This is a genomic window from Micromonospora sp. NPDC002575, assembly GCF_042889525.1.
Lineage (GTDB): Bacteria > Actinomycetota > Actinomycetes > Mycobacteriales > Micromonosporaceae > Micromonospora > Micromonospora carbonacea.
Genome location: NZ_JBIARA010000010.1, coordinates 113,535 through 171,205, shown reverse-complemented (window position 1 = coordinate 171,205; position 57,671 = coordinate 113,535). Strand labels below are relative to the sequence as shown.

Annotated in this window: 45 protein-coding genes, 1 tRNA gene and 2 pseudogenes (2 of these 48 cut by a window edge); 29 read left to right on the top strand and 19 right to left on the bottom strand. The window is 75.6% G+C overall.

The genetic code is table 11. From position 1 onward, the window contains the following. Both ACFYWL_RS17430 and ACFYWL_RS17425 read left to right on the top strand, forming a co-directional pair. A protein-coding gene (locus ACFYWL_RS17430; RefSeq protein WP_386973581.1) for an ABC transporter ATP-binding protein crosses the window boundary here: on the top strand, positions 1-1,293 show its 3' portion. It extends 483 nt beyond the left edge of the window; 1,293 of the gene's 1,776 nt are visible here — the last part of the coding sequence; its start codon lies beyond the left edge, outside the window; it ends in the stop codon at positions 1,291-1,293. Between the two features lie 112 nt (positions 1,294-1,405). Beyond that, complete coding sequence (locus ACFYWL_RS17425) at positions 1,406-2,158, top strand: DUF2470 domain-containing protein (RefSeq protein WP_386973787.1); 753 nt, start codon at positions 1,406-1,408, stop codon at positions 2,156-2,158. A gap of 128 nt (positions 2,159-2,286) precedes the next feature. Here the strand turns inward: ACFYWL_RS17425 and ACFYWL_RS17420 are convergent, their stop codons facing one another. From ACFYWL_RS17420 to ACFYWL_RS17410, 3 genes and pseudogenes are all read right to left on the bottom strand, one after another. After that, on the bottom strand, positions 2,287-2,886 hold the full coding sequence (locus tag ACFYWL_RS17420; protein WP_386973579.1) for a TetR family transcriptional regulator: 600 nt from the start codon (positions 2,884-2,886) through the stop codon (positions 2,287-2,289). An 18-nt stretch (positions 2,887-2,904) separates the two neighbouring features. After that, a complete protein-coding gene (locus tag ACFYWL_RS17415; RefSeq protein ID WP_386973576.1) occupies positions 2,905-3,660 on the bottom strand; it encodes an ABC transporter permease in 756 nt (251 codons plus the stop codon). 86 nt (positions 3,661-3,746) lie between these two features. Then, positions 3,747-4,454: pseudogene (locus ACFYWL_RS17410) on the bottom strand (ABC transporter ATP-binding protein); the annotation flags it as partial. A 31-nt stretch (positions 4,455-4,485) separates the two neighbouring features. Between ACFYWL_RS17410 and ACFYWL_RS17405 the strand changes: the two are divergent. From ACFYWL_RS17405 to ACFYWL_RS17390, 4 genes and pseudogenes are all read left to right on the top strand, one after another. After that, positions 4,486-5,556 (top strand): annotated as a pseudogene (locus ACFYWL_RS17405) (hypothetical protein); the annotation flags it as partial. A 204-nt stretch (positions 5,557-5,760) separates the two neighbouring features. Beyond that, complete coding sequence (gene hisI / locus ACFYWL_RS17400; RefSeq protein WP_386973784.1) at positions 5,761-6,195, top strand: phosphoribosyl-AMP cyclohydrolase; 435 nt, start codon at positions 5,761-5,763, stop codon at positions 6,193-6,195. Continuing rightward, positions 6,192-7,745, top strand: a complete 1,554-nt coding sequence (locus ACFYWL_RS17395) for an anthranilate synthase component I (RefSeq protein WP_386973573.1) — start codon at positions 6,192-6,194, stop codon at positions 7,743-7,745. Before hisI ends, ACFYWL_RS17395 begins: the two co-directional genes overlap by 4 nt. Positions 7,746-7,791: 46 nt before the next feature. Then, the gene (locus tag ACFYWL_RS17390) at positions 7,792-8,400 is read left to right on the top strand and encodes a Trp biosynthesis-associated membrane protein (RefSeq protein ID WP_386973570.1); all 609 of its coding nucleotides are present in this window, start codon (positions 7,792-7,794) and stop codon (positions 8,398-8,400) included. Positions 8,401-8,478: 78 nt separating this feature from the next. On the opposite strand, the gene ACFYWL_RS17385 is transcribed toward ACFYWL_RS17390, so the two are convergent. Further along, positions 8,479-8,736, bottom strand: coding sequence for a hypothetical protein (locus ACFYWL_RS17385; RefSeq protein ID WP_036372560.1), 258 nt, complete (start codon positions 8,734-8,736; stop codon positions 8,479-8,481). 510 nt (positions 8,737-9,246) lie between these two features. On the opposite strand from ACFYWL_RS17385, the gene trpC reads away from it, so the two are divergent. The 5 genes from trpC to ACFYWL_RS17360 all read left to right on the top strand — a co-directional run bounded on the left by trpC (position 9,247) and on the right by ACFYWL_RS17360 (position 14,608). Further along, the gene (trpC, locus tag ACFYWL_RS17380) at positions 9,247-10,110 is read left to right on the top strand and encodes an indole-3-glycerol phosphate synthase TrpC (protein WP_386973567.1); all 864 of its coding nucleotides are present in this window, start codon (positions 9,247-9,249) and stop codon (positions 10,108-10,110) included. 71 nt (positions 10,111-10,181) lie between these two features. Further along, entirely contained in the window at positions 10,182-11,417 is a 1,236-nt protein-coding gene (trpB, locus tag ACFYWL_RS17375; RefSeq protein WP_386973565.1) for a tryptophan synthase subunit beta, read from the top strand. 3 nt (positions 11,418-11,420) lie between these two features. After that, on the top strand, positions 11,421-12,224 hold the full coding sequence (gene trpA / locus ACFYWL_RS17370; protein WP_386973562.1) for a tryptophan synthase subunit alpha: 804 nt from the start codon (positions 11,421-11,423) through the stop codon (positions 12,222-12,224). A 56-nt stretch (positions 12,225-12,280) separates the two neighbouring features. Further along, positions 12,281-13,405, top strand: a complete 1,125-nt coding sequence (gene lgt, locus ACFYWL_RS17365) for a prolipoprotein diacylglyceryl transferase (RefSeq protein ID WP_386973559.1) — start codon at positions 12,281-12,283, stop codon at positions 13,403-13,405. A gap of 15 nt (positions 13,406-13,420) precedes the next feature. After that, entirely contained in the window at positions 13,421-14,608 is a 1,188-nt protein-coding gene (locus ACFYWL_RS17360; protein WP_386973556.1) for an FAD-dependent oxidoreductase, read from the top strand. Between the two features lie 156 nt (positions 14,609-14,764). On the opposite strand, the gene ACFYWL_RS17355 is transcribed toward ACFYWL_RS17360, so the two are convergent. Next, entirely contained in the window at positions 14,765-15,616 is an 852-nt protein-coding gene (locus ACFYWL_RS17355; protein ID WP_386973553.1) for a GNAT family N-acetyltransferase, read from the bottom strand. A 145-nt stretch (positions 15,617-15,761) separates the two neighbouring features. On the opposite strand from ACFYWL_RS17355, the gene gltB reads away from it, so the two are divergent. Further along, positions 15,762-20,426, top strand: coding sequence for a glutamate synthase large subunit (gene gltB / locus ACFYWL_RS17350; protein ID WP_386973551.1), 4,665 nt, complete (start codon positions 15,762-15,764; stop codon positions 20,424-20,426). Beyond that, complete coding sequence (locus ACFYWL_RS17345; RefSeq protein ID WP_386973548.1) at positions 20,419-21,924, top strand: glutamate synthase subunit beta; 1,506 nt, start codon at positions 20,419-20,421, stop codon at positions 21,922-21,924. Before gltB ends, ACFYWL_RS17345 begins: the two co-directional genes overlap by 8 nt. A gap of 48 nt (positions 21,925-21,972) precedes the next feature. Here the strand turns inward: ACFYWL_RS17345 and ACFYWL_RS17340 are convergent, their stop codons facing one another. Continuing rightward, entirely contained in the window at positions 21,973-23,523 is a 1,551-nt protein-coding gene (locus ACFYWL_RS17340) for a M1 family metallopeptidase (RefSeq protein WP_386973545.1), read from the bottom strand. 196 nt (positions 23,524-23,719) lie between these two features. Between ACFYWL_RS17340 and ACFYWL_RS17335 the strand changes: the two genes are divergently transcribed. The 3 genes from ACFYWL_RS17335 (at position 23,720) to ACFYWL_RS17325 (ending at position 28,180) form a co-directional block, all read left to right on the top strand. Next, on the top strand, positions 23,720-24,583 hold the full coding sequence (locus ACFYWL_RS17335; RefSeq protein WP_386973543.1) for an SGNH/GDSL hydrolase family protein: 864 nt from the start codon (positions 23,720-23,722) through the stop codon (positions 24,581-24,583). 165 nt (positions 24,584-24,748) lie between these two features. Beyond that, positions 24,749-27,334 (top strand): FtsK/SpoIIIE domain-containing protein, encoded by a 2,586-nt coding sequence (locus tag ACFYWL_RS17330; RefSeq protein WP_386973540.1) that lies wholly within the window; start codon positions 24,749-24,751, stop codon positions 27,332-27,334. A 3-nt stretch (positions 27,335-27,337) separates the two neighbouring features. Continuing rightward, complete coding sequence (locus tag ACFYWL_RS17325) at positions 27,338-28,180, top strand: hypothetical protein (protein ID WP_386973538.1); 843 nt, start codon at positions 27,338-27,340, stop codon at positions 28,178-28,180. A 31-nt stretch (positions 28,181-28,211) separates the two neighbouring features. On the opposite strand, the gene ACFYWL_RS17320 is transcribed toward ACFYWL_RS17325, so the two are convergent. Continuing rightward, positions 28,212-29,168, bottom strand: a complete 957-nt coding sequence (locus ACFYWL_RS17320) for an FAD-dependent oxidoreductase (protein ID WP_386973535.1) — start codon at positions 29,166-29,168, stop codon at positions 28,212-28,214. 102 nt (positions 29,169-29,270) lie between these two features. Between ACFYWL_RS17320 and ACFYWL_RS17315 the strand changes: the two genes are divergently transcribed. Continuing rightward, entirely contained in the window at positions 29,271-30,155 is an 885-nt protein-coding gene (locus tag ACFYWL_RS17315; RefSeq protein ID WP_386973532.1) for a LysR family transcriptional regulator, read from the top strand. A 117-nt stretch (positions 30,156-30,272) separates the two neighbouring features. Continuing rightward, positions 30,273-30,701 carry a hypothetical protein gene (locus ACFYWL_RS17310; protein WP_386973529.1) on the top strand — a complete coding sequence of 143 codons (429 nt, stop codon included), beginning with the start codon at positions 30,273-30,275 and terminating at the stop codon, positions 30,699-30,701. 410 nt (positions 30,702-31,111) lie between these two features. Here the strand turns inward: ACFYWL_RS17310 and ACFYWL_RS17305 are convergent, their stop codons facing one another. After that, on the bottom strand, positions 31,112-31,678 hold the full coding sequence (locus ACFYWL_RS17305; RefSeq protein ID WP_386973526.1) for a hypothetical protein: 567 nt from the start codon (positions 31,676-31,678) through the stop codon (positions 31,112-31,114). A 607-nt stretch (positions 31,679-32,285) separates the two neighbouring features. On the opposite strand from ACFYWL_RS17305, the gene ACFYWL_RS17300 reads away from it, so the two are divergent. The 3 genes from ACFYWL_RS17300 to ACFYWL_RS17290 all read left to right on the top strand — a co-directional run bounded on the left by ACFYWL_RS17300 (position 32,286) and on the right by ACFYWL_RS17290 (position 35,963). Then, positions 32,286-34,505: a M48 family metalloprotease gene (locus ACFYWL_RS17300; protein WP_386973524.1), complete on the top strand. Its 2,220-nt coding sequence runs from the start codon at positions 32,286-32,288 to the stop codon at positions 34,503-34,505. A gap of 14 nt (positions 34,506-34,519) precedes the next feature. After that, on the top strand, positions 34,520-34,951 hold the full coding sequence (locus ACFYWL_RS17295) for a hypothetical protein (protein WP_386973521.1): 432 nt from the start codon (positions 34,520-34,522) through the stop codon (positions 34,949-34,951). Between the two features lie 238 nt (positions 34,952-35,189). Next, positions 35,190-35,963, top strand: coding sequence for an esterase/lipase family protein (locus ACFYWL_RS17290; protein ID WP_386973518.1), 774 nt, complete (start codon positions 35,190-35,192; stop codon positions 35,961-35,963). 201 nt (positions 35,964-36,164) lie between these two features. Here the strand turns inward: ACFYWL_RS17290 and ACFYWL_RS17285 are convergent, their stop codons facing one another. The 3 genes from ACFYWL_RS17285 to ACFYWL_RS17275 form a co-directional block, all read right to left on the bottom strand. Beyond that, the gene (locus tag ACFYWL_RS17285) at positions 36,165-36,608 is read right to left on the bottom strand and encodes a nitroreductase family deazaflavin-dependent oxidoreductase (protein WP_386973516.1); all 444 of its coding nucleotides are present in this window, start codon (positions 36,606-36,608) and stop codon (positions 36,165-36,167) included. A gap of 85 nt (positions 36,609-36,693) precedes the next feature. Continuing rightward, positions 36,694-37,566, bottom strand: a complete 873-nt coding sequence (locus ACFYWL_RS17280; RefSeq protein ID WP_386973513.1) for an aldo/keto reductase — start codon at positions 37,564-37,566, stop codon at positions 36,694-36,696. 66 nt (positions 37,567-37,632) lie between these two features. Then, positions 37,633-39,237 (bottom strand): GMC family oxidoreductase, encoded by a 1,605-nt coding sequence (locus ACFYWL_RS17275; protein ID WP_386973510.1) that lies wholly within the window; start codon positions 39,235-39,237, stop codon positions 37,633-37,635. A gap of 202 nt (positions 39,238-39,439) precedes the next feature. Here ACFYWL_RS17275 and ACFYWL_RS17270 point away from each other — a divergent pair, with 202 nt between their 5' ends. From ACFYWL_RS17270 to ACFYWL_RS17260, 3 genes are all read left to right on the top strand, one after another. Next, positions 39,440-39,796 carry a YciI family protein gene (locus ACFYWL_RS17270; RefSeq protein WP_221487087.1) on the top strand — a complete coding sequence of 119 codons (357 nt, stop codon included), beginning with the start codon at positions 39,440-39,442 and terminating at the stop codon, positions 39,794-39,796. Between the two features lie 288 nt (positions 39,797-40,084). Then, positions 40,085-41,533 (top strand): pyruvate kinase, encoded by a 1,449-nt coding sequence (gene pyk / locus ACFYWL_RS17265; RefSeq protein WP_386973507.1) that lies wholly within the window; start codon positions 40,085-40,087, stop codon positions 41,531-41,533. Continuing rightward, positions 41,530-42,414: an acyl-CoA thioesterase gene (locus ACFYWL_RS17260; protein WP_386973505.1), complete on the top strand. Its 885-nt coding sequence runs from the start codon at positions 41,530-41,532 to the stop codon at positions 42,412-42,414. The genes pyk and ACFYWL_RS17260 overlap by 4 nt, the downstream gene beginning before the upstream one ends. 38 nt (positions 42,415-42,452) lie before the next feature. Here the strand turns inward: ACFYWL_RS17260 and ACFYWL_RS17255 are convergent, their stop codons facing one another. Together ACFYWL_RS17255 and ACFYWL_RS17250 are read right to left on the bottom strand one after the other, a co-directional pair. After that, complete coding sequence (locus ACFYWL_RS17255; protein WP_386973503.1) at positions 42,453-44,237, bottom strand: extracellular solute-binding protein; 1,785 nt, start codon at positions 44,235-44,237, stop codon at positions 42,453-42,455. Further along, the gene (locus ACFYWL_RS17250) at positions 44,234-45,577 is read right to left on the bottom strand and encodes a protein kinase (RefSeq protein WP_386973500.1); all 1,344 of its coding nucleotides are present in this window, start codon (positions 45,575-45,577) and stop codon (positions 44,234-44,236) included. The genes ACFYWL_RS17255 and ACFYWL_RS17250 overlap by 4 nt, the downstream gene beginning before the upstream one ends. Before the next feature lie 223 nt (positions 45,578-45,800). On the opposite strand from ACFYWL_RS17250, the gene ACFYWL_RS17245 reads away from it, so the two are divergent. After that, positions 45,801-46,271 (top strand): RrF2 family transcriptional regulator, encoded by a 471-nt coding sequence (locus ACFYWL_RS17245; protein WP_386973497.1) that lies wholly within the window; start codon positions 45,801-45,803, stop codon positions 46,269-46,271. Between the two features lie 121 nt (positions 46,272-46,392). Beyond that, a complete protein-coding gene (locus tag ACFYWL_RS17240; protein ID WP_386973494.1) occupies positions 46,393-47,373 on the top strand; it encodes a sulfite exporter TauE/SafE family protein in 981 nt (326 codons plus the stop codon). A gap of 39 nt (positions 47,374-47,412) precedes the next feature. On the opposite strand, the gene ACFYWL_RS17235 is transcribed toward ACFYWL_RS17240, so the two are convergent. Continuing rightward, positions 47,413-48,831 carry a pyridoxal-dependent decarboxylase gene (locus tag ACFYWL_RS17235; RefSeq protein WP_386973491.1) on the bottom strand — a complete coding sequence of 473 codons (1,419 nt, stop codon included), beginning with the start codon at positions 48,829-48,831 and terminating at the stop codon, positions 47,413-47,415. A 224-nt stretch (positions 48,832-49,055) separates the two neighbouring features. Here ACFYWL_RS17235 and ACFYWL_RS17230 point away from each other — a divergent pair, with 224 nt between their 5' ends. Next, positions 49,056-51,338, top strand: a complete 2,283-nt coding sequence (locus ACFYWL_RS17230) for a cellulose binding domain-containing protein (protein ID WP_386973488.1) — start codon at positions 49,056-49,058, stop codon at positions 51,336-51,338. 223 nt (positions 51,339-51,561) lie between these two features. Here ACFYWL_RS17230 and ACFYWL_RS17225 read toward each other — a convergent pair whose 3' ends face one another. From ACFYWL_RS17225 to ACFYWL_RS17205, 5 genes are all read right to left on the bottom strand, one after another. After that, positions 51,562-52,572: an LLM class flavin-dependent oxidoreductase gene (locus ACFYWL_RS17225; RefSeq protein WP_386973486.1), complete on the bottom strand. Its 1,011-nt coding sequence runs from the start codon at positions 52,570-52,572 to the stop codon at positions 51,562-51,564. Beyond that, the gene (locus ACFYWL_RS17220; RefSeq protein WP_386973484.1) at positions 52,544-54,139 is read right to left on the bottom strand and encodes an MFS transporter; all 1,596 of its coding nucleotides are present in this window, start codon (positions 54,137-54,139) and stop codon (positions 52,544-52,546) included. Before ACFYWL_RS17220 ends, ACFYWL_RS17225 begins: the two co-directional genes overlap by 29 nt. Positions 54,140-54,276: 137 nt before the next feature. After that, entirely contained in the window at positions 54,277-54,756 is a 480-nt protein-coding gene (locus tag ACFYWL_RS17215) for an Lrp/AsnC family transcriptional regulator (protein WP_386973482.1), read from the bottom strand. Between the two features lie 140 nt (positions 54,757-54,896). Further along, positions 54,897-55,580 (bottom strand): transcriptional regulator, encoded by a 684-nt coding sequence (locus tag ACFYWL_RS17210; RefSeq protein WP_386973480.1) that lies wholly within the window; start codon positions 55,578-55,580, stop codon positions 54,897-54,899. A 101-nt stretch (positions 55,581-55,681) separates the two neighbouring features. Next, positions 55,682-55,755, bottom strand: a tRNA-Leu gene (locus ACFYWL_RS17205). A gap of 94 nt (positions 55,756-55,849) precedes the next feature. On the opposite strand from ACFYWL_RS17205, the gene ACFYWL_RS17200 reads away from it, so the two are divergent. Further along, on the top strand, positions 55,850-56,470 hold the full coding sequence (locus ACFYWL_RS17200; RefSeq protein WP_043969321.1) for an ANTAR domain-containing response regulator: 621 nt from the start codon (positions 55,850-55,852) through the stop codon (positions 56,468-56,470). A 117-nt stretch (positions 56,471-56,587) separates the two neighbouring features. Next, positions 56,588-57,671, top strand: the 5' portion of a protein-coding gene (locus tag ACFYWL_RS17195; RefSeq protein WP_386973477.1) for a hypothetical protein. The gene runs 239 nt beyond the window's last position; 1,084 of the gene's 1,323 nt are visible here — the first part of the coding sequence; it begins with the start codon at positions 56,588-56,590; its stop codon lies off the right edge, out of view.

The following is a 57,671-nucleotide window of genomic DNA, read 5'->3' as shown; positions in this document are numbered from 1 at the left end:
ACGGCGGTCATGCTCGCGTACTCCTGGCAGTTGACCCTCGTGGTGCTCGCCGCGTTCGCGCCGGCGGTGCTGGTGATCCGGCAGCTCCAGCGCCGCCTCGCCGGGGCGTACGGGGTGGTCCGGCAGCGGATGGGCACCCTGCTCGGCACGATCGGCGAGAGCGTCGTCGGCGCGCCGGTGATCCGGGCGTACGGGATCTCCGGGCGGACCGCCCGGCGGCTCGACGCGGCGATCGAGGGGCAGCGGCGGGCCCAGCAGCGGGCCATCCGGATCAGCATCCTGGGCAGCTCCGTGGGGGAGCTGGCGGCCGGGCTGGCGCTGGCCGGCGTCGTGGTGCTCGGGGTGCTGCTCGGCGTGGACGGCACCCTGTCGATCGGGCAGCTCACCGCGTTCCTGTTCCTGGTGACCCTGTTCATCCAGCCGGTGCAGATCGCCACCGAGGTGCTCAACGAGGCGCAGAACGCCATCGCCGGCTGGCGGCGGGTGCTCGACGTGCTCGACGTCGCCCCGGACGTGGCCGACCCCGGCGAGCAGGGGCGGGACCTCCCGGCGGGGCCGCTGGACATCCGCTTCGCCGGGGTCGGCTTCGCCTATCCGGGCGGGCCGCCGGTGCTGCACGACGTGACCCTGGACATCGCGGCGAAGAGCCGGGTCGCCGTGGTGGGCGAGACCGGCAGCGGCAAGACCACGTTCGCGAAGCTGCTCACCCGCCTGATGGATCCGACCGCCGGGACGGTGCTGCTCTCCGGCGTGCCGCTGACCGAGGTGCGGTTCGCCTCGCTGCGCTCCCGGGTGGTGATGGTGCCGCAGGACGGCTTCCTGTTCGACGCCACCGTCGGGCAGAACGTCCGCTTCGCCCGGCCGGAGCTGACCGACGCGGAGCTGACGGCCGCGTTCACCGAGCTGGGGCTGGCCGACTGGCTGGCCGGGCTGCCGGCCGGGCTGGACACCCCGGTCGGCGAGCGGGGCGAGGCGCTGAGCGTGGGCGAGCGGCAGCTCGTGGCGCTGGCGCGGGCGTACGTGGCGGACCCCGACCTGCTGGTGCTCGACGAGGCGACCAGCGCGGTGGACCCGGCGACCGAGGTGCGCCTGCAGCGCACCCTGGACGCGGTGACCCGGGGCCGGACCACCCTCGCGATCGCCCACCGGCTCTCCACCGCCGAGGCCGCCGACGAGGTGATCGTGGTGGACCGGGGGCGGATCGTGCAGCGCGGGCCGCACGAGGAGCTGATCCGTGACCCGGGCTCGGTCTACGGCCTGCTGCACGCCTCCTGGCTGGAGCAGACCCGCTGACCGGTCCGGGCGGGCAGAACGGCGGTGCGGTGGACGCGGGGGCGCGCATGGTCTACCGTGCTGCTTAGGTAAGCCTAACCTTCGGAGGTGGGTCATGCGCCCCAGCCCCGCCCTGCGGCCCACGCCCGCCGAGATCGTCCGGACGCTGGTCGCCGGCCGGCTCCCGGCCCTGGTCCACCTGGCCAAGCGGCCCGGCCCGTTCCACGTCCGGCACGCCACCGACGCCGACGGGCGGGTGCTGCTCCTCGTCGGCGTGCACAGCGACCTGGCGGCGGCGCTGCCCCGGGGCGCGGGCGCCGACGTCGCCGTGGCCCTCGACGTGCTCGACCTGCCGCCGGCCGCCGGCGCCCCGTCGCTCGGCCGCGCCTGGGTCTCCGGATGGGCCGCCGCGCTGCACGGCGACGCGGCCCGCCGCGCCGCCCTGGACTTCGCCGAGGTGGACCCGACCGGCGACCTGCTCGACGTGGGCACCCGCTTCCGGCTGTACCGCTTCGAGGTGGCCGAGGCGCGCCTGGAGCGCCCCGACGGGCTGCTGCGGATCGACCCCGTCGCGTACGCCGAGGCAGAGCCGGACCCGCTGCACCCGGTGGAGCCGGAGCTGCTCACCGAGCTGGCCGTGCACCACGGCCCGGAGATGGCCGCGTACGTGCGTCGTCAGCTCGGCCTGGTCGAGGCCGGCTCCGACGGCCCGCCCCGCGTGGTCCGCGTCGACCGGTACGGGCTGTTGGTCTCCCTCGGCCGGCCCGGCGCCCGGCGGCGGGCCCGGCTGGCCTTCCCGCGCCCGGTGGCCGACCACCGGGAGCTGGCCCGGCTGCTGCACCCGATGCTCTGCCAGCACCCGCGCTCCGCCGCGCCCCGCCCCTGAGCGCCCCGCGCCCCGCACACCCCGCGCTGCGCGCGCTGCCCCGCGCTGCGCGCGCTGCCCCGCGCGCCGTGCCCCGTGGGTGAGCGGGGCACCCCTCTCTACCGAATGCGTTAACAAGGGGCCCCTCCTTACCCCAGCCCCCCGCGCAGGTAGCGCTGGACGGTGGGGCCCACCGCCGCGACCAGGGTCTCCGCCGGGGCGGAGGCGACCGGCTCCAGCCGCACGACGTGCCGCATGAGGGCCAGCCCGACGAGTTGGCTGGCCACCAGCGACCCGCGCAGCGGCAGCTCGGCCGGGTCGACGTCGAGGTGGTGCAGGACCCGGCGCAGCACCTGGGTGACCAGGAACTCGCGCAGCAGCCGGGCCGTCCACTCGTTGCTCACGGCCGAGCGCAGCAGCGCCACCGCGGCGGTGCCGGCGGGGGAGTCCCAGACGCCGAGGAAGGCGCGCACCAGCCGCTCGCCGACGCCGTCGGCGTCGCCGGCCAGCACCCGGGGCAGCAGCTCGCCCGGGTCGAGCGGCGCGCCCATCGCGGCCAGGAAGAGCTGGTCCTTGCCGCCGAAGTAGTGGTGCACCAGCGCCGGGTCGACCCCGGCCGCCGCGGCGATCGACCGGATCGAGGCCGCGTCGAAGCCCCGCTGGGCGAACGCGGCGCGGGCCGCGTCGAGGATCGCCTCGCGGGTGCCCGGGTTGCCGGGCCGCCGCCCGGTGCGTCGCGGCGTCGCCATCCGCGCCCCGCCCGCGCGTCAGCCGCTGCGGCGGCGCAGGGTGGCCGCGGCCAGCGCCAGCGCCAGCACCGCCGCCCCGGCCACCACCCCGAGGTCGCGCCACATGGTGGCCGTCGGCTCGGCGTGCGCGCCGACCTCCTGCAGGGCCTCGACGGCGTACGACAGGGGGAGCGCGTCGCTGACCGCCTGCAACCAGCCGGCCATCCCGTCGCGGGCCACGAACAGCCCGCACAGCAGCAGCTGGGGGATCACCACGACGGGCATGAACTGCACGGCCTGGAACTCGGTGCGGGCGAAGGCGCTGCAGAACAGGCCGAGGGCGACGCCGAGCACCGCGTTGACCACGGCGATCACGATCACCAGGGCGCTGCTGCCGGCGGTGGTCAGCCCGAACACCCAGTACGCGACCGCGGCGGCGACCGCGGCCTGGCCGGCGGCGGCGAGGCCGAACGCGATGCCGTAGCCGAAGAGCAGGTCGAGCCGGCCCAGCGGGGTGGTGAGCAGCCGTTCCAGGGTGCCGGAGGTGCGCTCGCGCAGCATCGCGATGCTGGTCACCAGGAACATGATCACGAAGGGGAAGACGCCGAGCAGCACCAGGGCCACCCGGTCGAACATGCTCGGCTGGCCGGGCGGGGTGGGCTGGTCGGCGTACATGTAGTAGACGAGCGTGAGCAGCAGGGCCGGCACCAGCACGAGCAGGGCGACGGTGCGCCGGTCGTGCCGGAGCTGGCGCAGGACGCGGCCGGTGGTGGCGGCCAGGATGCGCGCGTTCACGACGCCGCCCCCTCGCCGGCCGCCCGCCCGACGCCGTCAGCCCGCCCGCCGCCGCCCCGCCCCCCGCCGTCCTGCCCGGTAGCCGCCTCGCTGGCATGGATCAGGCGCAGGAACGCCTCGTCGAGGTCGTCGACCCCGGCGGCGGCGCGGACCGCGTCGGGGGTGTCGTCGGCGACGAGCCGGCCCTCGCGGATCAGCAGCAGGCGGTCGCAGCGGGCCGCCTCGTCCATCACGTGGCTGGACACCAGCAGGGTCGTGCCGGCGGCGGCGAGGGCGTGGAAGCGGGCCCACAGGTCGGCCCGCAGCACCGGGTCCTGCCCGACCGTCGGCTCGTCGAGGACGACCAGCTCCGGCTCGCCGACCAGGGCGCAGGCCAGCGACGCCCGGCTGCGCTGCCCGCCGGAGAGGGCGCCGACGAGCTGGCCGGCGGCGTCGGCCAGCCCGACGTCGGCCACGGCCCGCTCCGCCTCGGCCCGGCCCCGGCCGTGCAGGGCGGCGAAGTAGCGGGCGTTCTCGGCGACGGTGAGGTCGGCGTAGACGCTGGGCGCCTGGGTCAGGTAGCCCACCCGGCTGCGCAGCGCCGGGGAGCCCGCCGGCCGGCCGAGGACGGTCACCGAGCCCGAGCGGACCCTCTGCACCCCGACGACGGCCCGCATGAGGGTGGTCTTGCCGCTGCCGCTGGGCCCGAGCAGGCCGGTGACGGCGCCGCGCGGCACCGCGCAGGTCACGCCGTGCAGCACCCGGCGTCGGCCCCGGTCCACGACCAGGTCGCGGACCGCGATCGCGTGGTCCATCGCCACCCCCTCGGAAAGAATTCATCACCCGATGAACTCCACGGTAGGTGAGGGGGAGGGCCGCCCGCAACGGGCTGCCGCCGGTTCGGGCGGGACCGTCCCCGGTTCGGGCGGGACCGTCCCCGGTTCGGGCGGAGGTTCGGGCGGGACCGTCCCCGGTTCGGGCGGGGCTGCCGGCGGGTCGGGTCGGCCGTGCTGGGCGGCGGGCCGGCCGTGCTGGCCGGCGGGTCGGCCGTGCTGGGCGGCGGCGAAAGGTGCCCCGGGGCAGGAAAGAGAACCGTCGGGCACTAGCCTTCGGACCGGGCGTCAACCCTCCGACCGGACAGCGCGTCCGGCATCGGGCATTGCGCCCCGATCGGGCGTACGGCACGATGGCGCGGTGGGTCACGCTGCGTCACCGGAAAGTGGATTCCTCGACGACTGGGCCGCCCGGCTGCGGCAGGGGGCCGAGCGCCCCGTCGTCGGCATCCTGCTGCGGGGCAGCCACGCCCGCCGGGCCGCCACGGCGCACAGCGACGTCGACCTCGACGTGCTGGTCACCGACGCCACGCCGGCCCGCCCGGCCGGGCCGCCGATCAACGCCCCGTACGCCGCCCGCCGCGCATACCTGGCCGAGAGCGGCGGCCGGCTCACCCACGTCTCGGTGGCCGTCCGCGACGTCCGCTCCTGGCTGGACCGGCTCGCCCAGCCGGCCGAGTGGGCGTTCGGGCTGCCGGTCACCGCGCCGATCCGGCTGCTCTGGGCCGACGAGCGGTGGCGTACCCGCATCGACCTGCCGATGCTCTGCCAGCCCGCCGACGAGCCGCGGCTGGAGGAGCTGATCGCCACGCTCGGTAAGGTCGCCGGGGCCCGGGCCCGGGGCGACCACCCCGGCGTCCGGCTGGCCGCCGCCGACCTGGCCCGGCTCTGCCCGTCCGTGCTGCGGCTGGCCAACCCGTCGGTGCGGGTGGTGTCCCGCCGGGCGGCGTTCGCCGCCGCTCTCGACCTGCCGGTCTCCCCGCCCGGATACCGCGACGACATGCTGCTCTGCCTCGGCGTGCGCCCCGGCTCCGTCGGGCAGCTCTGGGCCGCCGCCGGGCGGCTGGTCACCGGCACCGTGCCGCTGATCCGCCCGTACGCCGAGGAGATCGCCGCCGTCGCCGGCGCGGACCTCGCCGAGGCCCTGTCCGACGGGCGGCTGGACCGCTACCTCGCGCAGCTCACCGGCGGGCCCGTGCCGGCGCGGGCCGGCGTGCCCGGGCCGTCGCCGGCCGCCCGGCGGGAGCCGTCGCCGGTGCCCTCGCCGCGTGCGGGAGAATGGGTGACTGTGCCCGTACCTGACGCGCCGGTGACCGGCGCCAACGCCCGCAAGACCCCGGCGGCGACGCCCGGCCCGGCCCGCCCGTCCCGGCTCGACCCGGCCGTCGCCGCGCGGCTGCGCCGCACCCCCGACGGACTGGTGGCCGCCGTGGTGCGCCAGCACGACACGGGCGAGGTGCTGATGGTCGCCTGGATGGACGACGAGGCGCTGCACCGCACCCTCACCACCGGCCTGGCCACCTACTGGTCGCGCAGCCGCCAGGAGTACTGGGTCAAGGGGGCCACCTCCGGCCACCTCCAGCACGTCCGCTCGGTCGCGCTGGACTGCGACGGCGACGCGCTGCTGGTCAGCGTCGACCAGGTCGGCGCGGCCTGCCACACCGGCGAGCGCACCTGCTTCTTCACCGAGCTGCCGGTCGCCGCCGCCGGGGGGCCCGCATGACCGACGGCGTCGTCAGCCCCGACCAGTCCACCTTCGCCGACCTGGCGGCCCGCTGGCGGGTCGTCCCGGTCACCCGGCGGCTGCTCGCCGACGCGGAGACCCCGGTGGGCGTCTACCGCAAGCTGGCCGGCGGCCCGGGCACGTTCCTGCTGGAGTCCGCCGAGCAGGGGGCCGGCTCGGCGGGGATGGCCTGGTCGCGATACTCGTTCATCGGCGTGCGCAGCAGCGCCACCCTCACCGAGCGCGACGGCGCGGCGTGCTGGACCGGCGCGCCGCCGGCCGGGCTGCCCGCCGGCGGCGACCCGGTCCGGGCGCTGCGCGAGACCGTCGAGGCCCTCGCCGGCCCGGCGTGGGACCCGGCCAGCGGCATGCCGCCGCTGACCGGCGGCATGGTCGGCTACCTGGGCTACGACCTGGTCCGCCGCTTCGAGCGGCTGCCCGAGCTGACCGAGGACGACCTCGGCCTGCCCGAGCTGGGCATGATGCTCGCCACCGACCTGGTGGTCCTCGACCACTACGACGGCTCGGCGATCCTGATCGCCAACGCGGTGCTCCCGCCGGCCGACGAGCCGGGCCGCGACGCCCTGGTCGCCGCCGCCTACCACCACGCCGTGGGCCGGCTGGACGCGATGACCACGGCGCTGTCCCGCCCCATCCCGCCGATGATCTCCACGGTCGACCGGCCGGCCGTCGGCGACGTGGTCAGCCGCACCGAGCCCGGCGGCTACCCGAAGGCCGTCGAGGCGGCCAAGGAGGCGATCCGGGCCGGGGAGTGCTTCCAGATCGTGCTGGCCCAGCGCTTCGAGCGGCTTACCGACGCCGACCCGCTGGACGTCTACCGGGTGCTGCGCACCACCAACCCGAGCCCTTACATGTACCTGCTGCGCTTCGACGGCTTCGACGTCGTCGGCTCGTCGCCCGAGGCGCACCTGAAGGTCAACGCCGGCCCCGACGGCCGACGCCGGGCGCTGCTGCACCCGATCGCCGGCACCCGTCCGCGCGGCGGCACGCCGGACGCCGACGCCCGGCTCGCCGCCGAGCTGCTCGCCGACCCGAAGGAGCGCTCCGAGCACGTCATGCTGGTCGACCTGGGCCGCAACGACCTGGGCCGGGTCTGCCGCCCGGGCACCGTCCAGGTGCCGGAGTTCGCCACCATCGAGCGGTACAGCCACGTCATGCACATCGTCTCGACCGTGGTCGGTGAGCTGCGCCCGGAGCGGACGGCGTTCGACGCGCTGGCCGCGACCTTCCCGGCCGGCACCCTGTCCGGCGCGCCGAAGGTCCGGGCCATGGAGATCATCGAGGAGCTGGAGCCGGTCCGGCGCGGCCTCTACGGCGGCACGGTCGGCTACTTCGGCTTCGGCGGGGACCTGGACATGGCGATCGCCATCCGCACCGCGCTGATCCGCGACGGTCGCGCGTACGTGCAGGCCGGCGCGGGGGTGGTGGCCGACTCCGACCCGGCCGCCGAGGACCAGGAGACCCGCGACAAGGCCGCCGCCGTGCTCGCCGCCATCGCCGCCGCCGAGACGCTGCGGCCGGCCCGGTGAGCCCGGTGGGGCGGCGCGTCGCGACCCCGGGCGGCGGGTGGCCGCGGTGACCGGGCCGGCGACCGACGGGGAGACCTTCGGGGCCGGCTCGCCGGCCGCGCGGGGGCGGCGCGAGCTGACGTACGCGGTGCTGCTCTGCCTGGCCGGCGCGGGCCTGGCGCTGTGGGCCTCGACCCGGACCTGGGCGGTGGAGCTGGCTGCCCGGCCGGCGCCGCTGCCCCCGGTGCGCGCGGCCCGCACCGGAGCGGGCCTGCTGCCCTGGCTGCCCGCGCTCGCGGTGGTCGGGCTGGCCGGGGGCGGGGCGGTGCTGGCCACCCGGGGGGTGGCACGTCGGCTGGTCGGCGTCCTGCTGCTGGCGCTCGGCGCGGCCGTGGCGGTCGGCGGCGGCTACGGCCTGGTGGCCGCGTTCGCCGGCACGGTGAGCCGGCAGTGGCCGGCGTTCTGCCTGGTCGGCGGCCTGATCGCCGCCCTCGGTGGCGGCCTTGTCGCGTCGCGCGGCGCGGGCTGGCCGGCGATGGGGGCGCGCTACGAGCGCCCGGCCCGGCGCGGCACGGGCCCCGCCCCGGCGGAGGCCGCAGCGGGCCCGGTGACCGGGCGGCGCGCCACCGAGGCGTGGGACGCGCTGGACCGGGGCGAGGACCCGACGGCCGACTGACCGGCGAACCGGCCCACCGGCGGGCGGGCCGGCGGGCCGGCGAACTGGCGGGCAGCGGGGCGGAGCGGGCGGCCGGGGTCAGCCGACCGGCTGGCGGTCCCGCGTCGCGGCGCGGGCGGCGGCCAGCTCGGCCACCAGGCGGTCCAGCTCGGCGCGCTGGTCGGCGCGGGCCCGGTCGGCGCAGACGGCCTCCCAGGCGTTGCCGCGCGCGGTGCGCACCCGGGCGTCGCCCACGACGGCCCGCTCCAGGGTGTGCACCACGCCGACGGCGAGCGACGCCACGGTGCGGGAGATGGTGGTCAGTCCGATGGTCGGGTTGGGCCCGGCAGTGCTCATCTGGTCACCCCACACGAGATCGTTCCGACGGATCGGGCGGCTGCTCGCCGCGGCCGCCCGACGGGCCGCGGGCAGGCCCCTCGTCGAGTCTGCCCGAGTCCCACGATGCCCGGCTCACGTTTCGCCGTGGTCACCGCCACGTCAACTGTCCGCCTGGCCCGGCCACCTGGGCAGGGCCGTTCGGCCTTGAGCTTCGTCACAACATCGACCGGCGTCGCCGGCGTGCGCGTGGGGCGTCGGCCGGGCGCGCCCGCGGGGTGATCGGCCGGCGTGCGCGCGCACCGGCTCCGGCGGACAATGATCCGATGAAGATGGGTGATCATCGATGGCATGGGCGGCGGGAGGGTCACCCCGATCGATGGGGTAGATCGCGCTCGGTGATCCACCGTTCACCGGAAGTCGGCCATTATGCCGCAGCCCATCTCGTGAGGAGCGCCATACCCCCGGCACGTGCTGCCAGGTGGCGCCCCCTAGCATCGGCCCATGACACCCGGAGAGGGGAGTCCGTTGGTGACTGCTGAGCATGCGCACGCGGAGGGGGACGGGGCCGGTCCGGCGGCGTCCGGAAGCGTCCTCGACGAGATCCTGGCCGGCGTCCGCGAGGACGTCGCCCGGCGGCAGGAGCAGGTTCCGCTGGAGCGGATCCGCCAGCTCGCCGCCGCCGCGCCGCCGCCGCTGGACGCGTACGCCGCCCTGCGCCGGCCCGGTGTGGCCGTGATCGCCGAGGTGAAGCGCTCGTCGCCGTCCAAGGGGCAGCTTGCCGAGATCGCCGACCCGGCGGTCCTCGCCGCCGACTACGCCGCCGGGGGCGCGCGGGTCATCAGCGTGCTCACCGAGGGGCGCTGGTTCGGCGGCTCGCTGGACGACCTGGCCGCCGTCCGGGCCGCGGTCAAGGTGCCCGTGCTGCGCAAGGACTTCGTCGTCTCCAGCTACCAGGTGCACGAGGCCCGCGCGCACGGCGCCGACCTGGTCCTGCTGATCGTGGCCGCGCTGGAGCAGAACGCGCTGGTCGGGCTGCTGGAGCGGATCGAGTCCCTCGGCATGTGCGCGCTGGTCGAGGTGCACACCGAGGAGGAGGCCGACCGGGCCATGGAGGCCGGCGCGCAGGTGATCGGGGTCAACGCCCGCGACCTGCGTACCCTGGAGGTCGACCGGTCGGTGTTCGAGCGGATCGCGCCCGGCCTGCCCAGCAACGTCGTCAAGATCGCCGAGTCCGGTGTGCGCGGCCCCCACGACCTGATCCGGTACGCCTCGGCCGGCGCCGACGCCGTCCTGGTCGGCGAGGGCCTGGTCACCCAGTCCAGCCCCCGCGAGGCGGTGGCCGCCCTGGTCAACGCCGGCAACCACCCGGCGACGCCCCGCCCGGCGCGCTGAGCCACGCCGGGCGTCCCGCCCGGCGCGTCGAGCGATCCGGGGCGAGAAGTCAGCAGCGAGAGGACACCGCCATGAGCGCCACCGAACCGGCCCCGGCCGGTCAGCTCCCCGACGCCGCCGGTCACTTCGGCCGGTTCGGCGGCCGGTTCGTCCCGGAGGCGCTCGTCGCGGCGCTCGACGAGCTGGACGCCGCGTACCGCAAGGCGATGTCCGACGAGGCGTTCCGCGCCGAGTTCGACGCGCTGCTGCACGACTACGCCGGCACCCCCTCGCTGCTCTACCCGGCGCACCGGTTCTCCGCGAAGATCGGCGCGCGGGTGCTGCTCAAGCGGGAGGACCTCAACCACACCGGCGCCCACAAGGTGCGCAACGTGCTCGGCCAGGCGCTGCTGACCAAGCGGATGGGCAAGCGGCGGGTGATCGCCGAGACCGGCGCGGGCCAGCACGGCGTGGCCACCGCGACCGCCGCCGCCCTGTTCGACCTCGAATGCGTGGTCTACATGGGCGAGGTCGACACCGAGCGGCAGGCGCTCAACGTGGCCCGGATGCGGATGCTCGGCGCCACCGTCGTCCCGGTCACCACCGGCTCGCGCACCCTCAAGGACGCGATGAACGAGGCGATGCGGGACTGGGTCGCCAACGTCGACGAGACGCACTACCTCATCGGCACGGCCGCCGGGCCGCACCCGTTCCCCGAGCTGGTCCGGGACTTCGTGCGGGGCATCGGCGTCGAGGCCCGCGCGCAGTGCCTGGAGGCGACCGGCGCGCTGCCCGACGCCGTCGCGGCCTGCGTCGGCGGCGGCTCCAACGCGCTGGGCATCTTCCACGCCTTCGTGCCCGACGCGGGCGTGCGACTCTACGGCTTCGAGGCCGGCGGGGAGGGCGTGGACACCGACCGGCACGCGGCCAGCATCACCGGCGGCACCTCCGGCGTGCTGCACGGCGCCCGCACCTACGTGCTCCAGAACGCCGACGGGCAGACCATCGAGTCGCACTCCATCTCGGCCGGCCTGGACTACCCGGGCGTCGGGCCGGAGCACGCGTGGCTGCACGACAGCGGCCGGGCGAGCTACCTGCCGGTGACCGACGCCGAGGCGATGGCCGCGTTCGAGCTGCTCTGCCGCACCGAGGGGATCATACCGGCGATCGAGAGCGCGCACGCCCTCGCCGGCGCACGCAAGATCGCCCCGGGGCTCGCCGCCGAGCTGGGCCGGGAGCCGGTCATCCTGGTCAACCTCTCCGGCCGCGGCGACAAGGACGTGCACACCGCCGGCGAATACTTCGGCATCCTCGACAAGGAGCAGTGACTCGTGAGCCGCATCGGGGTCGCGTTCGACAAGGCCCGCGCCGACGGGCGGGCCGTGCTGGTGGGCTGCATGCCGGCCGGCTTCCCGACCGTCGAGGGCAGCATCGCCGCGATGACCGCCATGGTCTCCGCCGGCGTGGACGTCATCGAGGTGGAGATCCCCTACTCCGACCCGGTGATGGACGGCCCGGTCATCCAGAAGGCCAGCGACATCGCCCTGGCCGGCGGCGTACGCACCGCCGACACGCTGCGCATCGTCGAGGCGGTCGCGGCCACCGGCGCGCCGGTGGTCACCATGACCTACTGGAACCCCATCGAGCAGTACGGCGTCGCCGCGTTCGCCCGGGACCTCGCGTCGGCCGGCGGCACGGGCCTGATCACGCCCGACCTGATCCCCGACGAGGCCGACGAGTGGCTGGCCGCCTCGGACGCGCACGGCCTGGACCGCACCTTCCTCGTCTCCCCGTCGTCCACCGACGCGCGGCTGCGGATGACCGTGGAGCACTGCCGCGGCTTCGTCTACGCCACCGCCATCATGGGCGTCACCGGCGCCCGGTCGCAGACCTCGGAGGCCGCGCCGATCCTGGTCTCCCGGCTGCGCGAGGTCACCGACCTGCCGGTCGGCGTCGGGCTCGGCGTCGGCACGGGCGCGCAGGCCGGCACCGTCGCCGGGTACGCCGACGGCGTGATCGTCGGCAGCGCGCTGATCCGCTGCCTGCTCGACGCGCCCGACCCGGCCGCCGGCCTGACCGCCCTGCGGGCGCTGAGCGCCGAGCTGGCCGAGGGCGTCCGCCACCCGCAGCGCTGACCGGTTACCCGCCCGGGGTGCCGCCGGGGCGGCGGGCGGCGGTAGCGTGTGCACCCGTGACCCTCGCCTCCACGATTCCCCAGGCGGCCCTGCCGAGCCCCAGCACGGCAGTCTGGCAGCTCGGCCCGCTGCCGCTGCGGGCGTACGCGCTCTGCATCATCGCCGGCATCGCGGTGGCCTGCGTGGTCACCGAGCGCCGGCTGCGTCAGCGCGGCGTCGCCCCCGGCGCGGTGCTCGACATCGCCGTCTGGGCCGTGCCGACCGGCATCATCGGCGCCCGGATCTACCACGTGATCACCTCGCCGGAGAAATACTTCGGCGCGGGCGGCGAGCCGCTCAAGGCGTTCGCCATCTGGGAGGGTGGCCTCGGCATCTGGGGCGCGGTGGCCGGCGGGGCGCTCGGCGCGTGGATCGCGGCCCGCCAGCTCGGCATCCCGTTCGCGGTGGTGGCCGACGCGCTCGCCCCGGGGCTCCCGCTGGCGCAGGCGGTCGGCCGGCTCGGCAACTGGTTCAACAACGAGCTCTACGGCGGCCTGACGACCCTGCCGTGGGGGCTGCGGGTGCACGACATGGACCCGCGCAACCCGGGCCACGCCAAGGTCGTCGACGGCGAGCCCGTGCTGCTGCCGGGGCTCTACCACCCGACGTTCCTCTACGAGGCGCTGTGGAACGTCGGCGTCGCCGCCCTGGTCCTCGTCCTCGACCGGCGGCTGCGCCTGGGCCGGGGGCGGGCGTTCGCGCTCTACGTGATGGGCTACACGGCCGGCCGGTTCTGGATCGAGTTGATGCGCACCGACGAGGCCAACCACATCCTCGGCGTCCGGCTCAACGTCTGGACGGCCGCGCTGGTCTTCGCCGGCGCGCTGATCTACTTCCTGCGCGTGCGCGGGCCCCGCGAATACCTCGTCCCCGTCGGCGGCCCCGCCCCGAAGCCGGCCCCGACCGGGGGCGACGTGTCGCAGCTCGACCTGTCCGAGCGGGAGGCCGGCGCGCGTGCCGCCGCCCCGGAGGGCTACCGGGTGGTCAGCGAGGAGCAGTTCCGCGCGTACCGGGAGACCGGGGCCGTCCCCGACGCGACCGGCGACGCCGACCGTGGGGAGGCCGGGGCCGACGGAACCGACGAGGCGGGCGACGAGGCAGCCGGGGCCACCGGCACCCGCGCCGCCGACCGCGAGAGCTGAGCGGGAGGGGCCGGCATGCGTACCGCGGTGGTGGTCGGCGCCGGGATCGGCGGCCTGGCGGTCGCCGGCGCGCTGGCCCGGTCCGGCTGGCAGGTCACCCTGCTGGAGCGCGCCGACCGGGTCCGCCCGGACCCGACGGCCGTCGTGCTCTGGCCCAACGGGGTACGCGCGCTGCGCGCCCTCGACCTCGGCGCGGGGCTCGACGCGATCGCCACGCCGCTGCCCGACGGCGGCGTGCGCCGCCCCGACGGGCAGTGGCTGGTGCAGCCCCGCCCCACCCCGGCCGACCGGATGCCCGTGGTGGTGCACCGGGAGGACCTGCACGACGCGCTGATCGCCGGCCTCGGGGAGCGGGTGGAGCTGCGCACCGGCGTGTGCGTGCGCACCGTGCGGGCCGAGCCGGGCCAGCGCCCCTCGGTCGGCGACGGCCGGCAGCGCTTCGAGGCCGACCTGATCGTCGCGGCCGACGGCACCGACAGCGAGATCCGCCGGCAGTTGGCCCCCGAGTCCCGGGTGGTCAGCTCCGGCTGCGCCGCCTGGCGGGCGGTGATCCCCTGGTACCGTGCGCCCCGGCTGCCGGCCGAGGCGCCCGTCGGCGGGGAGACGCTGGGAGCCGGCTACCGCTTCGTGTCCGCCTCGCTGGGCGAGCGCGGCTCGTCGGGCGCGTCGAGCCGGGGCGGCATCTACTGGGTGGCCACCGCCGCGGGCGCGCCCCGCCCGGAGCCGCCGCAGACCCAGCTCACCCTGCTGCGCCGCTGGTACGCCGGCTGGCCCGCGCCGGTCGGCGAGCTGCTCGACGCCACCGACCCGGCCGACCTGGTGCAGCAGGAGATCCGCGAGCTGCGCCCGCTGCCCCGCTCGTACGGCTTCCCGGCCGGGCCGGGCGGGGTGGTGCTGCTCGGCGACGCCGCGCACGCCATGCCCCCGCACCTCGGCCAGGGCGCGTGCCTCGCCTTCGAGGACGCCGCCACCCTCGCCTCGCTGCTGCGCGAGTCGCGCCTGCCGGACGCGGTGGCCGCGTACGACCGGCTGCGCCGGCCCCGCGCGGCGACGGTGGTGCGGCAGACCCGCCGGATGTCGGCGGTGCTCCAGGCCCGGGGCCGGCTCGCCCTGCGGGCGCGCGACGCCGCCCTCGGCGCGATCAGTCCCCGCCTGCTCTCCGGCGCGGCGGCCTCCGCCGCGCAGTGGCGTCCCCCGTCCTGACGGCCCGGCCCCGGGCCGGGCCGTCAGGACGGGGGCGTCATGTCGGCGACATGGCGGTATCAGGGCGCGGGGAAACCGCTATGTCGCCGACATCGCGGCGCCCCCGCCGGGCCGCGCCCCCGCGCCGCCGCGCCCCCGCCGGGCGTCGCGGCGGGGTCAGATGATCGCGGCGGGCTCGGCGATGCAGGCGGTGCCGATCCGGCGGAAGCCGACCCGCACGTAGACGCGGGCGATGTCCTCGCTGCCGGCGGAGAGGAAGACCAGGTCGGTGCCGGCGGCGCGCAGCGCGTGGGCGAGGGCGGCGGTGACCGCCGCGCCGAGCCCCCGGCGGCGGGCGGCCGGCAGGGTCGCCACCCCGGCGATCTCGGCGGTGTCGCCGACCCGCATCGCCATGCCGCTGGCCAGCGCGCCCTGGCCGGGGTCCTCGGCGAGCGCGGACAGCCGCCGGCCGTCGGCGATGCGTGACCGCTCCTCCTCCAGCGCCGCCACGTCCAGCTCCGTGATCGCCGCGTCCCGCTGCGCCGGGCCGGCGTCGCCCCGGGCGGTGCCGGCGGCGGCGAAGCCCACGGCGGCGACCGCCCGGCGGGCGGCCACGTCGCCGGCGAGGCCGGGGGAGGCCGCGTCCAGCAGGCGCACCGGCACGTCGCTGAAGCCGCCCGGGTCGGCCAGGGCGGCCGGGTCGAGGACCATCAGCGGGGCCTCCAGGACGGTCAGCCCCGCCGCGCGGGCCACCGCGAGCAGGTCCGGGGTGCGCTCGTGCACCCACTCGAACGCCTCCGGCAGGCCGAGTTCCCGCTGCCGCTGGCGCACGGCGGTGATGTCGGCCACGGACGGCGGCCCGGCCGCGCCGAGGCGGGGACGCGCATAGAAGGGCCATCCCGCCCCTTCCCGGACGAACAGGACCAGGGGGCCGTGCTCCTCGGCGCGGGCCGCGTCGCGGGGCACGGCGTCGTAGAACCGCTCCAGCCGGTCGAACGTCACAGTCGTCTCAGCGCGTACGTGATCCACCGCGCGAGACTACCCTTCCCAGGATGTGGAAGTGTGATCAATCTGAACTGGCCTTGCGCGCCTACCCCTAACGTAGACTCAATAGACCCATAAGGGCCGACGTCGTCCCGACCATGATCCAACCTGAGTGACGACAGGAGGCCCGGTGGCCTTTCCGTACCCTCTCAGCCAGCAGTCGGCCCCGCCCGCGGCCGGGCTGTACGACCCCGCGCACGAGCACGACGCGTGCGGGGTGGCGTTCGTGGCGGACCTGTACGGCCGGCGCTCCCACTCGGTCGTCGCCAACGGTCTCGGCGCGCTGCTCCGGCTGGACCACCGGGGTGCCCGGGGCGCGGAGCACAACACCGGCGACGGCGCGGGCATCATGATCCAGGTGCCGGACGCGTTCCTGCGCGAGGCCGTCGACTTCCCGCTGCCGCCCGCCGGCGAGTACGCCACCGGCCTGGTCTTCCTGCCGACCGACGACGACGGCGAGGCCCGCGCCCGCCGGGTGCTGGAGAAGTACGCCCTGGTCGAGGGCGCCGAGATCCTCGGCTGGCGGGACGTGCCCACCGACCCGAGCGGCCTCGGCGAGACCGCCCTGGCGGCGATGCCCCGGGTGCGGCAGGTCTTCCTGGCCGCCCGCCGGCTCACCGACACCCCCGCCGGCCCGGCCGGCTCCCCGCTGTCCGGCCTCGACCTGGACCGGGTGGCGTTCTGCGTCCGCAAGCAGGCCGAGCGGGAGACCGCCGAGCGGGGCGTGCCGGCCTACTTCCCGTCGCTGTCCTGCCGGACCATGGTGTTCAAGGGGATGCTCACCCCCGACCAGCTTCCCGAGTTCTTCCCCGACCTGACCGACGGGCGGGTCGACAGCGCCATCGCGCTGGTGCACTCCCGGTTCTCCACCAACACGTTCCCGTCGTGGCCGCTGGCCCACCCGTACCGGATCATCGCCCACAACGGCGAGATCAACACGATCCGCGGCAACCGCAACTGGATGCAGGCCCGCGAGGCGCTGCTGCGCAGCCCGAACCTGCCCGGCAACATCCGCCGGGTGTTCCCCGTCTGCACCCCGGCCGCCTCCGACTCGGCGAACTTCGACGAGGTGCTGGAGCTGCTGCACCTGGCCGGCCGCAGCCTGCCGCACGCGGTGCTCATGATGATCCCCGAGGCGTGGGAGAACGACCCCGACATGCGCGCCGACAAGCGCGCCTTCTACCGGTTCCACGCCAGCCTCATGGAGCCGTGGGACGGGCCGGCGTCGGTCGCGTTCACCGACGGCGAGGTCGTCGGGGCGGTGCTGGACCGCAACGGGCTGCGCCCGGGGCGCTGGTGGCGCACCGCCGACGGCCTGGTGGTGCTCGGCAGCGAGGCGGGCGTGCTCGACCTCGACCCGGCCACCGTGGTCGCCAAGGGCCGGCTCCAGCCGGGCCGGATGTTCCTGGTCGACACCGTCGCCGGCCGGATCGTCTCCGACGACGAGATCAAGACCGAGCTGGCCGCCGCCCAGCCGTACGCGGAGTGGCTGCACGCCGGGCTGATCGACCTGGGCGACCTGCCGCCGCGCGAGCACATCGTCTACACCCACGACTCGGTGCGCCGCCGCCAGCAGACCTTCGGCTACACCGAGGAGGAGCTGAAGATCCTCCTCGCCCCGATGGCCCGCACCGGCGTCGAGCCGCTCGGCTCGATGGGCACCGACACCCCGATCGCCCCGCTGTCGACCCGGCCGCGGCTGCTCTACGACTACTTCCACCAGCTCTTCGCCCAGGTCACCAACCCGCCGCTGGACGCCATCCGCGAGGAGCTGGTGACCAGCCTCCAGCACACCATCGGCGCGGAGGGCAACCTGCTCGACCCGGGCCCGGCGAGCTGCCGGCAGATCGTGCTGCCCTACCCGGTGATCGACAACGACGAGCTGGCCAAGATCCTCTCCATCGACGAGGACGGTGACCTGCCCGGCTTCAAGGCCGTGCGGGTCTCCGGGCTCTACCGGGTCCGCGACGGCGGGGCCGGGATCAAGGCCCGGCTCACCGAGATCTGCCGGCACGTCTCCGAGGCGATCGAGGACGGCGTACGCATCCTGGTGCTGTCCGACCGCGACTCCAACGCCGACCTGGCCCCGATCCCGTCGCTGCTGCTCACGGCCGCCGTGCACCAGCACCTCGTCCGCGAGCAGACCCGCACCCAGGTGGCGCTGGTCGTCGAGTCCGGCGACTGCCGCGAGGTGCACCACGCGGCCGTGCTGATCGGCTACGGCGCGGCGGCCGTCAACCCGTACCTGGCCTTCGAGTCGGTCGAGGACATGATCGCCACCGGCGCCCTGACCGGCGTGGAGCCGGCGAAGGCGGTGCGCAACTACGTCAAGGGGCTCGGCAAGGGCGTCCTGAAGATCATGTCCAAGATGGGCATCTCGACCGTGTCGTCGTACTGCGGGGCGCAGGTGTTCGAGGCCGTCGGCCTGGACGCCCGCCTCGTCGAGCGCTACTTCCGGGGCACTCCCAGCACGATCGGCGGGGTCGACCTGCACGGCGTGCACGCCGAGGTGGCGGCCCGGCACTCGCTGGCCTGGCCGGCGGCGGGCGCGGTGGCGACCGACCGGCTGGAGGTCGGCGGGGAATACCAGTGGCGGCGCGAGGGCGAGCTGCACCTGTTCAACCCGGAGACCGTCTTCCTGCTCCAGCACGCCACCCGCAGCCGCCAGTACGACGTCTTCCGGCAGTACACGGCCAAGGTCGACGAGCTGGCCGCGAAGGCCGGGTCGCTGCGCGGGCTGTTCACCCTGCGCACCGGCGTCCGCCCGCCCGTGCCGCTGGACGAGGTCGAGCCGGCCAGCGAGATCGTCAAGCGGTTCGCCACCGGCGCGATGTCGTACGGCTCGATCTCGGCCGAGGCGCACGAGACCCTCGCGATCGCGATGAACCGCCTCGGCGGCAAGTCCAACACCGGCGAGGGCGGCGAGGACGTCGACCGGCTGCACGACCCGGCCCGCCGCTCCTCGGTCAAGCAGATCGCCAGCGGCCGGTTCGGCGTGACCAGCGAATACCTGGTCAACGCCGACGACCTCCAGATCAAGATGGCCCAGGGCGCGAAGCCCGGCGAGGGCGGGCAGCTGCCCGGCAACAAGGTGTGGCCGTGGATCGCCCGCACCCGCCACGCCACCCCCGGCGTCGGCCTGATCTCCCCGCCGCCGCACCACGACATCTACTCGATCGAGGACCTGGCGCAGCTCGTCCACGACCTCAAGTGCGTCAACCCGGCCGCCCGGGTGCACGTCAAGCTGGTCAGCGAGACCGGCGTCGGCACCGTCGCGGCCGGCGTGGCCAAGCTCAAGGCCGACGTCATCCTCATCTCCGGCCACGACGGCGGCACCGGCGCGTCCCCGCTCAACTCGCTCAAGCACGCCGGCACCCCGTGGGAGCTGGGCCTGGCCGAGGCGCAGCAGACCCTGCTGCTCAACAAGCTGCGCGACCGGGTCACCGTGCAGGTCGACGGCCAGCTCAAGACGGGCCGGGACGTGCTGGTCGCGGCGCTGCTCGGCGCGGAGGAGTTCGGCTTCGCCACCGCCCCGCTCATCGTCGAGGGCTGCGTGATGATGCGGGTCTGCCACCTCGACACCTGCCCCGTCGGCATCGCCACCCAGAACCCGGTGCTGCGCGAGCGGTTCACCGGCAAGCCGGAGTTCGTGGAGAACTTCTTCCTCTTCCTCGCCGAGGAGGTCCGGGGCTACCTCGCCGAGCTGGGCCTGCGCTCGATCGAGGAGGCGATCGGGCAGACCGAGCTGCTCGACGTCGTGCCGGCCATCGACCACTGGAAGGCCCACGGCCTCGACCTCGGCCGCGTCCTGCACCTGCCGGAGCTGCCGGCCGACGCCGCCCGGCGCGGCGTGCGGGCCCAGGAGCACGGCCTGGAGCTGGCGCTGGACAACGAGCTGATCGCCCTGGCCCAGCCGGCGTTGACCGACGGCACGCCCGTGCGGGTCGAGGTGGCGGTGCGCAACGAGCACCGCAGCGTCGGCGCGATGCTCGGCGGCGAGGTCACCCGCCGCTTCGGCGGGGCCGGCCTGCCCGCCGACACCATCGAGTTCCTGCTGCGCGGCACCGCCGGGCAGTCCTTCGGCGCGTTCCTGCCCAGCGGGGTCACCCTGCGGCTGCACGGCGACGCCAACGACTACGTCGGCAAGGGGCTCTCCGGCGGCCGGCTCGTCGTCCGCCCGGACGCCGCCGCGCCGTTCGTCGACGGCGAGGCCGCGCCGGGGGAGCGGGCCGAGGACCAGATCATCGCCGGCAACACCATCCTGTACGGGGCCACGGCCGGCGAGGTCTTCCTGCGCGGCCGGGTCGGCGAGCGGTTCGCCGTGCGCAACTCGGGCGCGGTGGCGGTCGTCGAGGGCGTCGGCGACCACGGCTGCGAGTACATGACCGGCGGCACGGTGGTGGTGCTCGGCGAGACCGGGCGCAACTTCGCCGCCGGCATGTCCGGCGGCACCGCGTACGTGTGGCGGCTCGACGAGCGGCGGGTCAACACGGAGCTGGTCGACCTGTCCCCGCTGCGCGACGAGGAGTCCGACCGGCTGCACGAGCTGGTGCACCGGCACTTCGCCGAGACCGGCTCGGCGGTCGCCGAGGCGCTGCTCAAGCGCTGGCCGGAGGCGGTGGAGGAGTTCACCGCGGTGGTGCCCCGGGACTACCGCCGGGTGCTGGAGATCATGCGGGCCGCCGAAGCCGCCGGCCGTGACGTCGACGACGCGGTGATGAGCGCGCTGAGCGCGCCCGCCGCGCCGGTGCCGCCCGCCACGCGGGCGGTCGCCCAGGAGGTGGCTCGTGCCTGACCCGAACGGTTTCCTGCGCTACGACCGGCGGCTGCCCGCGCGCCGGCCGGTGCCGGTGCGGATCTCCGACTGGCGGGAGGTGTACCCGCCGGCCGGCGAGGCGCTGATCCGCGAGCAGGCCACCCGCTGCATGGACTGCGGCATCCCGTTCTGCCACGACGGCTGCCCGCTGGGCAACCGCATCCCGGACTGGAACGACCTGGTCCGCACCGGCGGCTGGGACGCCGCGGTGGAGTCGCTGCACGCCACCAACAACTTCCCCGAGTTCACCGGCCGGCTCTGCCCGGCGCCCTGCGAGGCCGCGTGCGTGCTCGGCATCGGCGGCGGGCAGCCGGTCACCATCAAGCAGGTCGAGGTGGAGATCGCCGACGCGGCGGCGCGGGGCGGCCTCGCGCCGCGTCCGGCGGCGGCCCCGACCGGCCGGTCGGTCGCCGTGGTCGGCTCCGGGCCCGCCGGCCTGGCCGCCGCCCAGCAGCTCGCCCGCGCCGGCCACGCCGTGACGGTGTACGAACGCGACGACGCGATCGGCGGGCTGCTCCGCTACGGCATCCCCGACTTCAAGCTGGAGAAGCAGCACATCGACCTGCGGCTGGCCCAGCTGGAGGCGGAGGGCGTCCGGTTCCGCACCGGCGTGAACGTCGGCGTCGACGTGACCGCGGAGCAGCTGCGCGAGGCGCACGACGCGGTGCTGCTCGCCTGCGGCGCGTTGCAGGGCCGGGACACCCCGGAGACCCCGGGCCGGGCGCTGCGCGGCGTGCACCAGGCGATGGCGCACCTGGTCGCCGCGAACCGCGTCGTCGCCGCCGCGGGCGAGGGCCGGCCGGCCCTCGCGGTGCTGCCCGACGGCACCCCCATCGACGCCGCCGGCAAGCACGTGGTGATCATCGGTGGCGGCGACACCGCCGCGGACTGCCTCGGCGTGGCGCACCGGCAGGGCGCGGCCGGCGTACACCAGCTCGACCTATACCCCGAGCCGCCGCACGCCCGCGACGCCGCGCGCGACCCGTGGCCGACCTGGCCGTGGATCCTGCGCAGCTACCCGGCGCACGAGGAGGGCGGCGAGCGGGTGTTCGCCGCCGCCGTGCAGGAGTTCGTGGACGACGGCACCGGCCAGGTGCGCGCCGTACGCATCGCCGAGGTGACCGTCGAGAAGCGCGACGGGCGGCGGATCGTCACCGCGGTGCCCGGCTCGGAGCGGGAGCTGCCGGCGGACCTGGTGCTGCTGGCGATCGGCTTCGAGGGCACCGAGGAGCAGCCGCTGCTGGCGCAGTTCGGGGTGGCCCGCAACGCCCGGGGCGCGGTCGACGCCCGGCCGGACTGGCAGACCGCCGCCGACGGCGTCTTCGTCGCCGGTGACATGCACCGGGGCGCGTCGCTGATCGTCTGGGCGATCGCCGAGGGACGGGCGGCAGCCGCCGCGATCCACTCCTACCTGGGCGGGGTGGGCGAGCTGCCCGCCCCGGTCGACCCGGCGCGGCAGCCGCTGGCCGCCCGCTGACGGCCCCGCCCGGCGGGCCGGGACCTCGTGTCCCGGCCCGCCGGCGCGTCAGTGCAGCAGGTCGTGGGCCTCGCGGACCTTCGCCCACGACTTCGGCTTGACCGGGGCGGCCGGGGCGGCGGCGCGGGCCGCCGATCCGCCCGCCGTCAGCTCCGGGCGGCCCTTGGTGAACAGCCAGGTCGTGAACAGGGCGTCGAGGTCCTTGCCGGAGACCTGCTCGGCGAGGGCCTGGAACTGCGCGATCGTGCCGTTGCCGTGGCGGTGGGCGGCGGTCCACGCCGGCAGGATGCGGAAGAACACCGCGTCGCCGACGGCCAGCCGGAGCTGGTGCAGGGCCATCGCGCCCCGGTCGTAGACCGCGCCGTCGAAGACGTTGTTCGCGCCCGGGTCGCCGGGCGGCACCTGCCAGAACTCGTCGTCGGCCGGGTAGCTGGCGTAGGTGAAGTCGAACCACTCCTGCGCGGTGCCCTCACCCTGCTCCTCCGACCAGAGCCACTCGGCGTAGCTGGCGAAGCCCTCGTTGAGCCAGATCTGGCTCCAGTCGGCGACCGAGACCGAGTCGCCGAACCACTGGTGGGCGTTCTCGTGCACGACCACGTAGGTGTTCGAGCCGCGCCGCCAGAAGCCCGGCCCGTACACCGAGCGGGTCTGCGTCTCCAGGGCGAAGCCGATGCTGTTGGCCGGGGCGGCGACGCCGCCCTGCGCCTCGAACGGGTACGGCCCGAAGATCCCGCTCTCCCAGTCGACGATCTCGGCGGTGCGTCCGATGCTGGCCCGCGCGGCCGGCCCGAGCGCGCCCAGCGTGGTGCTGTACGCGTTGACGACCGGCTGCCCGTTCGGCGCGGTGTCGGTGACGATGTCGTACTGCCCGATCGCGAGGAACGCCAGGTACGTCGCGCCCGGCGTGGCGCTGCGCCAGCCCCAGCGCGTGCGGTTGCCGGGCTCGGCCAGCGGGGGCCGGGGCTGCACCCCGTTGCTGATCACCTCGACGCCGGTCGGCACCGACACGGAGACGTCCCAGGTGGCCTTGTCGCTGGGGTGGTCGTTGCTCGGGTACCACCACCAGGCCGACTCGGGCTCGTTGACGGCCAGCGCCCCGTCGGCCGTCTTCGTCCAGCCGGTCCAGCCGTCGACGCGGGTCTGCGACGGCACGCCCGCGTACTGCACCACGATGGTGAGGGACTGGCCGGCGACGATCGGGCGGGGCGCGGTGATCACCAGCTCGTGGGCGCCCTCGCGGGCGAAGGCAGCCGGGTAGCTGTCGACCTTGACCGACTGGACGCCGAGCACGAAGTCCAGGTTGAACCGGGACAGGTCCTGGGTGGCCCGGGCGAGGATCGTGGTGGTGCCGGAGAGCTGGTCGGTGGCGGGCTCGTAGCGCAGCCGGACGTCGTAGTGGTCGACGTCGTACCCGCCGTTGCCGTAGTCGGGGAAGTAGCTGTCGCCCAGGCCGGGGCTGCCGGGGGCGGGCGCGGCCTGGGCGGCTGCCGGCCGGCCCCAGCCCGATCGGGCGGCGGCGTGGCCGGGTGCGCCGGCCGCGACCGTGCCGGCGGTGGAGACGGTCAGGGCGGCGATGGCCGCCGCGAGAACACGTCGCACGGAATGGACTCCCTCCGTTGGGTGTACGCCGGCAAACCTAATCGACAGATGTAAACGGGTGTGTCCCGGGCGGGCGGTCCGCGCCCTATTCCCTCGATGGAAATGTTTCGATAGCATTACCGACCAGTAACCACCACCCCTGGGCCACGCGCGCGGTTCCGAGGATCCACCACCCCTGCCCCCGCGGAGGTTCCCCATGCCCCACCGCCCGCTGGCCCGCGCCCTGACCGCCCTGGCCGCCCTGCTCGCCGCGACCCTCGGCGCGGCGGCTGCCCCCGGCGTCGCCCAGGCCGCCCAGGCCGCCGAGGCCGAACAGGCCGCCCAGGCCGCTCAGGCCGCGAAACCCGGCCGCGCCGCCGCCGCGATCAACTACGTGGCGCTGGGCGACTCGTACTCCTCCGGCGTCGGCGCCGGACCGTACGACCTGTCCACCTGCCTGCGCAGCGACAAGTCGTACGCCCCGCTCTGGGCCGCCGCCCACCAGGTCGCCAGCTTCGCGTTCCCCGCCTGTGGCGGCGCGGTCACCGCCGACGTGATCAACAAGCAGGTGAACGCGCTGAGCGCCAGCACCACCCTGGTCACCATCACCATCGGCGGCAACGACGCCGGCTTCGTCGACGTCATCACGAGCTGCCGGTTCGGCAGCACCAGCACCTGCGAGGGCGCGGTGGACGAGGCCAGGGCCTTCGCCACCACGGAGCTGCCCGGCCGCCTCGACCGCACCTACGCCGCGATCCGCGCCAAGGCCCCCAACGCCCGGCTCGTCGTGCTCGGCTACCCGCGCCTGTTCGAGACGACCTCCTGCGGCGCGCTGGCGATGAGCGCCTACAAGCGGACCATCATCAACGACGCCGCCGACCTGCTCGCCTCGATCACCGCCGGCCGGGCCGCCGCGGCCGGGGCCACCTTCGCCGACGCCCGCCCCTACTTCGCCGGGCACGGCGTCTGCGCCGCCGCGCCGTGGATCCGCGACGTCACCGGCGTCATCGAGGCGTACCACCCGAACGCCGACGGCTACCGGCTGGGCTACCTGCCGGCGCTCACCGCCGTCACCGGCTGACCCCGCGCACCCGGAGACGGCCGGCGGCCGGCGGCGCCACCCCGGCCGCCGGCCGCCCCCGTCGGCACCGTCGCCACGGGTGCCGCGGCGGACTGTCCGACGCCGCCGCGCGTCCGTTAGGGTTCGCTGGACCAGACGGCCATCGCGCGTGGGGGGCAGCAGAGGGTGGGCAGGCTCGCGTCGGCGTACGGTCAGGCGGTCAGCGCCCATCGGCAGGCCCGCGAGCGGCTCGACCGGGCCCGCCGCTTTCTCGGCGCGCCGGGCCCGGCCGCCCCCACCGCCGCCGACGTCGTCGCCCGGCTGGCCGCCGTGGGCGGCCGGCTCGCCGCCCCCACCCCCGGCGTCACCGCGCTGACCGGCGCGCCCGCGCCGATCCGCGTCGGCGAGGCGACCACACTGGACGGCGGCTTCCCCGTGCTCGTCCCGCTCGGCGGCGGCTGCCACCTCACCGTCGACGCCGACGCCCGCGACCCGCGCGTCGGCGAGCTGCTGCGCGCGGTGGTGCTGCGCCTGCTCGCCACCGCCCCGCCCGGCACGGTCCGGGTCGCCGGGATCGACACGGTGGCCTTCGGGGCCACCTTCCTGCCGCTGCGCCCGCTGCTCGACGCCGGGGTGCTCGCCCCGACCGCCACCACCGCCGCCGAGGTCGCCGCGCTGCTCGACGAGGCAGAGCGGCACGCTCGGGCCGCCCAGGCGGCCGACCCGGCCGCCCGCGAGCTGCTGGTGCTGGTCGCCGCCGCCGCGCCCGGCCCCCGCGAGCTGGCCCGGCTCGCCGCGCTCACCCACGCCGGGGCGTCCGCCGCGGTCTGCGTGCTGCTCGCCGGCCACCGCGGGCCCGCCGGGCCCGCAGGCGTCGCCGGGCAGCAGAGCCCCGCCGGGTCCGACGCGCCGCCGCCGGGCGCGGCCACCGCGCTGCGCCTGATGCAGCGGTACGCCCTCGTCGGCGACCCACCCGGGCACCCGTTCAGCGCCGACGGCTCCGGGCTGGCCGCCCCCGTCGTGCTCGACGGCGACCTGCCGCCGGCCACCGTGGCCGCCCTCGCCGCGCACCTCGCCCCCGCCGCCCGCCGCGACACCCCGCCCGCCTTCGCCGACCTGCTGCCGGCCCGCCGCTGGGCGGCGACCAGCGCCGCCGGGCTGTCCACCGTGGTCGGTCGGGCCGGGCGGCAGCCGGTCACCGTCGCCTTCGACGACGCCACCCCGCACTGGCTGGTCGCCGGCCGCACCGGCGCCGGCAAGACCGTGTTCCTGCTCGACGCCCTCTACGGGCTGGCCGCCCGCTACGCCCCCGACCAGCTCCAGCTCTGGCTGCTCGACTTCAAGGAGGGCGTGAGCTTCACCGAGTTCGTGCCCACCGAGCGGGACCCGTCCTGGCTGCCGCACGCCCGCGTCGTCGGCATCGAGAGCGACCGGGAGTACGGCCTGGCCGTGCTGCGGGAGCTGCGCCGGGAGCTGAACCGGCGGGCGAGCGTCCTCAAGCGGCACGGCGTCACCAAGCTCGCCGACCTGCCCCGCGACGCGGCGGTGCCCCGGATCGTGGCGGTCGTCGACGAGTTCCAGGTGCTGCTCGCCGGCACCGACGCCGTCGCCCGCCAGGCCGTCGACCTGCTGGAGGAGCTGGCCCGCAAGGGCCGCTCGTACGGGGTGCACCTGGTGTTGGCCAGCCAGTCCACCGCCGGCATCGAGTCGCTGTACGGCCGCGCCGAGGCGATCTTCGGGCAGTTTCCGCTGCGGGTGGCCCTGCCCGGCGGCGGGGGAGTGCTCGACGCGCTCAACACCGCCGCCGACGCGCTGCCGATCGGCGCGGCCGTGCTCAACACCGCCGCCGGGGCGGCCGGGGCCGACACCCTGGTCCGCTTCCCCGACGCGTACGCGGCCCGCGCCGAGCTGGCCCGGCTGCGCCACGAGCTGTGGCGCGAGCGGCCGGCCGGGTCCGCCGCACCCACCGTCTTCCGGGGATACGATCCGGCGCGGCCGGACGACGATCCCGCCCTCGCCGCCCTGCGCCCCGGCGACGGGCCCCCGGTCGCCCTGGTGGGCCGCGTCGTCGACGTGGCGAACAGCCCCGCCTCGTTCACCCTCGACGCCACCCCGGGCCGGCACCTGGCCGTGGTCGGCACCTCGGCCGTCGGCGCGGAGGTGCTGCGCGCCGCCGCGCTGGGCCTCGGCCGGCAGCACGCCCCCGGCGGGGCCCGGTTCCTGCTCGCCGGGCTGGTCGCCGCCGTCGACCCGGTGGCCGACGCGACCGCCGCCGCGCTCGCCGCGGCCGGCCACCCGGTGGAGCGGCTCGACCCGGCCGCCCTGCGCGACCGGATCGCGGCCCTCGCCGCCGCCAGCCAGCCTGCCGCCGACCGGCCCAGCGCCGCCGGCCGCACCTACCTGGTGATCTTCGGCGCGGACGCGGCCTCGGCCGCCCTCGCCGGCGCCGACCCGACCACGTTCCGCTCCGGCCTGGACGACCTGCGCGCCCTGCTGCGCGCGGGCCCGGGCCGCGGGGTGCACCTGCTGGGCTGGTGGCGGGGGCTGCGCCGGCTCGCCGACGACCTCGGCGGGGCGCACCACCGCGACGACGTCGCCTGCCTGGTCGCGTTGAACGTCCCCGGCGCGGAGCTGGGGCTGCACCTGGGCGAGCACGACCTCGCCTACACCCCGCGCCCCGACCGGGCGCTGCTGGTGGACCGGCACGACCAGCGCACCCGGCTGATCGTGCCGTTCACCGGGCCGGGGCACGAACGGGACGAGGAGCGCTGAGCCGTGGCCACCTTCGCCGAGTACGCCGCCCTGGCCCGGCAGCTCGCCGACCAGCGCCGCGAGACCGACCGGGACGCCGTCGCCGCCGACCGCCGCCGCTCGGCCCTGCGCGCGACGCTCGACCAGCTCACCCGACGCCTCGACGCCCAGTCCCACCGCCTCGACCAGCTCGGCCAGGCCGCCGGCGTCACCGCCGACCCGACGCCCGCCGCCGGCGAGCCCCCCGCCCCACCGGCCGCCACCCCACCGGCCGCGGCCGAGGCGGGTCCGCCCGGCGCGGCGCCGGAGCCGGGGACGGCGGGGGTCGGCGGCGCAGCCGCCGCGCCGGGGCGGCCGGGCGTCGGGGCGTACCCCCGGGGTGCGACGACGACCGGCGCGGTGGTGGCGGTGCCGACGGCGGCCGGGGTGCCCGGGCCCCGCGCCGAGGGCGTCGACCCGGGCGCGGAGCTGGCCGAGGCCCGGCGGCTCGCCGACGAGGCCGACCGGCTGATCGGCGTCACGGAGGCCGTCGGCCGCCGACCGCCGCTGCTGCCAACCTGGTCGCCGCTGGCGCGGGCCCTGGCCGTGTACGCGGCGTGCGCGGCGGCCGGCGTCGCGCTGTCGGTGGTGCTGCTCGCCGTCGCGGGCGTGGTGGCCAGCGCCGGGGCCGTCTACGTGGCCACCTGCGGGGCGCTGCCCGTGCTCTGCTTCGTCGCCGGCTACCTGGTGCTCGGCCGGTGGGGGCGGCCGGCGCTCGGCGCGGACGGGCCGCCGCCCCGGTTCGTGCCGCTCGGGTTCGTGACCTGCGTGCTGCTCATGCCGCTGGCCTACTGCGGCTACCTGGTGCTGTTCCGCCTGCTGCGCTGAGCCCGGCCCAGGTCTCGCCTGGCGCCGGCGGTCAGCCGTCCAGGGCGAGGCGGGCCACCTCGGCCGCGCACCCCCAGGAGAGGGTGACCCCCGCGCCGCCGTGCCCGTACGCGTGCACCAGCCGGCCCCCGGCGGGACCCGCCGGCTCGGCCGCCACCCGCGGGCCGCCGTGCCGGGCCGGGCGCAGCCCGATCCGCTCGCCGAGCACCGGCGCGTCGGCCAGCTCCGGCACGAGCGCCACGCACCGTCGCCGGATCGCCGCCGCCGTCCGCGGGTCGGGCCCGGTGTCCCACACCCCCGGCTGGTACGTGCCGCCCAGCACCACGTCGTGCCGGCGCGGGTGCACGTAGGTGATCCCGGCCGGGTCGTCCTCGTCGCGCACCGACGTGGTCAGCCCCGGGTTCGCCACCAGCACCAGGTGCCCGCGCACCGGGTGCACGGCAGGGTCGGCGGCGAGCCGGCCGGCGGCCAGCCCGGTCGCGTTGACCACCGTCGGGGCGACGTCGAACGCCTCGGCGAGGCCCCGCACCCGGCGGCGCAGCACCCGCCCCCCGCCGGCCTCGATCCGCTCGGCCAGCCACCCCAGGTACGGCGTCATCTCCACCGTCGGCGCGGTGAACCGCAGCACCGCCGTGTACGGGGCCCCGGCCGGGTCGACCACCAGGTCCCCGGTGGCCGCAGCCCACCACGGCGGGCCCTGGTAGCGGTGGCGCAGCAGCATCCGGGTCGGCCGGGCCACCACCCCCGGCACGCCCGCCCCCGCCTGGCGGCCCAGCTCCGCGTGCGTCTCGCTCGCCCAGCGCAGCACCCGGGGGTCCTCGTCGGTGTGGGTCGGGTACCACACGGCGGCGGCCACCGTCGACACCGTGTCCGCCGGGTCGTCCGCCGCCAGCACGGTCACCCGCGCGCCCCGCTGCTGGAGGGTCACGGCGGCGGTCAGCCCGATGATCCCGCCACCGACCACCACCACGTCCACCCGTTCCGTCATCGCCTGCTCCTTCCGGTCGTTGCTCGGATCGTGGCCGGCCGCCCGGTCGGGCGTCCAAGATGGAACGGGCAGGCGGCGATAAGCGGCGCTTATGATCCGAGGATGGATGCCTGGTCGGACCTGCGTCGGCTGCGCTACTTCGCGGTGCTCGCCGAGGAGCTGCACTTCACCCGGGCCGCCGCCCGCCTGCACATCGCCCAACCGGCGCTCAGCCAGCAGATCCGCGCCCTGGAACGCCAGCTCGGCGTGCCGCTGCTGCACCGCACCAGCCGGGGCTGCACGCTGACCGAGGTGGGGCAGCGGGTGGCGGCGGAGGCCGCCCGGCTGCTCGCCGACGTCGACGCCGGCGCCGCCCGCATCAGGGATCTGGTCCAGGGCCGGGGCGGGCGGCTGCGGCTCGCGTACACCCGGTCGGCCCGCGGCGGCCCGGTGGACACCCTGGTGGCCCGGTTCCGCACCGCCCACCCCGACGTGGAGGTCGCCGCCGAGACCGCCTGGACCGCGCCGAACGTCGCGGGGCTGCTCGCCGGCCGGCTCGACGCGGCGTTCGTCCGCCCGCCGGTCGACGAGCCGGTGCTCGCGTGCCGCACCGTCGACACCGAGGAGCTGCTGCTGGCCCTGCCGGCGGGGCATCCGCTGGCCACCGGCCGCCGCCGGATCACCCGGGCCCAGGTGGTGGACCTGCCGGCCGTCATGTGGCCCCGCGACAACGGCCCCGGCATGTTCGACCGGACCATCGCGCAGGTCTGGCCGGGCGGCGGCTTCCGGCTGGTCCGCCAGGAGCCCGACGACGAGCAGTTGCTGCGCGCCGTGGCGCAGGGCGACGTGATAGCGGCCGTGCCCGCCGGTCGCGCGCGGGCGTTGAAGGTGCCGGGGGTACGGCTGCGCCGGTTCACCGCGCCGACCCCCACGGTGGACGTCGCCCTCGCCTGGCCCCGCGACACCACCAACCCGGCCGTCCACGCCCTGGTGGGGCTCCTCGGCTGACCGCGCCGCCCCTGTGTCGTCCCCTGTTCGCCGGGACCTTGGACAGTTGTCGTCCGCTGCGGACGATAGACGTCCAAGATTCGGAGTGGGTGCCGGATCGGGCTAGGGGAGGCGTCGATGAACGAGGACCTGGGCGGATTCGTGATCGGATACGTGCCGGCGGGGGTCGACGGGGAGGTGTCCGACTTCGCCAGCGAGTGGGCGGGGGTGCGCTTCCGTACCCGGGTGTGGGAGCGGCAGGTCGAGGAGGGCTGGCGGGTCGACCTGCGGGTGCACGTCCTGCGCGGGGGCCGGCTGGGCACGCTCGCCGAGCTGCGCGAGTTCCTTGCCGCCTATCACGAGCGGGACGCCGCGACGTGGCCGCTCACCGAGTTCACCGAGGGCGACGTGACCGGCCTCGTCGGCGACGGCGAGGCGTTCCGGCTCATCGAGCCCGGGGTGGCGGTCGACGCGCGGGCCGAACCGGAGCGGGTGCCCGAGCCGGAGCTGCGTGCCGTGGTGGCGGGAGTCCGCCCTGTCGCGGCCCCCGGGCCCGCGGCGGGCTGATCACCCACCGTGACGTTCGCGGGGTCGCGTGCGATGGCTGGGTCGAGGTAACTCTTGGTGATGTCTCGGCGACCTCGCCGGACTCCGCGCGAGCCCCGTTGCTCTGCACCCACATGCGCAACACCCGGACTGACCTCGCCATATGGTCAACCGTGGATGATGTCGGGATGGGGTGGTCGGTTGCCGTCAGTGTCCGTCGCGTATGCGGGTGCAGAGCAACGGGGCTCGCGCGGGGCTGCTCGCCGGATGGTCGGATAACGCTGTGCAGCGTCCCGAGATCATCCCCGTCCCGGCCGTCGCCGGCCGTCGCCGGTTGCGGGTCGGGTGGTCGGGGCGACGGCGAGAGGCTGCCCCGGCCTGCTGGCCCCAACCCCGGGGGCGGCCCGGGGCGGCGCGGGGATGGGCGGGGGTCAGCCGGGCAGGTCGGCCAGGCAGGTCAGCCAGAGTTGGTAGCCCGCGGGTGAGCTGTCGGCGGCCTCCCGTGTCAGCCGCAGCTCCTCCAGGGCCCGGTCGGCGTCACCGCGCTCCGCCGCCGCGCGGGCCAGGTCGAACCGGTCGGTGACGAAGGCCGACAACCGCCGCAGGTGGTCTGCGGCGGCTGCGCCCCGGGCCCGCAGGTCGTCGGCCGAGGGCGCGTCCGCACCGCCGTGCCCGGCGGCGGGGAGCCCATCGGTGGCCAGGGTGGGGATCGCATGGACGCTGTCGTCGTCCCGGTGCGGGGGGTGGCCGTGGCGGATCGCGCCGAGCCCGGCCAGGGCCGTCAGGTCGCTGAGCACCTGGTCGCCCAGGAGCGCGGCGACCCGGTCGAGGGTGAGCCCGACCTGGTCGGGGATGCCCTCGGCGAGCTGGGCGTCGAGCTCGGTGGTCAGGCAGGTGAGCTGTTCGGACACCCCGGCCAGGCCCTCCGCCAGGAAGGCGATCTCGTCTTCGAGCCGCTCCAACACCTCGTCGGCGGTGCTGAGAAGGCTGTCCCGCATGGCTCTCCCGGTCGTGTCGGTCCACAGTGATCGCGAAGAATCTTGACCCATCAACGGATGAAGATCGTCGATAGTTCTCGCGAGTTTCTGTCGGATACCCGATACATCCACGGTCGGTGAGCGGCTTCCCCGAGCGCCGGTGCGGGTGTTCGTCGGGGTCGGGACGCCTGCGCCGCCGCCGGATCGCTCCCGGCCCGCCGGGCTGGCGGGCCGGCTCCGGCCGGCGGCGAGCGCCGCATTGACCATTTCCCCGCGGGTCGCTGCCATTCCACCGCCCCCGTTTCCCGGGAACGTGTCGCCGACGAGGCAATCACCTCAGTGACTCCGGTACCGGCGAGACCATGGCCGCCCGGTAGGTGCGCCTTTCGTGAATTCATTGCCGCCCGCCCTGACTGGAGTCACGGGCCATTGTCGGAATCCCGCTGGCGAGATCCACTATGGACGGGTAATGTGCTGCGTCGTCGTCGACACCCGTGCATGGGATCGGCGGCATTCATCGCACCTGCGCAATTCCTCCGACGGTCGGCCGAGCCGCCCGTCCGATACGCCGTGCCCTTATCCGTTCCCATTCGCCACCCTCTCGTGGCGGTTGAGTCGAGGAGCCGCCGTGCGCGACCCGGACGCTGACCCGCACGTCAGACCTGCCGCAGCCGACACACCGGCCGGCCCCGCAACACCCGCCGATTCCGCGTCCACCGGCGAGGGCCAGTCCCGCCTCGCGCAGCGCTTCGCCGCCCGGCCCCCCGGGTATCCGAGCGTGCTCGTCTGGCTGCGCGCCGGGGTGTTGCGGGACTGGCGCGGGGTGCTGGGCGCGTTCCTGGCCACCTGGTTCTACGTACCCGTCGCTCTGCTCCTCGCGGTGTGGGGCGGGATCGTCCTCGCCGGGTACGGCCTGGTGGCCGGCGGTACCCGGTCCGACGAGGCGCTGCCGGAGGTGCTGCGGGACGCCCCGCTGGTCGGCGCGCTGCTCGACGCGTTCCTCGCCCGCTCCGGCGGGGTGCTCGGCGGCATCGCCGGCTTCGCGGTCGGCTTCCTCGCCGGCTTCCTGGCGGTGCTGGTGTGGCCCTGGCTCGGGGCGTTCGACGAGCCGGCGAACCTCTTCACCGGCCTGGCCGGGATGGTGGTCGCCGCCGCGCTGATCGGCCTGCTCTACACCCTCTACCGGGTCATGTGGGAGCCGCGCCTGCTGGTCGTCTCCGGCGCGCGCAGGCTCAGCCGCCGCGAGGCAGAACGGCTCCGACCCATCCTGTACGACTGTGCGCGCGCCCTCGGCCTGCCCACCGTGCCCGCGCTGCTCATCGAGGACGACCCGGTACTCACCAACGCCCGCGCGTACGCCCGGCACGTGGTGGTCACCACCGGCCTGCTCGACGAACCGGACGAGAACATCGCGGCGCTGCTCAGCCACGAACTGGTGCACTGGCGCACCGGCGACGAGGTGACCAGCGCGTTCGTCCGTGGCGTGGCGCTGCCCCTGGTGCTGGTGCACGCCGTGCCGACGTGGCTGATGCGCACCTTCCCGCACCCGGCCACCAACTTCGTGGTGTTCGTCTTCTTCTGGCCCGTGCTGCTCACCATGAAGTACGTGGTGCTGCCGCTGCACTCCCGCGACGTGCGGGCCGCCGAGTACCGGGCCGACGCGGGCGCCGTGCTCGCCGGCCACGCCCATGGGCTGCGGGACATGCTGGAGCGGCGCAAGTCGTTCGAGAGCGGGCGCAGCGGCTGGGACGAGGCGGTCTGCGCCACCCACCCGGCGTCCGAGCTGCGGCTGGACCGGCTGGAGGCGCTCACCCCGGCATCCGAGGGTGCCGCCGCGCCGGTCACCGCCGACGACGTGTTCGGGCGGCCCGGGGCGGTCGCGTCCCCGCGGGCGATGCTGGTGGCCGGCGCGCTGGTCCTGGCCTGCGCCTTCGGCGGCACCCTGCTCGGGGTGACGCAGTGGGCCCTGTTCCGCCCGGCGGAGACCGTCAACGGCTACTTCTCGGCGCTGGCCGACCACGACGCCCGGGCGGCCCTGGAGCTGGTGACCCCCGCCGCGCGGTCGGCGGCTGGCGACGTCGACCGGCTCGCCGCGCTGGTCGAGGCGAAGGGCTACCAGCCGCCCGACGACGTCGACGTGCTCTCGGTCGACCGGGACGGCGACGAGGCGACGGCGAAGGTCGAGTTCACCCTCGCCGGCCAGCGAGTGCCGGCCGAGCTGTCGCTGCGCCGGGAGGAGTCGGCGACCCTGGGCCTGTTCCACGAGTGGCGGCTCACCGGCGCCCCGGTCACGCTGGGCGTCCCCGGCGGGCAGGCGGGCCTGACGGTCAACGGGGTGCCCGTCGAGACGCACCCCGAGGGCGACGACCTCGCGTTGCTGCCCGGCGTCTACACGGTCGGCGGGCAGAGCACGGTGCTCGCGGAGACCCCGGCGCAGGCCGTCGCCGTCGTCCCCGGGATGGACAGCGCGGGCCAGGTGCGCCTGGAGCCGGTGTTGGCCCCGGGCGCGCGGGAGGCGGCCGAGGCGGAGGTGCGCAGGCACCTGGACGCCTGCGCCGCGCAGAAGGTGGCCGCCCCGGCGGGCTGCCCCTTCCGCTACTACAACGGCAGCACGGTGAAGAAGATCGCCTGGAAGATAACCGAGTACCCGCGGATCGCGGTGGAGCTGACCGGCCCCGCCACGGCCCGGGTGTCCACCCCGTACGACGCGCAGGGGTCGGTGCGGGCGACCGGCACCACCGACGGCTACTTCGGGGCCACCCCGTTCACCGACGACGAATCGTTCGGCGTCGACGGCGTCCTGTCGGTGGTTGACGGCAGGATCACGTTCCAGCCCAGCGGAGAGTGAAGGAGAGCGACCACGTGACGCAGACCTCGACGGGCACCTCGGCCGAGGCCCGGCAGCCGGTGCGGCTGGTGCTGACGCCGCGCGCCGCCCGACCGCCCCGGGTGCCGCTGCTGGCCTGGATCCACCAGCGCCCGGAGTTCCGCGCCGCGGTGCGCGACGCGGGGGGCGGCCGGACCGGCGGGCGGCCCGGGTTCAGCGACGCGGTGATCATCGCGGTGGTGGCGCAGGCGCTGCTGCCGGGGCTGTTCAACCTGTTGCAGAGCTGGGTGGACCAGCAGCGCACCGAGGTGAGCGTCCGGGTGCAGGCGGGGGAGTCCGAGGTGGAGATCCAGGTCAACGGCCGCACGGACGCCACGAAGCTGATCGACCAGGCCACCCGGGCGCTCCGCCAGGCGGCCGAGTCCGGCGAGGCGGGCGGCGCGACCGGCGAGGTGACCGGCGAGTAGCAAGATCGTGTCGGCGAGGTGGCGGTATCCCGAGGCGTGGATGCCGCCACCTCGCCGTCATGGAGTCGATCATGAGCCCGGTTCGCCGTAATTCGCCCTGGGCGCGACAACCTGTTACCCGCGCGTAACTTTTCATTGACGTCGCTGGATCGCCAGCCCCATCATCTTTCCACGATCGATCGGAACGCCCTCGCCTCCATCCGGCCCCCGCCGGGACACCCCATCGGGAGGTGCAGCCATGCTGCTCCGAAAGATCCTCGCCGTCCTCGCCGCGTCCACCGTGACCGCCGCCGTGGCGCTGGCCGGGCCGTCCCTGGCCGCCGCAGCGCCCGCCGGCACCAGGGCCGCCGCCAACGCCAACCCCGTCATCGTCGTGGCCGGGCTCAGCACCCCCGCCCTCGGCTACGAGCCGCTCGCCGCCCGGCTGCGCGCCGACGGCTTCCGGGTGTCGATCTTCCAGCTCCCCGGCCTCGGCCTCGGCGACATCGCCGACTCCGCCCGCGCCTTCTCCGCGTACGTCGACCAGGTGCGCGCCGCCACCGAGGCGGCCCGCGTCGACCTCGTCGCCCACTCCGAGGGCGGCCTGGTCTCCCGCTACCTCATCCGCAACCTCGGCGGCGGCGCCAAGGTGGGCCGGTACGTCAGCCTCGGCACCCCGCACTACGGCACCTACGTCGCCGACATCGCGAAGTTCCTCGGCCTCGGCAACTGCCTCGGCATCGTGGCCTGCCAGCAGATGGCCATCGGGTCGAGCTTCCTCACCGCGCTCAACGACGGCGACGACACCCCGGGCGACGTGCGCTGGACGGCCGTGCGCACCCTCCAGGACGAGCTGGTCCGGCCCGTCGACAACGCGACCCTCGCCGACGGGGCCACCAACGTGCTCATCCAGTCGTGGTGCCCGCTGCGGCTCGTCGGGCACCTCGGCCTCGTCCTCGACGGCACCACCTACACCGTCGTCCGGGGCGCGCTCACCGACGCCCCGGTGCGCCCCGACTGCTACGCCCTCTGAGGCTTGCAGCGAGACGGCATCAAGAACGCCATGGCGAGCATTCTCGACCTGGTAGGCAACTTCGACGATTTCGCCGGCGACGGACGCGGGGGCGACCTCGCCGACCGATGGCAGCACGAGATCGTCAAGCCTCACGCGGAGATCTTCGCGGCCGTCGAACCCTGGGTCGACCGTCACCGGCCAGGCGTCATGCCCCCGGCGTCAGGCGCGCTCGACCACGACGACGGGGATCTCCCGGTCGGTGTCCCGCTGGTACTTCGCGTACGTGGGGAAGACGTTCGTCATCAGCTCCCACAGCCGGGGCCGCTCCTGCGTCGACGCCGTCCGCGCCCGGCCCCGGAACCGTTCCGCGCCGATCTGGATCTTCACCTCGGGGTCGGCGACGAGGTTCAGATACCAGGCCGGGTGCGTCGCCGAGCCCCCGTTGGACGCGACCAGCACCACCCGGTCGTCGTCGCGGCCGTAGATCAGCGCGGTGCGCCGCAGCTGCCCCGAGCGGCGGCCCCGGGTGGTGACCAGCAGGGCGTCGTAGCCGTGGAAGGTGCCGCCGTCGGCGCCGTCGGTCGCCACGTACCGCCGCACGTGGTCGGCCACCCAGTCGACCGGGCTGTCCACGACCGCCTCGCCCCGCTCGGCCTGCGCCATCCTCGTCTCCTCACCCCGCGGAGCGGCCACCGAGCCGCCCTCGTGCAGCAGGTTAGCGACTCCGTGCGCCCCGTGGGGCGGCGGCTCAGGCGGCCTTCGCGAGGGCAGCGTACTCGTCGTCGGTGAGCCGCACCTGCGCGGCGGCCACATTCTCCTCCAGGTGCGCCACCGACGACGTACCCGGGATGGGGAGCATGACCGGCGAGCGCCGCAACAGCCAGGCGAGCGCGAGCTGCGCGGGCGTCGCGCCGTGGTCGGTGGAGATCGCCTCCAGCGGGCCGCCCGGCTTCGCCAGGTTGCCGGTGGCGATCGGGAACCACGGGATGAACGCCAGGTCGTTGCGCTCGCAGTGGTCGAGCACGTCCTCGGCGCTGCGGTCGGCCAGGTTGTAGAGGTTCTGCACCGACACGATCGGCGTGATCTGGCGGGCCTGCTCGATCTGTGCGACGGTCACCTCGGACAGCCCGATGTGCCGGATCTTGCCCTCCTGCCTGAGCAGCGCCAGCTCGCCGAGCTGGTCGGCCAGCGGCACCTTCGCGTCGATGCGGTGCAGCTGGTAGAGCCCGATGGCCTCCAGGCCCAGGTGGCGCAGGCTCAGCTCGCACTGCTGGCGCAGGTACTCCGGCCGGCCCACCGGCCGCCAGTCGCCCGGCCCGGAGCGGGTCAGCCCGGCCTTGGTCGCGATGACCAGGTCGTCGGCGTACGGGTGCAGCGCCTGCCGGATCAGCAGCTCGGAGACGAACGGCCCGTACGAGTCGGCGGTGTCGATGAACGTCACGCCCAGCTCGTACGCCCGGCGCAGCACCCGCACCGCCTCCGCCGGGTCCCTCGGGTCGCCCCACACGCCCGGCCCGGTGAGCTGCATCGCCCCGTAGCCGAGCCGGTCGACCTGGAGGTCGCCGCCGATCCGGTAGGTGCCGGAATCCTTCGCGGGCTGCCTGCCAGCGTCGTCACCCATGAGTCGAACCCCAATCCTGTGTGTGTCGTCCGGTCGATTGTGCTCCCGTACCCCGCCCACCCGGAGTCAGTCGGCCAGGATCAGGTCGGCCGCCCGCCAGGCCAGCGCCATCACCGGCGCGTTGAGGTACCCGGACACCAGCACCGGCAGCACCGAGGCGTCCACCACCCGCAGCGCGTCGACGCCGCGCACCCGCAGCCGGGCGTCGACGACGTGCTCCTCGGAGGGGCCCATGCCGCAGGTGCCGACCGCGTGGTAGCCGCAGTAGCCCACCGCCAGCGCCGCCTCGACGATCTCCCGGTCGCCGCGGACGTCCGGGCCGGGCACCGTCTCGGCGGCGATCCGCCCGGCGATCGGCGCGGTGGCGAACAGCTCCCGCATCCGGCGGAACGCGTCCACGAGGACCCGCCGGTCGTGCCCGGTGGCGAAGTAGTTGGCCACGATCCGCGGTGGCGTGCCCGGGTCGGCCGAGACGATGGCGAGGTGACCCTCGCTGTCCGGCCGGGTGACCGTGCACAGGCCCATCATCCCCGCCTCGGTCTCCAGCTCCAGCGCGTGGCCCGGCCGGGGCGGGGCCGCCGAGAACGGCGCGACCAGCAGCTGGGCGTCCGGGCGGTCGACGTCCGGCGTGGACCGGATGTGCGCCCCCACGTCGTGCACCGGCAGGCTCAGCGGCCCCCGCCGGGTCAGCGCGTACCGCAGCGTGGCCAGGCCCTGCCCGAGCAGGCTGCCCAGCATGTGGTTGTAGCCGCCGTCGCCGGCCAGCCGGAACTGCGCCGGCACCGACCGGTGCTCGCGCAGCCCGAGGCCCACCCGGGGCCGGTCGAGCAGCACGTCGACGCCGGCCCGGCGCAGCGTGTCGGCGGGCCCGATGCCCGAGACCTGCAACAGTTGCGGGCTGGCGATCGCCCCGGCGGCGAGGATCACCTCCGCCGCCGCCGCGTAGTCGACGGTGCGACCGCCGCTGCCGGCCCGTACGCCGACCGCCCGGCCGCCGCGCACGAGGATCCGCCGCACGGCCGTGCCCACCGCGACGGTCAGGTTCGGCCGGTCCCGCACCGGGTGCAGGAACGCGTCGGCGGCGCTGACCCGGCGGCCGTCGCGGATGGTCGCCGTGACGTACCCGATCCGCTCGTCCTCGGTGGCGTTGAGGTCGTCGGACCGTCGCCAGCCCAGGGCCTCCCCGGCGGCGATCACGTCCTCGCAGAGCCCGTCGGTGCCGGTCGCCGACGACAGCCGCAGCGGACCGCCGGCCCCGCGCGTGGGCGACGCGCCCAGCGGATGGTCCTCCAGCCGCTTGAAGATCGGCAGCATGGTGTCCCACCCCCAGCCCGGGTTGCCGAGGCGCTCCAGGCCGTCCCAGTCGAGGCGGTCGCCCCGGCCGTAGACCATGCCGTTGACGGAGCTGGAGCCGCCGACCAGCCGGCCGCGCTGCCACACCTCCCGCCGTCCCGGCGCCGCCTCGGCCGGGTAGTGCCAGGCGGTGCGCCGGTCGTCCATGAGCCTGCTGAACGCCTTCGGGATGCGCACGAACGGGCTGCCGTCCCACCCGCCCGCCTCGACCAGCAGCACCCGGGTCGCCGGGTCCGCGCTGAGCCGGTGGGCCAGCACGCACCCGGCCGCGCCCGCGCCCACCACGACGTAGTCGAACTCCTCCACGCGATCCCTCACTCACCACCGGTTACGAGAATCCCTCAGAAGGTAGTGGCTTGATCACTGTGGGGGAAGGGCCGCCGGGGCGATCGCGCGGCTGCCGACCGGGGCAGTTGCGCCGAGCGGCCCCGGCGGCGGGCCGACGCGTGCGAGGCTGGCCGGGGGCGGGTCCGCGGGCGGGGCGCGGGCCGGCAGCGGGGGAGGGGACGCCGTGACCGGGATGCCGCAGGTCGACTTCGCGCTCGACACCTACGAGTGCATCGTGCTCTACCCGGGCCCGTCCGGGCGGGCCCTGCCCGACGAGACGGTCCAGCGGTTGCAGGCCGAGCACACCGAGCACATGCGCGCGTTGCAGCGGCGGGGGATCGTCCTGGTCGCCGGGTCGATCGACGGCCCGGGGCGCGAGCCGGACCCGCCGATCGGCTTCGGCCTGGCCCGCACCGGCTCCGTGGACGACGTACGCAGCGTCATGGAGGCCGACCCGGCGGTGCAGGCGGGGCTCTACGCCGTCGACGTGATGACGTTCCTCTGCCCGGCCGGCTCGGTGGAGTTCCCCCTCGCCCGCATGCAGAGCTGACCCCCGGCCCGCCGGGACCGGCCGCTGTCGTGATCGTGACGGCGGTCACCGGCCGCGCGCTGCTAGCGTCAGCCACGGCGGGCGGGGAGCGTGCCCATGGGAGGTGACAGCGGGCGGTAGGATTCCCGGCGCGCGGTCGCCGATGCCCGCCGACACCCGACGACTCCGGACGAAGGCTCCGGTGCGGTCCCACCCGCCGGCTGCGCGGGTGCGGCGCGTCGTTGGACCACTGTTCCGCAGTCCGAAAGGGGTCGGCCCGCAGACCGACCCGGAGGAGAGACTAGCCTGATGGGCGTGACACGCCGCGCGAAGATCGTCTGCACCCTTGGTCCCGCCACCTCGTCCCCGGAGCGCATCCGGGGGCTCGTCGAAGCGGGCATGAACGTGGCGAGGCTCAACTTCAGCCACGGCAGCCACGCGGACCACGAGGCGGTCTACCGACTCGTCCGCGAGGCCGCCGACGCCGCTGCCCGGCCGGTGGCCGTGCTCGCCGACCTCCAGGGCCCCAAGATCCGGCTCGGCCGGTTCGCCGACGGCCCGCACGAGTGGCGCACCGGCGACTCGGTCGTGATCACCGGGGACGACATCCTCGGCACGAAGGACCGGGTCTCCTGCACCTACCGCAAGCTGCCGCAGGAGGTGAAGGCCGGCGACCGGCTGCTCATCGACGACGGCCGGGTGGCCGTCGAGGTCAGCGAGGTCGTCGGCAACGACATCCGCTGCCTGGTCACCGAGGGCGGCCCGGTCTCCAACAACAAGGGCGTCTCGCTGCCGAACGTGGCGGTCAGCGTCCCGGCCCTGTCGGAGAAGGACGCCGAGGACCTGCGCTTCGCCCTCGGCCTGGGCGTCGACATGATCGCGCTGTCCTTCGTCCGCTCGGCGGAGGACATCAAGCTCGTCCACAACATCATGGACGAGGAGGGCGTCCGCCGTCCGGTGCTGGCCAAGGTCGAGAAGCCGGAGGCGGTCGACCACCTGGAGGCGATCGTGCTGGCCTTCGACGGCGTCATGGTCGCCCGCGGCGACCTCGGCGTCGAGCTGCCGCTGGACCAGGTCCCCCTGGTGCAGAAGCGCGCCGTGCAGCTGTGTCGGGAGAACGCCAAGCCCGTCATCGTGGCCACCCAGATGCTCGACTCCATGATCGAGAATTCGCGGCCGACCCGCGCCGAGGCGTCGGACGTCGCCAACGCGGTGCTCGACGGCGCGGACGCGGTGATGCTCTCCGGCGAGACCAGCGTCGGAAAGTACCCGGTGCTGACGGTCAGCACCATGGCCAAGATCATCACGACGACCGAGGCCGGCTCGATCGGGGTGCCCCGGCTCCAGCACGACCCGCGCACCCACGGCGGGGCGCTCACCGTCGCCGCGTCCTCGATCGCCCGGGCCATCGGCGCGAAGGCCCTCGTCGCCTTCTCGCAGACCGGCGACACCGTCAAGCGGCTCAGCCGGCTGCACTGCGACCTGCCGCTGTGGGCGTTCACCCCGGTGCCCGAGGTGCGCAGTCAGCTCGCCCTCTGCTGGGGCGTCGAGACGTTCCTGATGCCGTTCGTCGAGCACACCGACGACATGTTCCGCCAGGTCGACCAGGCGCTGCTCGGCCTCGACCGGGCCAACCCCGGCGACTACGTCGTCATCGTCGCCGGCAGCCCGCCCGGCACCCCCGGCTCCACCAACACCCTGCGCGTGCACCAGCTCGGCTCGCTGGTCGACGCGGCGTCCGCGCGGGCGTTGCAGTGACCGACGGGGCGACCGTCGGCCAGGCGGCCGTCGACCAGCTGCTGGAGGTCCTCGACCTCGAACACACCGGCGCGATGGCCTTCCGGGGGATGAGCCCCCCGGTCGGCCCGCAACGGGTGTACGGCGGTCAGGTCGCCGGTCAGGCCCTGGTCGCCGCCGGCCGCACGGTCGCCCCCGAACGGTTCGTCCACTCCCTGCACGGCTACTTCGTGCGCCCCGGCGACCCGGCCGAGCCGATCGCATACCAGGTGGAGAACGTCCGCGACGGCCGGTCGTTCTCCGTGCGCCGGTCGGTGGCGCTCCAGCACGACAAGCCGATCTTCTTCATGTCGGCGTCGTTCCAGCGGCACGAGGAGGAGGGGCTCGACCACCACGCCCCCACCCCGCCCGACGTGCCAGCCCCCGACGACGTGCCCACCATGAGCGACCGCCTCGCCCGCTACCCCGAGCGGCGCGGCATCTGGGGGCAGATCCCCCGCCCGATCGACGTGCGCTACGTCGGCGAGCCCGGCTGGGTCCGCCCCGGCGACCGCCCCGCCGACCCCCACCAGCGGGTGTGGATGCGCATCGACGGCAAGCTCCCCGACGACCCGCTGCTGCACGCCTGCGCCCTGACGTACGCCTCCGACCTGACCCTGCTGGACTCGGTGCTGTCGGTGCACGGCGAGGTCTGGGGCCCCGGCGGCGTGGTCGGCGCGAGCCTCGACCACGCCCTGTGGTTCCACCGGCCGTTCCGGGCCGACGAGTGGTTCCTCTACGACTGCTGGAGCCCGTCGGCCTCCGGGGCCCGAGGGCTGGCCACCGGCCGGATGTTCACCACCGACGGCCGGCACATCGCCAGCGCCGTGCAGGAGGGCCTGCTGCGCCGCGTCGGCGGCTGAGCAGAGGCGGCGGCCGACCGGGGAGGCCCGGCCCGCCGTCAGAAGCTGCTGACCAGCTTCACGAACGCCTCGTCGATCGTCGCCGGGTCGGTGGCGTCGAACGCCTTGCCGGCGCTGGCCCCGGCGATCCGGTCCAGCGCGGCCAGGTCGGACTCCCGGTCGAACGCCACGCAGAAGACCTTCACCGGCCGGTCCGGGTCCAGCTCGATGTCGGCGAGCAGCCGGTCGAGGTCGTCGTCCTTCGGATACTCGTTCTTGCCGTCGGTGAGCACCACCACCGCGTTGATCCGGTCCGGGTCGTAGTCGGCGAGCATCCGGCGGTGCGCGGCGCGGACCGTCGCGTACAACGCGGTGTTGCCGCCCACCCGCAGCCCGGTGAGCCGGCGCGCGAACGCGGCCCGGTCGTACGGGCCCAGCCGGACCTCCTCGCTGTACGGCTTCTTCGGCCGCTGCGGGGTCTCCGACGAGAACGACCACAGCGCCACCCGGTCGGCGGAGTTGAGCAGGCCGACGCCCTGGTCGGCGGCGGCCGTGGCCACCTGGAACCGGGTGCGGCTGCCCACCTTGGCGTTCATCGACCCGGAGGTGTCCACGGCGAGCAGGATGTTCGCCTTCTTGCGCAGCGTGCCCCAGCCGCGCAGGATCGCGTCGACCACCTCGGGCGCCGGCGGGTCGAAGTAGGTCCCCTGCCCGTCCGAGCCGCCCCGGACGGCGGCGACCAGCGCGTCCGACGCCCGCCGCTCGTGGTCGCGGAAGCCGAGGTCGGCGAAGCTGCGCTGCTGCGGGCCGTCCTGGAGGAAAGCCAGGAAGTCCTGGGCCGCCGCCTGCTGCGCCGCGTCCGCCGAGGGCAGCACGACGTACGGGTGGTCGAGGTTGAACGTGCCCTCGCTGGGGTGCACCGCCACCAGCGGCACCCGCGGCTTCTGCCCCGTGGGGCTGAGCTGCCCCTCGTTGTACTGGTAGACCAACTCCTCCTGCACCACGACCGCGCTCATGTCCCGGGCCCGCGCGTCGCCGGCCCCACCCGCAGCCGCCCCGCTCAGGTCCGCCTCGGCGAGGTCGCGCAGCAGGTCCACCGAGTCGTCGCTGTAGTGCGACACGTTCGCCTCGATCCGGCGCACGAACTGCGTCACCGCGGGCTTGGCCAGGTCGGCCTTCGTCAGGTCGCTGGACCGCCGCACCGCCGCGTAGTAGGTGGCGATGGTGGCCGCCAGCCCCGACGTGGACAGGTTCGGGTTGTCCTTGCCGAAGGTGAACCGGCCCCACTCGGGCCGCCCGAACGCCGCCCAGCCGGCGTCGCCGGAGAGCCCGAGCACGTCCGCCCAGCCGAGCTTGCCGCGCTGGCGCACCAGCTCACCCTTCTCCAGGGGCATCGCGATCACCAGCGGGCTGTTGGCGATCGACGGGTACCGGTCGGGGGTCTGCGCCGCCCGGCCCGCCTGCTCGTCGAGCAGCCGCAGCCGGCCCGTCCACAGCGACGACGTCGGCAGCCACACCTGCGGGGCCGGGACGGTCGGCTGCCGGCCGGACCAGTTCCCCGCCGCCAGGGCCTCCATCGCCTTGCCCGAGTTGAGCCCGTGCACGGTCACCTCGGCGCAGCGTCCGCCGAAGCGCCGGTCGGCGGCGTTGTACCGGGCGGCGAGCTGACCGACCAGGTCGGCCTTCTCCGTCGAGGAGTTCACCTCCAGCGCCACGCAGCCCGAGCGGTCCGGGCCGGGCGTCGGCCGCACGATCACGTACGCCGCGGCGATGACCGCGAGGCCGGCGACGACGGCCACGGTGTACGGCAGCCACGGCCGGGCGGAACGCTGGCCGGCGGTCATCGGCTCCTCCAGGGATACGAGTCGGACGGGGACACCGGCGACGCGCCGGCGCCCTCCTGGTGCGGGGCGGCGGCCGGCGGCAGCGCCGTGGCGACCAGCAGGCGCACGCCGTAGACCACGACGAACGTCGCCGCCCCGACACCGGCTGCGGTGCCGACGGCGGTGGACGCGACGTATCCCACGGCGGCGCCGACCGCGCCGAGGAAGATCGCCGTCGAGACGCCCCACGCGTCGGTGGACTCCCGACGCAGCCGCCGCGGCCAGCGCTCGGGCCGCGCCCCGTGCGCCGCCGCCGGGTACGCCGTCGCCGGCCCACCCGGCGGCTGGACCGGCTGCCACGCCGTCGGGGGCGGAGGCTGGTGCGCCGTCGCCGGCCCGCCCGGCTGCTGGGGAGGCTCATACGCCGCCGCCGGCGGCGGCTGCCAGGCCGTCGGGGCGTGCGCCGCCGGCTGGTGGGGGACCAGCTGGGTGGCCGCCGCGTCGGTGCCCTGTTGCAGGGCCGTCCGGATCGGCACCGGCGCGCCGCCGTGCGGGCCGTACCCCAGCAGGCGCAGCAGGACCTGGTCGGCCGGCGGCCGGGCCCGGTGGTCCTTGTCCAGGCACCGTTCGACCAGCTCCGCCAGCGGGCCGGAGAGGCCGGCCAGGTCCGGCGGGTCGTGCAGCACCCGGTGCATCACCGCCGCGACCGCCCCGGTGCCGAACGGCGGGTGGCCCGTGGCGGCGTACGCGATGGTGGCGGCCCAGGCGAACACGTCGCTGGCGGGGCCCACCCCGTCGTCGCGGAACCGCTCCGGCGCCATGTACGCGGCGGTGCCCATGATCCCGCCGGTCACGGTGCCGGTGACGTCGAGCGCCCGGGCGATGCCGAAGTCGATCACCCGGGGGCCGTCCGCGCCGAGGACCACGTTGTCCGGCTTGAGGTCGCAGTGCACCACGCCGGCCTGGTGGATCGCGGCGAGCGCGGTGGCGGTGCCCACGGCCAGCCGGTGCAGCACGTTGTCGGCGACCGGGCCCCGCTCGTGGACGTACCGGTGCAGGGTCGGGCCCTCGATGTACTCGCTCACCACGTACGGCGGGTCGTCGTCGACGTCGGCGAAGAGGATCTGCGCGGTGCAGAACGGCGCGACCCGGCGGGCGGCGTCGATCTCCTTGGCGAACCGGGACCTGGCGCGCGGGTCGGGCGAGGCAAAGAGGTCGATCATCTTGACGGCGACCAGCCGGCCCTGCCGGTCGCGGCCCAGGTAGACCACGCCCTGGCCGCCCGAGCCGAGCCGGCCGAGCAGCTCGTAGGGGCCGGCCTGGTGCGGATCCCGTGGACCGAGCGGAGTCGTCTCCGGCATCGCTGTTGGCTGCCCCCATCGCCCCTGGCGGTTCCGACCGCGTGGCGCCTGGGCGGTCGGCGTCGATCCGTCGACACGGGTATGGTGCCACGCCCCCGCCACCGCCGGGGTCCACCGGTCGGCCGGCGGCCCGGCCCGTGGGACGCCCCCGGCGGCCGGGGTTCCCCCGTTCGGCTGAGGGGCGGCAGCCCGGCCGGCCGGGCGGGCGGCTAACCTGACCGGCATGCGTCTCTCCGCCCGGGTCGACTACGCCCTCCGCGCGGCTGCCGAGCTGGCGGCGGTCGCCGACGGTGCGGGCGCCGCGCGGGCCCGCCCGGTGACCGCCGAGCAGATCGCCAAGTCCCAGGAGATCCCGCCGAAGTTCCTGGAGAGCATCCTGCTGCAGCTGCGCCGGGGCGGCGTCGTGCACGCCCAGCGTGGCCCCGAGGGCGGCTACTGGCTGGCCCGGCCCGCCGCCGAGATCTCCCTGGCCGAGGTGATCCGGGTGATCGACGGGCCGCTGGCGCACGTGCGCGGGCAGCGCCCGGAGCAGCTCGGCTACCGGGGGGCCGCCCGCGCGCTCCAGGACGTGTGGATCGCCCTGCGGGCCAGCGAGCGGCAGATCCTCGAGCTGGTCACCGTCGCCGACGTGGCCAACGGCACCCTGCCCGAGCGGGTCAGCGAGCTGGCGGCCGACCCGGGCGCCTGGAGCTGACCCCGGCCTCACCCCGCCGCAAGCCTCCCGACATTTAACCGATAGGGACTTGACCCGAGGCGGTCTCGTGCCGCATTGTCGACCAAGTCGATAGGAGATGCCGAAAAGTCAGGGGGCGCTCGTGCGCAAGCTGTTGGTCCTCGCCCTGGTCGGGCTCGTCGCGCAGCTGGTCGACGGCTCGCTCGGCATGGCCTACGGGCTGACCTCGTCGACCCTGCTGCTGGTGGCGGGGGTCGCCCCGGCCGCCGCGTCGGCGTCGGTGCACCTGGCCGAGATCGGCACCACGCTCGCCGCCGGGGTGGCCCACTGGCGGTTCGGCAACGTCGACTGGCGGGTCGTGTCCCGCATCGCGCTGCCCGGCGCGCTGGGCGCGTTCGCCGGCGCCACCTTCCTCAGCTCGATCTCCACCGAGGCCGCGGCGCCCTGGATGGCGGCGATCCTGTTCACCCTCGGCGCGTACCTGCTGGTGCGCTTCTCCCGGCCGCTGCGCGCCGGCCGCGCCGCCGGGCCGCTGCGCGCCCGGTTCCTCGGCCCGCTCGGCCTGGTCGCCGGCTTCGTCGACGCGACCGGCGGCGGCGGGTGGGGCCCGGTGGCCACCCCGGCGCTGCTGGTCTCCGGCCGGATGGAGCCCCGCAAGGTCATCGGCTCGGTCGACACCTCCGAGTTCGTCGTCGCGGGCGCGGCCAGCGCCGGCTTCCTGATCGGTCTCGGCACCGAGGGCTTCCTGCTGCCGACCGTCGCCGCCCTGCTCATCGGCGGCCTGATCGCCGCGCCGATCGCCGCCTGGCTGGTCCGCATCGTCCCCGCCCAGCTCCTCGGCGCGGTCGTCGGCGGCGTCATCGTGCTGACCAACGCCCGTACCCTGGTGCGCGCCGGCGAGCTGCCCGGCGGCGCCCAGTGGACGGTCTACGGCCTGCTGGCCGCCGGCTGGGTGGCCGCCATCGTGCTGGCGGTCCGCGCGCTGCGCCGCACCCGCCGCGCCCGCGCCACGGTCGCGGCGGCCCTCGCCGACCAGCACACCCCGGACGAGCACACCCTGGACCAGCCCGCTCCCGGTCAGCCGACCCCCGACCAGCCCGCCGCCGCCCCGGTGGCCGGCTGACCGGCTGACCGGCTCACCCCGCCGCCACCCCGGTGCGGCTCACCCCGCCGCCGACGCGATCAGCTCCCAGGCGTCGTCCACGTGGGCCCGCGTGGTCAGCGGCGAGCCGATCGCCAGGCGCAGGGTGAACCGGCCGGCGACCCGGGTGTGGGTGAGGAACACCCGGCCCGTGGCGTTGACCCGCTCCAGCAGCCCGGCGCTCGCCTCGTCCCCGGCCGCGAGGCGGAAGCAGACCAGCGAGAACGGGTGCGGCGCGGCGAGCACGAACCGGTCGTCGGCGCGGACCCGGGCGGCGAACCGGTCGGCGAGCGCCACGTGCGAGCGTACGTGCGCCCGCAGCCCCTCCACCCCGTACCAGCGCAGCACGAACCACAGCTTCAGGGCGCGGAACCGGCGGCCCAGCGGCACCTGCCAGTCCCGGTAGTCGACGACCGCCCCGGAGTCGCTCGCCGCGTTGCGCAGGAACTCCGGCAGCACCGTCAGCGCCTCCACCAGCTCCGCCGAGTCGGCCACCCAGAACGCGTCGCAGTCGAAGCCGGTGAGCAGCCACTTGTGCGGGTCGAAGCAGTACGAGTCGGCGTGCTCCAGGCCGGCGTGTGACCAGCGCAGCTCCGGGCAGACCGCCGCCGCTCCCGCGTACGCGGCGTCGACGTGCAGCCAGACGCCGTACTCCGCGCAGATCGCGCCGATCCGCGGCACCGGGTCGACGGCGGTGGTGGAGGTGGTGCCGATCGTGGCCACCACGATCGCGGGCACGTCGCCGGCCGCGAGGTCGGCTTGGATCGCCGCCCGCAGCGCGTCGGGGTCCATGGCGAGGGTCTGCGGGTCGGCGGCGACCACCCGTACCCCGTCGCGGCCCAGCCCCGCGATGCGGGCCGCCTTCTCGATCGACGAGTGGCCCTCGGTCGAGGTGTACGCCCGGTAGCGGCGGTCAACGCCCACCTGTCGCCAGCGGCCCCCGCTGGCCCGGTGCAGCGCGGCGAGGGTGGCCACCAGCGTCGCCGAGGACGCCGAGTCCTGGATCACCCCGCCGCCGGGGCCGGTCGAGCGGAACCGCTCGGGCAGGCCGAGCAGCCCCGCCAGCCAGTCCAGCATCACCGTCTCCAGCTCGGTGCAGGCCGGCGCGGAGGCCCAGAGCATGCCCTGAACCCCGAGCCCCGAGCTGACCAGGTCGCCCAGGACGCTGGGGCCGGAGGTGTTGGCGGGGAAGTAGCCGAAGAAGCCGGGATGCTGCCAGTGGGTCAGCCGGGGCGCGACCAGCGCGTCCAGGTCGGCCAGCAGCGCCGAGACCGGCTCGCCGTGCGCGGTCGGGCCGGCCGGCAGCGCGGCGGCCACCGCGCCGGGCGGGTCCTGCGAGGTCACCGGGCGCTGCCCGACGGTGGCCCAGTAGTCCGCGATCCAGTCGACGACGGCGTGCCCGGCGCGGCGGAACTCCTCGGGGTCCATGTGCTCAGCCATCCGACGAGTCGACCAACTCAGCCGGATGGACGCAAGGGACCGGGACGTTGTTGCGGTGGGGAAAGCGGTGTCCTAGCATCCCAGGGGCGCGAAGCCGAACTATGGACGTCGATGTGATGTCCGCTCACCGCCGCCAGCGCGGCGGACGCCTCCCGCCGGTCAAGGGCAGGCCGCCGGGGCCGACGCGTCGCCGCGCCCGCCCGACCTCCCCCGGAGGCATCCCCGTGCACCTGACCGCATCCCGCCGTACCCTCCTGGCCGCCGCCGTCGCGGCCACCACCCTCGCCGCCGGCGCCCTCGGCACGGTGGCCGCCTCGGCCGCCGCCGTCGGCTGCCGCGTCGACTACAAGGTCACCAACCAGTGGGGCGGCGGCTTCGGCGCCGACGTCACCGTCACCAACCTCGGCGACCCGATCAACGGCTGGGCCCTCACCTGGTCCTACACCGCCGGCCAGCAGGTCACCCAGGCGTGGAACGCCACCGTCACCCAGTCCGGCGCCCAGGTCACCGCCCGCGACGCCGGCTACAACGCCGCGCTCGGCACCAACGGCGCCGCGAACTTCGGCTTCAACGCCTCCTGGAACGACAGCAGCAACCCCGTGCCGGCGAGCTTCGCCCTCAACGGCACGACCTGCACGGGCGGCACCGCACCCACCACCGCGCCGCCGACGAGCGCCCCGCCGACGAGCGCGCCACCGACCACGCCGCCGCCCACCACCCCGCCGCCGACGACCCCGCCGCCCACGACCCCGCCCGCCGGGGCCAAGCAGCTGGAGAACCTCGACCGGGGCCTGATCAGCGTCCGCTCCGGCAACGGCAACCTCGTCTCCTGGCGGCTGCTGGGCACCGAGACCTCAGGGGTGTCGTTCAACCTCTACCGCGGCTCCACCAAGGTCAACGCCAGCCCGATCACCGGCGCCACCAACTACCTCGACGCCGGTGCGGCGGCCGGCTCCGCGTACACCGTGCGGGCCGTCGTCGGCGGCGTCGAGCAGGCGGCGTCCGCGCCGGCGCTCCAGTTCGCCAACGGCTACCTCGACGTGCCGTTGCAGGTCCCGCCGGGCGGCACCACCCCCGCCGGGGAGGCGTACACCTACTCCGCCAACGACGCCAGCGTCGGCGACCTCGACGGCGACGGCGACTACGAGATCGTCCTCAAGTGGGACCCGTCCAACAGCAAGGACAACTCGCAGTCCGGCTACACCGGCAACGTCTACGTCGACGCGTACACCCTCACCGGCGCGCGGCTGTGGCGCATCGACCTCGGCCGCAACATCCGCGCCGGCGCCCACTACACCCAGTTCCAGGTGTACGACTACGACGGCGACGGCGACGCCGAGGTGGCCATGAAGACCGCCGACGGCACCCGCTCCGGCACCGGCCAGGTCATCGGCTCGTCGTCGGCCGACTACCGCAACTCCAGCGGCTACGTGCTCTCCGGCCCCGAGTTCCTCACCATGTTCGACGGCCGCACCGGCGCGGCGGTGTCCACCGTCGACTACGACCCGCCGCGCGGCACCGTCTCCTCCTGGGGCGACAGCTACGGCAACCGCGTCGACCGGTTCCTCGCCGCCACCGCCTACCTCGACGGCCAGCGCCCCTCGCTGATCATGGCCCGGGGCTACTACACCCGCGCCGTCGTCGCCGCCTGGGACTTCCGCAACGGCTCGCTGACCAAGCGGTGGACGTTCGACTCCAACGCCTCCGGCAACTCCGCCGCCGCCGGCCAGGGCAACCACAACCTGTCCGTCGCCGACGTCGACGCCGACGGCCGGCAGGAGATCGTCTACGGGGCCGCCACCATCGACGACAACGGCCGCCTGCTGCACTCCACCGGCAACGGCCACGGCGACGCCCTGCACGTCGGCGACCTCGACCCGGGCCGCTCCGGCCTGGAGGTCTTCAAGGTCGACGAGGACGGCAGCAAACCCAGCTCGTACTTCGCCGACGCCCGCACCGGCCAGGTCATCTGGTCCACCCCCGCCTCCGGCGACAACGGCCGCGGCGTCTCCGGCGACATCTGGGCCGGCAGCCCCGGCGCCGAGTCCTGGTCGTCGGCGGTGAGCTACCTGGCCAACACCCGGGGGCAGAACGTCGGCCGCAAGCCGTCGTCGGCGAACTTCCTCGCCTGGTGGGACGCCGACCCGGTCCGCGAGCTCCTCGACGCCACGAAGATCGACAAGTACGGCACCTCCGGCGAGACCCGCCTGCTCACCGGCAGCGACGTCGCCGCCAACAACGGCACCAAGGCCACCCCGGCGCTCTCCGGCGACATCCTCGGCGACTGGCGGGAAGAGGTGATCTGGCGCACCGCCGACAGCCGCGCCCTGCGCATCTACAGCACCCCGACCCAGACCGGCACCCGGATCTACACCCTCATGCACGACCCGCAGTACCGCGCCGCCATCGCCTGGCAGAACACGGCCTACAACCAGCCGCCGCACCCGGGCTTCTTCATCGGAGACGGCATGGGAACCCCGCCCACGCCCAACATCTATCTGCGCTGACCGCGCTCCGGTAAGGTGGCAGGCACCGGGCCGCAGCCGCGGAATCCGCACAGCTCCGGCCCGGTGCACCACACCGCAGCACCCCCGACCCGTCCCGACCGGGGAGTGCCGTACCACCACCGGAACCAAAGTTACGCGGCGACCGCAACGCACCGGTGACGCCGGTATGAAGATCGTGTTTCGGGCGTTTCCAACCCGGTCCACCCCCACCGGTCCACCGGGCTCACCCCCGCCGGCGCAACCCGCCCGCCACCTTCTCGGCGACCAGCTCGAACGAGCGCACCCGGTCCGCCCCGTCGTACACCATCGACGTCAGCATCAACTCGTCCGCGCCGGTCCGCGCCAGCAACTCCGTCAACTGCCGGCCCACCGTCTCCGGCGAGCCCATCGCCTGCCCCTCGCGCCGCTGCGCCACGAACTCCCGCTCCGCCGCCGTGTACGGGTACGCCGCCGCCTCCTCCGGCGACGCCAACGGCTGCGGCCGCCCCGAACGCAGCTTCAGGAACGCCAACGCCGACGGCCCCGCCAGCCACTGCGCCCGCTCGTCGGTCTCCGCGCAGATCGCGTTCACCGCCACCATCGCGTACGGCTCCGACAGCCACCGCGACGGCCGGAAGTGCTGCCGGTACAGCGCCAACGCCGGCAGCGTGTGCTGCGCGCTGAAGTGGTGCGCGAACGAGAACGGCAACCCCAGCAGCCCCGCGAGCTGCGCGCTGAACCCGCTGGAACCCAGCAGCCACACCTGCGGCTGCTCGCCCCGCCCCGGCGTCGCCACGATCGGCCCCGCATGCTCGCCGGTGAAGTAGCCCATCAGGTCCGCCAGCTCCCGGGGGAACCCCTCGGCCGACAGCCCCTCCATCGTCCGGCGCAACGCCAGCGCCGTCACCTGGTCCGTCCCCGGCGCCCGGCCGATGCCCAGGTCGATCCGCCCCGGGTGCAGCGCCTCCAGCGTGCCGAACTGCTCGGCCACCACCAGCGGCGCGTGGTTGGGCAGCATCACCCCGCCCGAGCCCAGCCGGATCGTGCTCGTGTGCGCGGCCAGGTGCGCGATCAGCACCGCCGGAGCGGAACTCGCGATCGCCGGCATGTTGTGGTGCTCGGCCACCCAGAACCGCCGGTAGCCCAGCTCCTCGGCCCGCCGGGCCAGCTCGGTGGTGTGCCGCAGGGCCGCGCCGGCCGTGGAGCCGGCCGCGACCGGGGCGACGTCAAGGACTGACAGAGGTACGTCGATCACGGCTGGAACCAACCCCGGCGGCACCCGGTTTGTTCCCGCCCGCCGCGTCACCCGGCCCGTCGCCGCCCGCCCCGGCACCCGGAAGCCGCCCGCCCGCCCCGGCCCGCAGCAGCCCGATCACCAGCAGGCCCGCCCCGACGCCCACCCCGGCCGCCACCGCGAAACTCGCCCGCACCCCGCCCACCGCCGCCGCCCGCGTCGCCCCCGCCAGCAGCTCCCGCCCCTCCGGCGGCACCGCCCCCAGCAGGCCCGGCGCCTGCCCGCCGGCGACGGCGTGGGCGACCCCCGCCGCGTCGGCGACCCCCCGCGCGTGCAGGACACCCCGCGCCCCCGCCGCGAACACGCTGCCCAGCGCCGCGATGCCGAAGGCGAACCCGAGCTGCCGGCAGGTGTTCACCGCCCCCGCCGCCATCCCGCCCCGGGCCGCCGGCACCAGCGACATCGCCACCGCGCCCAGCGCCGGCGTCGCCAGCCCCACCCCCACGCCGATCACCGCCCCGCCCGGCACCAGCGCCGGCCAGCCCGCCGCCCCGCGCACCAGCACCGCCGTCACCGCGCTGCCCACCCCCACGCACAGCAGCCCCCCGCCGATCACCAGGCCCGGCCGCCGGCCGTGCAGCGCCCGCCCCGACACCGCCGACACCACGAACGCCACCACCGACGTCGGCAGCCCGGTCAGCCCCGCGCCGACCGGCCCCAACCCCAGCACCGACTGCAACCAGATCATCGAGTACGCCAGCGGCGCGAACGCCGCGAACGTCAACACCAGCCCCGCGAGCAGCACCGCCACGAACGCCCGGTCCCGCAGCAGCGCCAGGTCGAACAGGGGCTGCCGGACCCGCCGCTCCACCACGACGAACCCCGCCAGCAGCACCGCCGCCGCGCCCGCCGACGCCCACACCACGGCGTCCGACCAGCCCGCCCCGGCCGCGCGGATCAGCGCGTACGTCGCGCAGCCCGCCGCCACCGCGAACACCACCACCCCGCCGACGTCCACCCGCCCGCCCGCCGCCGGGCGGCCCGCCGGGAGCGTCCGCACGCCCAGCCCGAGCGCCACCGCGCTGACCGGCAGGTTCACGAAGAAGATCCAGTGCCACGACACGCCCTCGGTGAGCAGCCCACCCAGCACCGGCCCCACCGCCGCCGACGCCCCCGACACCGCCCCCCACACCCCGTACGCGACGCCCCGGTCCCGGCCCGCGTACGCCCCGTCGAGCAGCGCGAACGTCGTCGCGAACATCGCCGCCGCGCCGAGGCCCTGCGCCGCCCGCGCCCCGACCAGCGCCGCCGCGCCGGGCGCGAGCCCGCACGCCAGCGACGACAGCGCGAACACCACCACCCCGACCAGGTACGTCACCCGGTGCCCCACCCGATCGGCCACCGCGCCCGCCCCCAGCACCAGCGCCGCCAGGGCCAGCGCGTACGCGTCGACGACCCACTGCACCGCGCCGAACGACGCGTCCAGGTCCCGCACCAGGTCCGGCAGCGCGACCGTCACCACCGTCACGTCGACCAGCAGCATGAACGTGCCCAGGCAGACCGCCGTCAGAGGAAACCATCTGCGCATGCCGACACCCGCGTCTCTCCCGGCCCCGCGCGACCCGCCGGTGGGCCGGTGCGCCTCACCCCGTACAACGCGGCTGGCCCCGGTCGCGTCACCGGCCCGCCCCCCCGGGCCCGCCGGACCCTCCTGCCGGCCCGCCCTCAGCCCACGCCGCGCACCTGCTCGAAGATCAGGCTCGTCTGGGTGTGCTGCACCGCCGGGTCCACCGCCAGATGATCGAGCACGAAGTCCCGCAACGCGTCCGCGGACGCGGCCCGCACGTGCAGCACGTAGTCCTCCGCACCCGCCACGTGGAACACCGACACCACCCCCGGCAGCCGCACCGACCGGGCCCGGAACGCGTCCACCGCCGCCCGCCCGTGCGCCGTCAGCCGCACCGACACCAACGCCTGCAACGGCAGGCCCACCGCCGCCGGGTCCACCTCCGCGTGGAACCCCCGGATCGCCCCGCACTCCCGCAACGCCCTGGTCCGGGTCAGGCACGTCGACGCCGCCACCCCCACCCGCTCGGCGAGGGCGTTGTTCGGCAACCGGCCGTCCGCCGCCAGCTCGGTCAGGATCGCGCGGTCGACGTCGTCCAGGGCCGCGAAGGGCCGCACATCGTTCGGTGCAAGGGGCATCCGCCCATCCTGCTCCGAATCACCGCGTAACTGAAGCCTCACTCGCAGAATCTTCTGCGGTTCTCTTGCCTGATATCACCACGATGTTCGACGCTGCCCGCCGCGAGCAGCGCCGTGGGCCGGCGCCCGTCCCGGCCCGGTCAGGACTTCGGGCCGACGTGCCGGTCCAGCGCCGCGACCGCGTCGCGGCGGGCCACCGACAGGGAGTTGGGGCGGTTCATCCGCCAGGCCACGCCGAGCAGGCCCAGCGCCCACTGGCAGAGCCCCATGATGTCGGCGGACTCGTTGCTGAACAGGTAGCGCGGGTAGACGTAGCCCCTGCCGCGCACGGTCACCCGGTTGGTCACCCGGCAGCCGTCGGAGTGGAACAGGCCGCGCGCGAAGTCCCCGGGGCGGGCGGCGACCAGCTCGCGCTGCCAGTCGGCGAGGACGATCGGCCGCTCGTGCTTCTTGCCCGGCCCGTGCTGCGGCAGCAGACAGGGCCAGTGCACACCGCTGCTCTCCACCGAGACGCACCCCCGTTTGGGGATCCGCTGCACCTTCGCGGCGAGCACGGCGAGCATCGCCTGCTCGCACGAGTCGATCAGGCGGGGATAGGCGGCGGTGCAGGCGACGCGAAGAACCGGTGCCTTCCCGGACGTGACGAGGTGGCCGTCGCCCAGGTAGAGGCCGAGCAGATAGGGATAGGCGCCGGGCTCTGTCGGATAACCGACCTCGGGTGAGCAGCGGAAGCACCGCTTCGCTGTGCCGACGACGGCCCGCTCGGGGCGGTCGACGCACCAGTGCCACACGGTGTTGTAGGGCAACGAGAGGGCCCGGGCCACCGATCGGATGTTATGGCCGTTCGCGCGAAGCTCACGGGCCCGGGCCCGCGACTCGGGTGGATGCATGCACCCATACTCGAACGCCTGTGCGACAGTTTCGGTGCCCCCGGTGGGATTCGAACCCACACTGTATGCAGTTTGAGTGCATCGTCTCTACCGGTTGGACTACAGGGGCCTTCCATGATTCGGCCCTGACAGACTACCCACTACGCTAGGGACGGCGACACCCGGCACGGCGGGTGTCGGGCGCAGACTGGTGGGAGTGGCTCGTGGCCGAGACGCAGACGGATGCCGAGCGCAGGCGGGTGTTGATCGCCGAGGACGAGGCGCTCATCCGGCTCGACCTGGCCGAGATGCTCGTCGAGGAGGGCTACGAGGTCGTCGGGGAGGCCGGCGACGGCGAGACGGCCGTCCGGCTCGCCGAGGAGCTGAAGCCCGATCTGGTGATCCTCGACATCAAGATGCCGATCATGGACGGGCTGGCCGCCGCGGAGCGGATCGCCGGCGCCCGGATCGCCCCGGTGATCATCCTGACCGCGTTCAGCCAGCGGGACCTCGTGGAGCGGGCGCGGGCGGCCGGCGCGATGGCGTACCTCGTGAAGCCCTTCCAGAAGAGCGACCTGGTGCCGGCCGTGGAGATCGCCCTGTCGCGCTACTCGGAGATCGCCGCGCTGGAGGCCGAGGTCGCGGGCCTGACCGACCGGCTGGAGATCCGCAAGACGGTGGAGCGCGCCAAGGGCGCGCTGATGACGACGTACGGCATGACCGAGCCGCAGGCGTTCAAGTGGATCCAGCGCACGGCGATGGACCACCGGATGACCATGAAGGAGGTCGCCGAGCGGATCCTCGCGGAGACGGCCGGCGGCGAGGTGGCGCAGCCGGCCTCCTGAGGGCCCCGGTTTTGTGGACGGTTGCTGTTCGCCGCGAGCGGTAGCTGTCCAGGATCTGCGCCCCGATCCGCTGGCGCGGGGTCCCCGGCGCATCGGTTGATCGATACGATCGGATGCATGCCTCGTCACCGCCCGCGTCGGGCGTCGCTGCGGGTGCTGCTCGGCGTGGTCGCCGGGTTCGCGGTGCTGCTGGCGGGCTGCCGGTCGCCGGAGCGCGCCGCGCCCGCCCCGGGTTCGCTGCGCCCCGACTGGCGGGCGCTGACCCTGCCCGTGCCGCCGGGGGCCCCGGGCCGGCTGCTGTTGCGGGACGCGGCGGCGTGCGGTGGCCGTTGGTTCGTGGTGGGCGCGGTCGCCGACGCGGCGGGTGTGACCCGGCCGGCGGCGTGGTCCAGCCCGGCTCCGGCGAGGCAGTCCCCGGCGGGGCAGTCCCCCGTGGGCCCGTCGGCCGCGCCGGGCGGCGGCGGGTTTGCGTGGTCGCCGCTGCGGTTGACGCCGCGCACCGCGTACGGCGCGGAGAACGTGCTCACGGCGGTCGGCTGCCGCGGCGGCCGGCTGGCGGCGGTGGGCGCGAAGAGCGGCGGGGTGCACGGCAATCCCCGGATCAGCACGTGGCGGCAGCTCGCCGACGGCTCGGTGGTGGAGGTGCCGGCCGAGTTCGAGGTGTTCGGCGGCCCCGACGCGGTGAACGTGGGGCGGATCGCGGGGGGTCCGGCGGGGTGGGTGATCGCCGGCAACCGGGGCACCGGGGCGGCGGCCTGGTCGTCGGCCGACGCGGGGAAGTTCCGGCTGGTCAGCGGCGTGCCGGAGTTGGCGTCGGACGCGGCGGGGCGCACGTGGGCGGCGGACGTGACGGCGGCGGCGTCGGGGTGGGTGCTGGTGGGGTCGCTGCGCGCCCCGGGGCGGCCGGGCGGCGATCCGGCGGTGTGGGTGTCGCCGGACGGCCTCGGCTGGCGGCGGCAGGTCCTGGCGGCCGGGGACGCGCCGGGCGATCTCCAGCGGGTGGTCCGCGCGGGGGAGCGGCTGGTGGCGGTGGGTCGGCGCGGCGATTCCCTGGCGGCGTGGGTGTGGGATGCGGCGGCCGGCGGGGGGCGGCCGGGCGGGTCGGGCGGTGCCGGGAGCGCGGCGGCGGGGCCGGTCGCGGCGGCCTGGCGGCAGGGCGGGGTGCTGGGGTCGGCGGCGGGCGGGTCGGGGCAGGTGGCGG

Excerpts from the sequence above, each read along its gene's own strand:
- ACFYWL_RS17420 (WP_386973579.1), bottom strand. The coding sequence starts at position 2,886 with ATGGCGACGCCGCGACGCACCGGGCGGCGGCCCGGCAACCCGGGCACC.
- ACFYWL_RS17395 (WP_386973573.1), top strand. The coding sequence starts at position 6,192 with ATGACCGACGGCGTCGTCAGCCCCGACCAGTCCACCTTCGCCGACCTG.
- ACFYWL_RS17385 (WP_036372560.1), bottom strand. The coding sequence starts at position 8,736 with ATGAGCACTGCCGGGCCCAACCCGACCATCGGACTGACCACCATCTCC.
- trpB (WP_386973565.1), top strand. The coding sequence starts at position 10,182 with ATGAGCGCCACCGAACCGGCCCCGGCCGGTCAGCTCCCCGACGCCGCC.
- ACFYWL_RS17360 (WP_386973556.1), top strand. The coding sequence starts at position 13,421 with ATGCGTACCGCGGTGGTGGTCGGCGCCGGGATCGGCGGCCTGGCGGTC.
- ACFYWL_RS17335 (WP_386973543.1), top strand. The coding sequence starts at position 23,720 with ATGCCCCACCGCCCGCTGGCCCGCGCCCTGACCGCCCTGGCCGCCCTG.
- ACFYWL_RS17320 (WP_386973535.1), bottom strand. The coding sequence starts at position 29,168 with ATGACGGAACGGGTGGACGTGGTGGTGGTCGGTGGCGGGATCATCGGG.
- ACFYWL_RS17315 (WP_386973532.1), top strand. The coding sequence starts at position 29,271 with ATGGATGCCTGGTCGGACCTGCGTCGGCTGCGCTACTTCGCGGTGCTC.
- ACFYWL_RS17310 (WP_386973529.1), top strand. The coding sequence starts at position 30,273 with ATGAACGAGGACCTGGGCGGATTCGTGATCGGATACGTGCCGGCGGGG.
- ACFYWL_RS17305 (WP_386973526.1), bottom strand. The coding sequence starts at position 31,678 with ATGCGGGACAGCCTTCTCAGCACCGCCGACGAGGTGTTGGAGCGGCTC.
- ACFYWL_RS17290 (WP_386973518.1), top strand. The coding sequence starts at position 35,190 with ATGCTGCTCCGAAAGATCCTCGCCGTCCTCGCCGCGTCCACCGTGACC.
- ACFYWL_RS17285 (WP_386973516.1), bottom strand. The coding sequence starts at position 36,608 with ATGGCGCAGGCCGAGCGGGGCGAGGCGGTCGTGGACAGCCCGGTCGAC.
- ACFYWL_RS17280 (WP_386973513.1), bottom strand. The coding sequence starts at position 37,566 with ATGGGTGACGACGCTGGCAGGCAGCCCGCGAAGGATTCCGGCACCTAC.
- ACFYWL_RS17270 (WP_221487087.1), top strand. The coding sequence starts at position 39,440 with ATGCCGCAGGTCGACTTCGCGCTCGACACCTACGAGTGCATCGTGCTC.
- pyk (WP_386973507.1), top strand. The coding sequence starts at position 40,085 with ATGGGCGTGACACGCCGCGCGAAGATCGTCTGCACCCTTGGTCCCGCC.
- ACFYWL_RS17255 (WP_386973503.1), bottom strand. The coding sequence starts at position 44,237 with ATGACCGCCGGCCAGCGTTCCGCCCGGCCGTGGCTGCCGTACACCGTG.
- ACFYWL_RS17250 (WP_386973500.1), bottom strand. The coding sequence starts at position 45,577 with ATGCCGGAGACGACTCCGCTCGGTCCACGGGATCCGCACCAGGCCGGC.
- ACFYWL_RS17245 (WP_386973497.1), top strand. The coding sequence starts at position 45,801 with ATGCGTCTCTCCGCCCGGGTCGACTACGCCCTCCGCGCGGCTGCCGAG.
- ACFYWL_RS17235 (WP_386973491.1), bottom strand. The coding sequence starts at position 48,831 with ATGGCTGAGCACATGGACCCCGAGGAGTTCCGCCGCGCCGGGCACGCC.
- ACFYWL_RS17220 (WP_386973484.1), bottom strand. The coding sequence starts at position 54,139 with ATGCGCAGATGGTTTCCTCTGACGGCGGTCTGCCTGGGCACGTTCATG.
- ACFYWL_RS17215 (WP_386973482.1), bottom strand. The coding sequence starts at position 54,756 with ATGCCCCTTGCACCGAACGATGTGCGGCCCTTCGCGGCCCTGGACGAC.